Annotated in this window: 58 protein-coding genes (1 of these 58 running past the window's edge); 2 read left to right on the plus strand and 56 right to left on the minus strand. The window is 55.2% G+C overall.

Annotation, left to right across the window (positions count from 1 at the left end):
* Positions 1–69: 69 nt before the first annotated feature.
* The gene (locus tag NUV89_RS02150) at positions 70–1,029 is read right to left on the minus strand and encodes a GlxA family transcriptional regulator (protein ID WP_257780124.1); all 960 of its coding nucleotides are present in this window, start codon (positions 1,027–1,029) and stop codon (positions 70–72) included.
* 96 nt (positions 1,030–1,125) lie between these two features.
* On the opposite strand from NUV89_RS02150, the gene NUV89_RS02155 reads away from it, so the two are divergent.
* The gene (locus tag NUV89_RS02155; RefSeq protein ID WP_257780125.1) at positions 1,126–1,689 is read left to right on the plus strand and encodes a cysteine hydrolase family protein; all 564 of its coding nucleotides are present in this window, start codon (positions 1,126–1,128) and stop codon (positions 1,687–1,689) included.
* 21 nt (positions 1,690–1,710) lie between these two features.
* Here the strand turns inward: NUV89_RS02155 and tam are convergent, their stop codons facing one another.
* The 19 genes from tam to NUV89_RS02250 form a co-directional block, all read right to left on the minus strand.
* Complete coding sequence (tam, locus tag NUV89_RS02160; RefSeq protein WP_257780126.1) at positions 1,711–2,472, minus strand: trans-aconitate 2-methyltransferase; 762 nt, start codon at positions 2,470–2,472, stop codon at positions 1,711–1,713.
* Between the two features lie 586 nt (positions 2,473–3,058).
* Positions 3,059–3,943: a hypothetical protein gene (locus NUV89_RS02165; protein WP_257780127.1), complete on the minus strand. Its 885-nt coding sequence runs from the start codon at positions 3,941–3,943 to the stop codon at positions 3,059–3,061.
* 80 nt (positions 3,944–4,023) lie between these two features.
* A complete protein-coding gene (locus tag NUV89_RS02170; RefSeq protein WP_218820663.1) occupies positions 4,024–4,392 on the minus strand; it encodes an ASCH domain-containing protein in 369 nt (122 codons plus the stop codon).
* Between the two features lie 9 nt (positions 4,393–4,401).
* Positions 4,402–5,979 carry an IS66 family transposase gene (locus NUV89_RS02175; RefSeq protein ID WP_257780128.1) on the minus strand — a complete coding sequence of 526 codons (1,578 nt, stop codon included), beginning with the start codon at positions 5,977–5,979 and terminating at the stop codon, positions 4,402–4,404.
* 49 nt (positions 5,980–6,028) lie between these two features.
* Positions 6,029–6,364, minus strand: a complete 336-nt coding sequence (gene tnpB / locus NUV89_RS02180; protein ID WP_257780129.1) for an IS66 family insertion sequence element accessory protein TnpB — start codon at positions 6,362–6,364, stop codon at positions 6,029–6,031.
* Complete coding sequence (locus NUV89_RS02185; RefSeq protein WP_257780130.1) at positions 6,361–6,678, minus strand: transposase; 318 nt, start codon at positions 6,676–6,678, stop codon at positions 6,361–6,363. The genes tnpB and NUV89_RS02185 overlap by 4 nt, the downstream gene beginning before the upstream one ends.
* 873 nt (positions 6,679–7,551) lie before the next feature.
* A complete protein-coding gene (brxL, locus tag NUV89_RS02190; RefSeq protein ID WP_257780131.1) occupies positions 7,552–9,606 on the minus strand; it encodes a protease Lon-related BREX system protein BrxL in 2,055 nt (684 codons plus the stop codon).
* Positions 9,590–12,211, minus strand: coding sequence for a BREX-1 system phosphatase PglZ type A (gene pglZ, locus NUV89_RS02195; RefSeq protein WP_257780132.1), 2,622 nt, complete (start codon positions 12,209–12,211; stop codon positions 9,590–9,592). The genes brxL and pglZ overlap by 17 nt, the downstream gene beginning before the upstream one ends.
* 458 nt (positions 12,212–12,669) lie before the next feature.
* Entirely contained in the window at positions 12,670–16,260 is a 3,591-nt protein-coding gene (gene pglX, locus NUV89_RS02200) for a BREX-1 system adenine-specific DNA-methyltransferase PglX (RefSeq protein ID WP_257780133.1), read from the minus strand.
* The gene (locus NUV89_RS02205; protein ID WP_257780134.1) at positions 16,257–16,880 is read right to left on the minus strand and encodes a hypothetical protein; all 624 of its coding nucleotides are present in this window, start codon (positions 16,878–16,880) and stop codon (positions 16,257–16,259) included. The genes pglX and NUV89_RS02205 overlap by 4 nt, the downstream gene beginning before the upstream one ends.
* 27 nt (positions 16,881–16,907) lie before the next feature.
* On the minus strand, positions 16,908–18,644 hold the full coding sequence (locus NUV89_RS02210; protein ID WP_257780135.1) for a DUF262 domain-containing protein: 1,737 nt from the start codon (positions 18,642–18,644) through the stop codon (positions 16,908–16,910).
* A gap of 9 nt (positions 18,645–18,653) precedes the next feature.
* Complete coding sequence (brxC, locus tag NUV89_RS02215) at positions 18,654–22,331, minus strand: BREX system P-loop protein BrxC (RefSeq protein WP_257780136.1); 3,678 nt, start codon at positions 22,329–22,331, stop codon at positions 18,654–18,656.
* Positions 22,332–22,336: 5 nt separating this feature from the next.
* The gene (locus NUV89_RS02220; RefSeq protein WP_257780137.1) at positions 22,337–22,915 is read right to left on the minus strand and encodes a DUF1788 domain-containing protein; all 579 of its coding nucleotides are present in this window, start codon (positions 22,913–22,915) and stop codon (positions 22,337–22,339) included.
* A complete protein-coding gene (locus NUV89_RS02225; RefSeq protein WP_257780138.1) occupies positions 22,906–23,502 on the minus strand; it encodes a DUF1819 family protein in 597 nt (198 codons plus the stop codon). Before NUV89_RS02225 ends, NUV89_RS02220 begins: the two co-directional genes overlap by 10 nt.
* 409 nt (positions 23,503–23,911) lie before the next feature.
* Entirely contained in the window at positions 23,912–24,139 is a 228-nt protein-coding gene (locus NUV89_RS02230) for a VPA1267 family protein (protein WP_257780139.1), read from the minus strand.
* The gene (locus tag NUV89_RS02235) at positions 24,139–24,552 is read right to left on the minus strand and encodes a hypothetical protein (RefSeq protein WP_257780140.1); all 414 of its coding nucleotides are present in this window, start codon (positions 24,550–24,552) and stop codon (positions 24,139–24,141) included. The genes NUV89_RS02230 and NUV89_RS02235 overlap by 1 nt, the downstream gene beginning before the upstream one ends.
* Before the next feature lie 3 nt (positions 24,553–24,555).
* Positions 24,556–24,813, minus strand: a complete 258-nt coding sequence (locus NUV89_RS02240) for a hypothetical protein (RefSeq protein ID WP_257780141.1) — start codon at positions 24,811–24,813, stop codon at positions 24,556–24,558.
* Positions 24,814–25,225: 412 nt separating this feature from the next.
* Positions 25,226–25,741 carry a single-stranded DNA-binding protein gene (locus NUV89_RS02245; RefSeq protein ID WP_003232445.1) on the minus strand — a complete coding sequence of 172 codons (516 nt, stop codon included), beginning with the start codon at positions 25,739–25,741 and terminating at the stop codon, positions 25,226–25,228.
* A 9-nt stretch (positions 25,742–25,750) separates the two neighbouring features.
* Positions 25,751–27,145, minus strand: a complete 1,395-nt coding sequence (locus NUV89_RS02250) for an MFS transporter (protein ID WP_257780142.1) — start codon at positions 27,143–27,145, stop codon at positions 25,751–25,753.
* A gap of 178 nt (positions 27,146–27,323) precedes the next feature.
* On the opposite strand from NUV89_RS02250, the gene uvrA reads away from it, so the two are divergent.
* Positions 27,324–30,158, plus strand: coding sequence for an excinuclease ABC subunit UvrA (uvrA, locus tag NUV89_RS02255; RefSeq protein ID WP_257780143.1), 2,835 nt, complete (start codon positions 27,324–27,326; stop codon positions 30,156–30,158).
* Positions 30,159–30,224: 66 nt separating this feature from the next.
* On the opposite strand, the gene bfr is transcribed toward uvrA, so the two are convergent.
* The 36 genes from bfr to rpoB all read right to left on the minus strand — a co-directional run.
* On the minus strand, positions 30,225–30,689 hold the full coding sequence (bfr, locus tag NUV89_RS02260; protein ID WP_015886133.1) for a bacterioferritin: 465 nt from the start codon (positions 30,687–30,689) through the stop codon (positions 30,225–30,227).
* A gap of 155 nt (positions 30,690–30,844) precedes the next feature.
* Positions 30,845–32,293, minus strand: coding sequence for a catalase (locus NUV89_RS02265; protein WP_257780144.1), 1,449 nt, complete (start codon positions 32,291–32,293; stop codon positions 30,845–30,847).
* 238 nt (positions 32,294–32,531) lie between these two features.
* The gene (gene rplQ, locus NUV89_RS02270) at positions 32,532–32,918 is read right to left on the minus strand and encodes a 50S ribosomal protein L17 (RefSeq protein ID WP_003176402.1); all 387 of its coding nucleotides are present in this window, start codon (positions 32,916–32,918) and stop codon (positions 32,532–32,534) included.
* Between the two features lie 41 nt (positions 32,919–32,959).
* Positions 32,960–33,961 carry a DNA-directed RNA polymerase subunit alpha gene (locus NUV89_RS02275; RefSeq protein ID WP_003176403.1) on the minus strand — a complete coding sequence of 334 codons (1,002 nt, stop codon included), beginning with the start codon at positions 33,959–33,961 and terminating at the stop codon, positions 32,960–32,962.
* 22 nt (positions 33,962–33,983) lie between these two features.
* The gene (rpsD, locus tag NUV89_RS02280) at positions 33,984–34,604 is read right to left on the minus strand and encodes a 30S ribosomal protein S4 (RefSeq protein WP_003210056.1); all 621 of its coding nucleotides are present in this window, start codon (positions 34,602–34,604) and stop codon (positions 33,984–33,986) included.
* Positions 34,605–34,622: 18 nt separating this feature from the next.
* Entirely contained in the window at positions 34,623–35,012 is a 390-nt protein-coding gene (gene rpsK / locus NUV89_RS02285; RefSeq protein ID WP_002555466.1) for a 30S ribosomal protein S11, read from the minus strand.
* A gap of 30 nt (positions 35,013–35,042) precedes the next feature.
* On the minus strand, positions 35,043–35,399 hold the full coding sequence (gene rpsM, locus NUV89_RS02290; protein ID WP_003194635.1) for a 30S ribosomal protein S13: 357 nt from the start codon (positions 35,397–35,399) through the stop codon (positions 35,043–35,045).
* Between the two features lie 129 nt (positions 35,400–35,528).
* Positions 35,529–35,645, minus strand: a complete 117-nt coding sequence (gene rpmJ / locus NUV89_RS02295; protein WP_002555468.1) for a 50S ribosomal protein L36 — start codon at positions 35,643–35,645, stop codon at positions 35,529–35,531.
* Between the two features lie 28 nt (positions 35,646–35,673).
* Positions 35,674–37,002, minus strand: coding sequence for a preprotein translocase subunit SecY (gene secY / locus NUV89_RS02300; RefSeq protein WP_017736663.1), 1,329 nt, complete (start codon positions 37,000–37,002; stop codon positions 35,674–35,676).
* The gene (rplO, locus tag NUV89_RS02305) at positions 37,003–37,440 is read right to left on the minus strand and encodes a 50S ribosomal protein L15 (protein ID WP_003176407.1); all 438 of its coding nucleotides are present in this window, start codon (positions 37,438–37,440) and stop codon (positions 37,003–37,005) included.
* A gap of 3 nt (positions 37,441–37,443) precedes the next feature.
* Positions 37,444–37,620 (minus strand): 50S ribosomal protein L30, encoded by a 177-nt coding sequence (rpmD, locus tag NUV89_RS02310; RefSeq protein WP_003186033.1) that lies wholly within the window; start codon positions 37,618–37,620, stop codon positions 37,444–37,446.
* Positions 37,621–37,622: 2 nt separating this feature from the next.
* Entirely contained in the window at positions 37,623–38,123 is a 501-nt protein-coding gene (gene rpsE / locus NUV89_RS02315) for a 30S ribosomal protein S5 (protein WP_003176409.1), read from the minus strand.
* 3 nt (positions 38,124–38,126) lie between these two features.
* On the minus strand, positions 38,127–38,477 hold the full coding sequence (gene rplR / locus NUV89_RS02320) for a 50S ribosomal protein L18 (protein ID WP_017736664.1): 351 nt from the start codon (positions 38,475–38,477) through the stop codon (positions 38,127–38,129).
* Between the two features lie 10 nt (positions 38,478–38,487).
* Positions 38,488–39,021, minus strand: coding sequence for a 50S ribosomal protein L6 (gene rplF, locus NUV89_RS02325; RefSeq protein WP_003176412.1), 534 nt, complete (start codon positions 39,019–39,021; stop codon positions 38,488–38,490).
* A 12-nt stretch (positions 39,022–39,033) separates the two neighbouring features.
* Positions 39,034–39,426, minus strand: a complete 393-nt coding sequence (gene rpsH / locus NUV89_RS02330) for a 30S ribosomal protein S8 (protein WP_003176413.1) — start codon at positions 39,424–39,426, stop codon at positions 39,034–39,036.
* 206 nt (positions 39,427–39,632) lie between these two features.
* Complete coding sequence (gene rpsN, locus NUV89_RS02335) at positions 39,633–39,938, minus strand: 30S ribosomal protein S14 (RefSeq protein ID WP_003176414.1); 306 nt, start codon at positions 39,936–39,938, stop codon at positions 39,633–39,635.
* A gap of 13 nt (positions 39,939–39,951) precedes the next feature.
* Complete coding sequence (rplE, locus tag NUV89_RS02340; RefSeq protein WP_003194642.1) at positions 39,952–40,491, minus strand: 50S ribosomal protein L5; 540 nt, start codon at positions 40,489–40,491, stop codon at positions 39,952–39,954.
* A 22-nt stretch (positions 40,492–40,513) separates the two neighbouring features.
* Positions 40,514–40,828, minus strand: coding sequence for a 50S ribosomal protein L24 (gene rplX / locus NUV89_RS02345; RefSeq protein ID WP_003176416.1), 315 nt, complete (start codon positions 40,826–40,828; stop codon positions 40,514–40,516).
* Between the two features lie 11 nt (positions 40,829–40,839).
* A complete protein-coding gene (gene rplN, locus NUV89_RS02350; RefSeq protein WP_002555479.1) occupies positions 40,840–41,208 on the minus strand; it encodes a 50S ribosomal protein L14 in 369 nt (122 codons plus the stop codon).
* Positions 41,209–41,231: 23 nt separating this feature from the next.
* Positions 41,232–41,498, minus strand: a complete 267-nt coding sequence (gene rpsQ / locus NUV89_RS02355) for a 30S ribosomal protein S17 (protein ID WP_003176419.1) — start codon at positions 41,496–41,498, stop codon at positions 41,232–41,234.
* Between the two features lie 2 nt (positions 41,499–41,500).
* Positions 41,501–41,692, minus strand: coding sequence for a 50S ribosomal protein L29 (rpmC, locus tag NUV89_RS02360; RefSeq protein WP_002555481.1), 192 nt, complete (start codon positions 41,690–41,692; stop codon positions 41,501–41,503).
* Positions 41,692–42,105, minus strand: a complete 414-nt coding sequence (rplP, locus tag NUV89_RS02365) for a 50S ribosomal protein L16 (RefSeq protein ID WP_017736665.1) — start codon at positions 42,103–42,105, stop codon at positions 41,692–41,694. Before rplP ends, rpmC begins: the two co-directional genes overlap by 1 nt.
* Before the next feature lie 12 nt (positions 42,106–42,117).
* The gene (gene rpsC, locus NUV89_RS02370; RefSeq protein WP_003176422.1) at positions 42,118–42,804 is read right to left on the minus strand and encodes a 30S ribosomal protein S3; all 687 of its coding nucleotides are present in this window, start codon (positions 42,802–42,804) and stop codon (positions 42,118–42,120) included.
* 13 nt (positions 42,805–42,817) lie between these two features.
* On the minus strand, positions 42,818–43,150 hold the full coding sequence (gene rplV / locus NUV89_RS02375; RefSeq protein ID WP_003103908.1) for a 50S ribosomal protein L22: 333 nt from the start codon (positions 43,148–43,150) through the stop codon (positions 42,818–42,820).
* Between the two features lie 11 nt (positions 43,151–43,161).
* Complete coding sequence (rpsS, locus tag NUV89_RS02380) at positions 43,162–43,437, minus strand: 30S ribosomal protein S19 (RefSeq protein ID WP_002555486.1); 276 nt, start codon at positions 43,435–43,437, stop codon at positions 43,162–43,164.
* 16 nt (positions 43,438–43,453) lie between these two features.
* Positions 43,454–44,278: a 50S ribosomal protein L2 gene (gene rplB, locus NUV89_RS02385; protein WP_003176423.1), complete on the minus strand. Its 825-nt coding sequence runs from the start codon at positions 44,276–44,278 to the stop codon at positions 43,454–43,456.
* A 14-nt stretch (positions 44,279–44,292) separates the two neighbouring features.
* Positions 44,293–44,592, minus strand: a complete 300-nt coding sequence (gene rplW / locus NUV89_RS02390; RefSeq protein WP_002555488.1) for a 50S ribosomal protein L23 — start codon at positions 44,590–44,592, stop codon at positions 44,293–44,295.
* Positions 44,589–45,191, minus strand: coding sequence for a 50S ribosomal protein L4 (gene rplD, locus NUV89_RS02395; RefSeq protein ID WP_003176424.1), 603 nt, complete (start codon positions 45,189–45,191; stop codon positions 44,589–44,591). The genes rplW and rplD overlap by 4 nt, the downstream gene beginning before the upstream one ends.
* Positions 45,192–45,203: 12 nt before the next feature.
* The gene (gene rplC, locus NUV89_RS02400) at positions 45,204–45,839 is read right to left on the minus strand and encodes a 50S ribosomal protein L3 (protein ID WP_003194649.1); all 636 of its coding nucleotides are present in this window, start codon (positions 45,837–45,839) and stop codon (positions 45,204–45,206) included.
* A gap of 81 nt (positions 45,840–45,920) precedes the next feature.
* Entirely contained in the window at positions 45,921–46,232 is a 312-nt protein-coding gene (gene rpsJ / locus NUV89_RS02405) for a 30S ribosomal protein S10 (RefSeq protein ID WP_003186070.1), read from the minus strand.
* A gap of 157 nt (positions 46,233–46,389) precedes the next feature.
* Positions 46,390–47,583: an elongation factor Tu gene (gene tuf / locus NUV89_RS02410; RefSeq protein WP_017736669.1), complete on the minus strand. Its 1,194-nt coding sequence runs from the start codon at positions 47,581–47,583 to the stop codon at positions 46,390–46,392.
* Positions 47,584–47,614: 31 nt separating this feature from the next.
* Entirely contained in the window at positions 47,615–49,720 is a 2,106-nt protein-coding gene (fusA, locus tag NUV89_RS02415; protein ID WP_257780145.1) for an elongation factor G, read from the minus strand.
* Positions 49,721–49,750: 30 nt separating this feature from the next.
* Positions 49,751–50,221, minus strand: a complete 471-nt coding sequence (rpsG, locus tag NUV89_RS02420; protein ID WP_002555493.1) for a 30S ribosomal protein S7 — start codon at positions 50,219–50,221, stop codon at positions 49,751–49,753.
* A 118-nt stretch (positions 50,222–50,339) separates the two neighbouring features.
* Entirely contained in the window at positions 50,340–50,711 is a 372-nt protein-coding gene (gene rpsL, locus NUV89_RS02425; protein ID WP_002555494.1) for a 30S ribosomal protein S12, read from the minus strand.
* 216 nt (positions 50,712–50,927) lie between these two features.
* Positions 50,928–55,127, minus strand: a complete 4,200-nt coding sequence (rpoC, locus tag NUV89_RS02430) for a DNA-directed RNA polymerase subunit beta' (RefSeq protein WP_257780146.1) — start codon at positions 55,125–55,127, stop codon at positions 50,928–50,930.
* A gap of 64 nt (positions 55,128–55,191) precedes the next feature.
* Positions 55,192–57,671 carry the 3' portion of a DNA-directed RNA polymerase subunit beta gene (gene rpoB, locus NUV89_RS02435; RefSeq protein ID WP_026136778.1) on the minus strand. 1,594 nt of this gene lie beyond the right edge of the window, so the window shows 2,480 of its 4,074 coding nt (coding positions 1,595–4,074); the start codon falls outside the window, past its right edge — the gene reads right to left on this strand; it ends in the stop codon at positions 55,192–55,194.

A 57,671-nucleotide genomic window follows, 5' to 3' on the forward strand; every position in this document is an offset into this window, starting at 1 on the left:
CACAGTTGAAATGCATTCCAATGTGGGAGCGGGCTTGCTCGCGAAGACGGCTTAGAGAACACCAGGTTCTTAGACGCCAAATCGACTTCGGTAATCACTGGGCGCCAGCCCGGTGATCTTCTTGAAGGTGGCGCGAAAGGCGCTGGGGTCCTGGTAGCCCACAGTCCAGGCGATGTGATCGATGGTGCCATTGGTGAACTCGAGCATTTGCCGAGCCTTGCCCACACGTACGTGCTGACAGTATTCGGTGGGTTTCAAACCGGTGGCGCTGCGAAAGCGCCGTAGGAAAGTGCGCTCCTCCAGGCCTGCCTCTTGCGCCATGGCGGCGACAGACACATCCACCGCGCCGCTGGCTTGCAGCCAGTGCTGAACCTTGAGGATGGCGCCGTCGCCATGCCCCAGGATCGGCGCGAAGTTGCTGCCGCACTGGCTGGCGCTGTCGCTGTGCTCGATCACCAGGAAACGTGCCGTGTCGGCGGCGATACTCGGGCCCATCAGCCGGTCCACCAGGCGCAGGCCCAGTTCGGACCAGGCCATCAGCCCGGCCGTGGTGATGAGGTCGCCGTCATCGACGATGGGTTTATCCGCCTCCAGGCGCACCGCCGGAAAGCGGGCCGCGAAGGACTGGGCCGAGGACCAATGGGTCGTGGCGCTGCGCCCATCCAACAGGCCACTGCGCGCCAGCATGATCGAGCCAATACACACGCCGCCCAGCACCGTGCCCGTCGCATGGTGCTGGCGCAACCACGCCAACAGCGCCGGTGGCGTTTGTTCTTCGGTAAACTCGCCGATGGACGGCGGCACCAGCACCGCCATCATCGGCTGCTCGGGGCCGGGGTGGCTGTCGAAGACGCGCAGCGGCTTGCCCTGTGCGTCAACTTGCCAGTGACTGACCCGCAGCAACGGCAATTGCGCCGATTGATGCTCGGCGGCGATCCGGTTGGCCACGCCGAACAAGTCGGTCAAACCATGCACGGCGGCCAGTTGCGCGCCCTGGTAGATCAACACACCCAACTCAACAACGACCATTGTCAGTTTTCCCCCTGTTATTGTCGGTGCAGCCAATCCCAGGTGCAGGCGCCAGCGAAGATACTGGGCCCATCAACCCATCACGAGGCAATTCCCATGGCCAAGCAGGCACTCATCCTAATCGATATCCAGAACGACTACTTCCCTCAGGGCAAGTGGCCACTTGACGGCGTGGACGCTGCGGCGGACAAGGCTGCGCAGGTGCTGCAAGCGTTTCGCCAGGCCGGTGATGCGGTGATTCATGTGCGTCATGAGTTCACCTCCGAGGACGCGCCGTTCTTCACGCCGGGCTCCGAGGGTGCGCATTTGCATCCCAAGGTGCTGAACGAGGGCAACGAGCCGGTGGTGTTGAAGCATTTCGTCAATGCGTTTCGCGAGACCCATCTGCGTGCACTGCTGGAGCAACGCAGCATCACCGAACTGGTGGTGGTCGGCAGCATGAGCCACATGTGCATCGATGCCGTGGTGCGGGCGGCGGCGGATTTGGGCTACAAGGTCACGGTCATTCACGACGCCTGCGCCACCCGGGAGCTGGAATTCAATGGCCAGGTGATTCCGGCCGCGCAGGTGCATGGGGCGTATATGGCCTCACTGGCATTTGGCTATGCGGGTGTGCTGTCGGCAGATGAATACTTGCAGGGGCAAGCGGCGGCGGCCTGACCGCCACGTGCCTGCCCGACGTTAGCGGGTCGCGATGATGAACAGGCGCGGAAATGGCAGCAATACGGTGCCATCGGCCAGGGCTGGGTAAGCCTGGGTAATCCGCGCCTGGTATTCCTGTAGGAAGGCGGTCTTTTCGCTATCGGTCAACGGCGCTAGAAACGGTCTCAGGGCCGATGCCTTGAACCACTCCACCACCGCTACGTGGTCTGCCAGCGGGTGCAGGTAAGTAGTACGCCACACATCGACGGTGCTGCAGTGTTTGCTCAACAGCTCGTAGTAGTAGCTCGCGGCGTGGCGCTCATTGTGTTTGACCGCGCCGATCCTGGCGGCCCATGGGCCCTCGGCAGCGACTTCGCGGGCGAGCCGGTGGGCGGGCTCGTCGAGGTTGTCCGGGGTTTGCACCGCCAGCGTGCCGCCGGGTGTCAGTTGGTTGACCAGGTGCGGGTACAACGTGGCGTGATTCGGTAACCATTGCAGGGATGCGTTGGCCAGGATCACATCAAAGGCCTCCGCTGGGTTCCAGTCGCCAATATCCGCCAGCTCGAAACTCAGTGCCGGCAGGCGTTTGCGCGCGTCGGCGAGCATGTCGTCGGAGCTGTCCATGCCGGTGACGTGGGCTTGCCCGAAGCGCTTGGCCAATACTTCGGTGGAGTTGCCGGGGCCGCAACCCAGGTCGACGGCGGTGCGTACTTCGCTATTAGGAATCGCCGCCACCAGGTCACGGACCGGGCGGGTGCGCTGCTGTTCGAACATCGTGTATTGCTTGGCTGACCAGGTCATCACGGCTCTCCTTATCGTTAAAGGTGGGCCACAGCCTAAATCTTGTAGACCGCCAGGACAAATACCCGGATTGATCGGCAATAAAAAACCCCCGAAGCCTACGCTATCGGGGGTTTTGCTCGTTCAGGCCGTTGGACCTTAGAACGGTTATGAACACCAGAAAGCCAATAAGTCGGATGGGTGAGTGAGTGAAACGACATATTTTATTGGATGTTTTACCGACAACGCCCATATTTATAGACAATTATCGTAACGTTTTTCGTAAATTTATGCCTCATAACGCTCTCAAAACTTTACAAAAACCGACGACCTTATTTTTTAAGGATGATCTTCTAAGCCTCGCTTAAAACCAGACGAACGGTACCAATCCTCCGAGCATAGAGTTCGAAACGATTCTCATTAAAAGTAGAATGGCGAGCCTGTGCCAGCGACCTGGACGGCCTCAAGATCACCACGAGGCCTCAATAGTAATAATCTGCCTCTGATGGAGGTTCGGGCATTCCTTCTCTACCCTCCGAGGATTGCGGGTCAAGATCCACCTTACGCTAGTGATCAAGAACTCTTGGCAAAGTGCGGCTGTAACCAACTAGGGCTGAACTCCCATCTTTTTAGCACAGCGAACCCATCCACTGACCCCACTAAGGTCAATATTACGTATACTTTGAGAATGGAACTGCGGTGTATCGAAGTGCAACAAAACCTTCAACACCAGAGCACCGGGATTGAAGGCAAACATCAAAAGCGGTAACACGAGCGACTTGTGCTTCTCAATTAGCGCCTCAATCCGAATCTGATCATATGCCGGAGCCAACAAGAACGAATCTTCTGAAATGGGCACCAGTAAGCTTGCAACACTGTGAGCAGCAGGATGTGTGTATTGGCAAAGTTCTAAATAACACTCATATAAACCAGGCAAGTTTGCTTTTTCCAAAGCGCGTATATACTCGGCGGCCTGCTTTGCAGTGTGAGAGGGCGGTGCCACCTCCTGCTTGGACAATTTCCTCGCATGAGAAAAATGTATCAGCTTATCCTCTAGCTCTGTAGCCAACACACCATGTTTTGCCATGAGCTGTAGAGCTGAATTCACATCAGCTCTACACTCAGCAAGAGTAATAGCTACATTGCCCAGAGCGTCATACGTGTCGGCGGTGGACTCAATAAGTGCTCGAAAGCATGCACAGAAAGGTAAAAATAAACTGTTCGAGTAACATGCGACCATTCCATCTGACCATCGATATGCTCGAATTATGGATGCCGCTGCCGCGAGATGCGCCCTCCCTAGCATTTCCTCCCAATAAACCTTCGTGCCAGATTTCCAGTCGTTCCGCATCAGCGAGTCGAATTCGGTTGGGGGCATGTACGTGTAGGTAGTCGAATCCCCCTCGAAGTCTTCAATTAGTTTCAGCGCGAACCGCATAAATTGCGAACCATCGGCGCCAAATATTTTTTCAATGTAATTGGTGTCGCTCATATTTATAGAGTCCTAACGAGCAGGTAAAGAGACGTCCATGGTACGCGAACATCCGTAAGCGTTCGCCCAACACATCTTGCTTAATGATCAGCGTCTGTCGGGAGCAAGAAGTCTACTTCGTAGATACCCCGTGCCGCGCGGATGCCCACAGAGTGTGTGACTGGCCTTAAGTCACACAGCTCCCAAGCGAGCCAGCCGTCTTCAAAATAGCTCGCGCAGGCCGCTTGCATGTCCGCCAGGACAAATGGGCGCACGGCTTTCACCCGTACAATTGCGACGGCAATACCGTTGTCGTCTTCATCACCATCGCTATGAAGAAACCTCCCATTTTCGACAATCAACAGATCATCAGAAGGATCCAAGTTTGGATACCAACGACGCACTTCGAGCGTTTTCTCGCCTGAAGCGATTCGACCGCCGCTAGGTCGTACAATTGATAAAGCCTTGATGGTTTTCTCCTAACTGCCGGATGCTTGGAAAGCTGTTGCCTCAATAGCTTTCCAATTGTGCGGCAACAACTCCCCAATTTCACTAGCCCGTTGCGTCGGCAGGCGAGTAAGGACGTCCTTCAGATAAGCATATGCATCATGCCCGTTGAGCTTGGCCGATTGGATCAAACTCATCAGCGCCGCAGCACGTTGACCGCTGCGTAGCGAGCCAGCAAACAACCAGTTCTTGCGCCCAAGCGCCCAAGGTCGAATTTGCTGCTCGATATGGTTGTTGTCTATCGGCACCGTGCCGTCGTCCAGGTAACGACTCAACGCAGCCCATCGCTTGAGGCTGTAATCCAGCGCCTTGGTAATCCCCAAACCTTCATGCACAAGCTCGCGCTGGGCGATCATCCAGGCATGAAACGCGTCCATCAGGGGCGCTGCTTTTTCCTGACGTATTCGTCGCCGGACATCCGGTTCCAAATCGCGAACTTCGCGTTCAACTTCATATAAAGCCGCGATGTACCGCAACGCTTGCTCGGCAAGCACGCTTTTATTGGTGACGTGCAGGTCGTAGAACTTACGGCGGGCGTGGGTCATGCAGCCGATTTCAGTGACGCCAAGTGCAAAACTGGCTTTGTAACCACTGTAATCATCACAGACCAACTTGCCTTTCCACTCGCCCAGAAAGTTGCGGGCATATTCGCCCGAGCGACCAGGGCTGAAGTCGTACACCACCGCGCTGATTTCAGCGAACGCCGTCGTGGCGTAGCCCCAAACATAAGCACGGTGGGTTTTCTTCTCGCCCGGTGCGAGCATCTGCACCGGCGTTTCATCGACATGCACTACGTTGTGCTCAAGCACGACTTCGCGCAGGGCATCGACCAGTGGCTGCAATTGCACGCCGCAAGCGCCGACCCAACTGGCCAGTGTTGATCGAGGAATTGCGAGACCGGCTCGCCCGAAGATTTGCTCTTGGCGGTACAGCGGTAAATGGTCGGCGTATTTTGCGATCATCACTTGGGCCAGCAGTCCGGCAGTCGGGATGCCTTTGTCGATCACCTGCGCCGGCACTGGCTCTTGAATCAGGGTCTCGCAGTTATTGCAGACCCATTTGCCACGAATATGCCGTTCTACGCTGAACACGCCAGGCGTGTAGTCGAGCTTCTCGCTGACGTCTTCGCCGATGCGCTTGAGGGCGCAGCCGCATTGGCACTGGGTGTTTTCGGGATCGTGATGAATCAGTGTGCGAGGAAACTCGGCAGGCAACGCAGTGCGTTTGGGTTGCTGGCGGACTGCCGATTGTGCTGGCTTCGGTGCCAGGATTTCAAGCTCTGCTTCGATGGCGGCCAGATCGGTCTCAATCAAGTCGTCAAGCAAGCTGGCCTGATCCGGGCTGAACGACTCGGAGCGTTTGGCGAAGCGGTGGCGTTTGAGCTGGGCTATTTCGTGAATGAGTTGCTGGTTGCGGGTCTTCTGATGCAGTACCTCTTTGTCGAGGCTCGCCAGCTGCGTATCTAGATGCTCAACGCGTTTGAGCAACTGCGCAGCGAGGCTGCGCAGTTGTTCGGTGTCGAGCTGATCGAGAGGAGGAGTAGGAATCATGGCGATGACTCTGCCCGATCTGCTGATCGATGTATGTCATCCATGTCTCTTAATGGTTACGGATGGCTCCGTCAGACCCAAGCCGTTGCCAGGGAAGACCGACCACCAGTGCCTGGAGCTGCTCAGAATTCAGCTCCATTTGGTCACCATGCCGATTGCTCGGCCAGGAAAATTTCCCCTGGTGCAGACGGCGCGCCGCCAACCAAACGCCCAGGCCGTCGTGCACCAACACCTTCATGCGATTGCCCCGGCGGTTGGCAAAGAGATAAGCACAGTGCGGCTGCGCCGCACCGAAGACAGACACGACTCGTGCGAGGGCTTTCTCGGTGCCGGAGCGCATATCCATCGGTTCGGTAGCCAGCCAGATTGCGTCGATGCGGATCACGAAGCAAGTCCACGGACAAAACGGACACATCCTTCGGGATCGGAAGGCGGCCATTTCACCGTGATGGTTTGCTCGCCAACTGGCAGCTCGATGATCACCGATGACTCGGCCTGCCTTTTCGGGGCGACCTTTACCGGAACAAACGCTGGCAGGGTTGCGGGTGGTTGATCTCGGAAAAGTGGCAGCCACTTACGGATCACGTTGGCATTGATGCCGTGACTGATGGCAACGCTGGAAATGGAGGCGCCGGGTTGCAGGCATTCCTGGACAACCTGGGCTTTGAACGACTTGGGGTAAGAGCTTCGTTGGCGCATTTAAGGGCTATCGCGTCCGCTTAAAAATAGGCGGACACCATCGCCCTTAATTTGGGAGAACGGTAGGTGGGTTCACCGTTCGCTTACGAACATCCATCTCAGCGAACCAAACGAATGAATGATTGCCAGACAGGCAAAGAAACAAATATCTAGTGGTAAATAGTTACTGAATAGAATTGGTTTCACTGGGGAGTCTACCTGAAGGGGATCAGGGACGCCCGCAATAGAATCACCAATCAGACTCTGGCTCTGTACTCAAATTAATCGACATAACCAGCGCACGGCGGTAATGCAGAGGTGTGGCGTTCAACTCTAAGGACTGTAGTCGTTCGGCTGCACCAACCAGGGTGTCAATCCGCTCGCGGGGCACTGCTATATACGCAACCAACCGTTTCCCGCTTGCTGTCATAGACCCAATTCCTTTTGGGGGGGCTATGTCTTGAATCAATTGAGGATCCGCGTAGAGCTGGCACTCAACCTCCGGGTATTTGAAGTTCTCCGGGTAGAGCACTTCGCCCTTCAGAGTCAGGATCAAATTCTCATGATAATGGCCTTCGCCAGCCTTAAAACTATTTGGAAGCGCTAGACTGAATGACCATGAGAACTCCCACCCGGACAATTTGATTTGATAGATAGTACGTTGCATTTTGAGCCGGGGCCGGCCTCGTCGCAAGTTAGATTTTTTCTGGGTTGTACGAGTCATAGAGCCCCCACGCACTGCTGAAACGGCGAATTACACCGCCAAATCACCTCATCCCTGTCAGGTCAGACTACGTAACGCATGTTCTCCCGGATAACTGCAGGCTTTGAGCGACGCCATGACCATTTATGAGTACTGCCTGCAGCGATTCGCGGGGAGGGATGCATCCTAACTCAGCTCACCCCAAGCGCTTTGAAAACCGCATCCACCGGATCGCTATAGAAGCTGGTCTGGAACTTGGCAAACAACTCACCCGGTACGGTGGGGATGTCGGTTACGCTGGCCATCGGTAAGAGAATACGCTTTGCTCCCGCATCGAATGCCACTTGCATGCACTCGGCCAAGTTCTCCACGGGTATCACGTTTCCGCCAAGGCTCATATCTCCCAACACCACCATTTGTGCTTGAAGCGGTCTCTGCATCAAAGCAGAGCAGTAAGCGACGAAAGCTGCCAAGGTTAGCGCTTTTGGGGCTCCGGTGTTATGAAGCTCCACGACATGTAGGTGGTAATCGTGATCGCCGACTTTTGAAGCAGCGCTGACGCGATTGATGTTGGCCTTGAAGTAATCAAAAGCGACCTTGAGTGCTTCTTTTGCAGAAGAACTGCTACCCAGGCCTGACATGTTCAATTTGCCGCTGCCTGCGGTGATTTGGGTTTCCAGACGGTACAGCCCCAGATGGCCATTAGCACCAGTGGATACCAAGTGCATTGCCCCTGGTTTGCCTTGCCCCTCAGGAATCAACCCACCACCGCCCTGCTCTGGCACGCTGATGAAGGTTTCTTCAAGAGTATCTGCATCAATGTACGAGAAGTGCACATCGAAGAATTCCATTCCACCGATCTTCTTCAGTTGCTCCTTCACCCGGCGGCGCGTTTCCAGGGCGTATTCTAAGCAGCGTCGTACCGCTTCGCGGTCATAGTCAGCGCTCGGATGCAGCAGCTTGAGCAGACCTGACACCGTCCTGCGCACAGCAATCGTGTCACGTTGATTGAGGTTATTCCCCAGCTTGAAATAACGGTCGATGGCGTCAGCAAAGTTGCGCTTCCGCATCTCACGCATGAACTCCGCCAGGTAGTCGGTGATCAGCCCATAGCGGTTGGTGAAAAACTCAGGACGCATCTTCGGGACTTCCCAGCCGGGGATATAGGCATGGAAACGGTCAAAAAAGGCAGAGTCGATCATTGCACTCGGAAATGGGGCCAGCAGGTGGCTCGTCTTCACCAGGGTGTCGACCGGCTGGTTGATATTGCCAACAAACATCATGCTCGCAGAGGCTGAGATGGAGTCACGGCCACGGGCAAATGAGCCAGAGGCCATGAAGTCTTTCATAATCTGTACCCCGTCCTTGTCCTTGAACGAGATACCGGCTACCTCATCGAAGGCAACCACATCCCACATCCCGACCAGGCCAATCTGCCTACGTGACATGTTGTAGAAGAGGTTGGCAACCGTGGTCTGACCACCGGACACCAAAATGCTGTTGGGGCTGACTTCCTTGTAAATGTGACTCTTGCCTGTACCGCGAGGGCCAAGCTCGCAGCAGTTGTAGTTGTTCTCGACGAAGGCAATCATCCGGGTGAGCAGATGCCATTTCGTGCGCACATTGAAATGAGCAGGCTCCATGCCGGTCGAGCGCAACAATACATCCAGCCACTGCTCTTCACTGAAATTCTTACGCGCCTCCAGCAGCGCCTCCATGTCCATGTTGGGCATCTGAATTGGCTTGAGGTCATGCACAGTGAAGGGCGAACCTTTCGCGCCCTCTTCGAAGAGGTAATTCAGCGTTACGATGCACCAGATACCTCCCGCCAGTAGCTTCTCGAACTCCTTGATAAAACGACTAGGGATCTCGGCGTCTTTGACTCCCAGATTCATAAACAGAGCTTGATAGATATCGCGGCGCTCGTTCAGGCTGACTGAAACCTTGTCGATGATCTTAAAGCTGCCACGCTCACGAATCTTGGATTTGACCTTCTCCGCCTCATCCGGGCGTACATAGTTCTCTGCAAGGATGCGCTTTACAGTCTCCAGACCATCAACGATCACCTCTTCGTTGTCTGAGGCGCAATACATGCCGAGCAAATACTCCAGCACATACACAGGCACATTGATCCCTTCCTTCAAGCGTTTGGTCAGATCCTTGCGCACCACCTTGCCAGTGAAATGCTGGTTCAACCGGGCATCCAGGTCGAGTTCAGGGTTGCCGCTGTCAGAAGTCAAAGTCATTGCTAATCGCCAGGTTGATACGCACATCAATGCGGAATTGCTCGACGTCGGTCTCAGTGTCCAGCAGCTTGAAGAAGTAGCGTTCGCTCGAAGAAAAAGGCCGGTTTAACAGGGTAAGAATCACCTTTCGCTGACGCTGGTCGAGATTCTGCGAATCGCTGTCCATGGAAACCTGCTCAACAACCGAAACGGCTTCACCATCCTCATCAAATAACCCTACGCGCAATACAGCCGGATGCACACGTTCGGATACAGGTTCGGTCTGCAACAAATTGAACACATAGCGATTCGTGGTGATTGTGAAATTGTTCCCCAACACCGTGACCTGCGCCTTGCGTACGGCCGTCTCCTTGGCCTTCTGCCCTCTTACCTGCTGCACCTTGAGCACCGGCACAGCCACTTCCTGCAAGCTCGCACCACCATGAATAAACCTTGCCCCGCCAACGAAGTGGAAACGATTCACCCCTTTCGGCGACCAGAACATCATGTCATCGCTGATGCCTGCAGTGTCTCGAATAAAGCCAGCGTGTACCTGATCACTGCTACCGAGATTGCGACCAATCAGGTAGCGCTTCTTCGATACGATACTGCCTGCCGGCTTCGCGAGCAGCTTGCTCTTATCAAGCGCCTCAAGCGCAGAATCTTGGAACAGAAAACCGTGGTCAGCAGTCACCAGAACGCGATGGCCATTTAGGTTGTTGATAATACGACTAACGATGGACTCTAGCTCCCCAATAGCATCGCGGCAGGCACTGAAGGTGCTGCTCTCAGTGCTGGAGGTGTCACCGACGGCATCAATCTTGTTGTGATAGATGTAGATCACCCGATAAGGCTTGATCAGTTCACGTCCATCAGTCTTGTTCATGTTCAAAAAATCTTCGGCTCGTAGCGCTAGGCCATTTACACCTGCCAGAATTTTGTTACGTGATTCCAGACCATCGCTGCTCAGACCATCGACTTGTACCAAGCCAGCATCGGTATAGCTCAGCACTTTGTGGGGCAACAAACTGGCCATGCCAAGCTTAGTATACGAAGGCAGCACGCCAAGCTGACTACTCAGCTCAGAGGAGAAGCGATACTTACCATTGAGCGATTCATTCAGCTCCTGAGCAACCTCATAGCGCAGTGCGTCACTGATGACCACAAACACCCGCCGATCCTCCCCCCCCTTCAGATAGCGTTCAACGTGCTCTGCATAGAAATTCTGCTGATTAGGTACATCGGGTAATTGCCACTGCTGCAGCAAACCGGCGTCAAGGAAACTGCCCCACTTTTGAGCCAAGGATTGCAGAAATCCGTTCAAATAATCCTGCTCAACTCGGGTAGTCAGCGGTGACAGCGCATCAGGGCTACGTGCATACACTGCATCCGCAGCCTCGTGATATGCCCTATACAACTGATCGAAACGATAAAGCTCGCTGGTATAAGCGCTGTAACATGCATCAGCTGAGGCAAAGGAAAAGCCTGCACCGTAACGCAACTTCAGCTCGAACAGCTCGGAAGCAGCAATCAGCGAACGGTAGTAACCGTACCAGATGGAGCGATTGGCATCATCGTTATCTGGCCAGCGCGGGTTTGCCCAGTAGCCATCCATCCGCCTACTAGCCATATCACGCAGTTGCTGGCCTATAACTTCGCTGGTGTTATTGAGCACCGCATCCCGGAGCCGCTCAGCGATAAGCCGCTCAACATCGACAAAAGTGCTGACCGCCATTAACGCCTCTAGCGGCACCTGCGCTAACAGCTCCGCAGGGCGCAAATCAGTAGCAATTCGCTTCGAAAACCGATCATAGGAATGTTGACGCAGAGTGCTATCGCGCCACTGAGACAAGAACACGGCAACATTCGCAGCACGCGCCGGGTTCAATTGAAGAGCTTTGAGGTTGGCTGGGGCCTGAGCATGCAAGGCATGCCCCATATCGGTAGCGAACAACCGCACCAAAAAATGCCGCAGAGTAGGTTCGCTATGCTGATAGCCAAATGCTTTTTGCATCAGCTGCCAAAACATTGGCTGCATGTCGAACTTGGTAATTGACTCCCAAAGTTGGTTATTTTCCAGTTCATCGGCCTCGGCCAAGGTCGCAAAAATGGCCGTGAGCACGGCAAACAGCTCGGCTTGTTCAATCTTAACTAGCACTGCGAGGATCTTCAGATCCAGTGCCGCTTCATCGTCATCCGGGCCGAGTAGGCGAGAAATCCGGGCCACTCGTTCTTTGCTGGCGAAGAACGCACTACGCTCCTTCAAGTGCTCACGTAAGCTGTGCTGACGCAGCCCCAGCTCCTGCAACAGCATGGAGGTGCGATCTGCTGCAAATGGCGCAGCATAGAGACGAATATCCAACAGCCAGTCCTGGTCAGGATCAGGACTGATTCGGTCTTCATAAATGAGGAACAGACCTACGGGATCAAGCACCTCGATTTGCCGCTTGATTGCCAACGCAGGCGTCGCAAACCGCCGTAAAATCTGCACATCTTGCAATGGCAGAGCTTCGAGTATTTCGCTGAATTCTCCCTGCGGATCCTCCCACCAAACCACCCGGCTGCGGGAAAACTGCTGTCGCAGGCTATCGATGATTCTTTCGAGTTGTGCGGATAGCTCAGACATCAATCACCGCCCCCAGCGGTTAAAACCAAAAAAGCGCTTATGATGCGCCTTCTACCAAAGAAATAAATCAATCTGACTCACCACCATCGGGTAGTCAAAGAGTGCCAATAAAAAAATTTTGCGTGCTGGTAAAAAATGCCTTAGGCCTCTTCGGAACGCGGTCGTACCGAACCGAAAGCCGCCGGCATCAGATGATTCTAATACTGGTGGCACATCATTGGATCCTGTCCGGCTTTCGTCAGCGCTATGCCTAGAACGGATGCTTGAATGCATAATCCAGCAAATGCCGCTCGCACTGCCTACCTTAAGTCGGGTCAACCCATGAGCAAGACTGGTCGATTGCGGCGGCTTAGCCCCTCATAGACCAGCCTGACTATCTGGCTCTCTGCATGCGAATGGAGAGAACGCTCTATCCCATAGGCAGTAGAGCCTTCTCGCAGCCCATTAAATTTTATTATTTAATCTTCTTTTCCGCCGGTAATCGACTTGACGTCTGCCAGCAAATCACCAAATTTCCCGTAGTTGACCTTGACACCATCATCCAGATCGAGGGCGATCCGTTGATCAGCGTAGGGGCGCAGGGTTTCGTCAAAGCGGCGGAGTTCTTCGAGTTGTTTGGTGAATTTGTCTTTGCGCTTTTGCAAGGCTTTCTGCTGAGCGCTGCCGGTGGCGCTATTGATGTCGTCAGCAAGCTTATCGATGCGGGCCTGCATGCGGCTTTGCAGGGGAACAACATACTCCATGCGCATGCGCGAGAGCGTGCCTTCGTTGTAGCGGTGCAGGTAAACCAGGCACTCGAAGGCCTTTTGCTTACCACTGGAGAACAACCAGTAAATTGGGCGCTTCTTGTAGGTTTGCAGGTGATCTTTGTAGAAGCTGGTGGATAGATAGCGGCGGATGGCGTCGTCAGCAGATTCGCCTGCTTTGCGGCCCAGGCTATCGGCCAGCCATTCCATATTTTCCACATGAGCATCTGTACCCCAGACTACCTTAACAAACTCACGCATGCACTCGGCAGCGTCGTCTTCGAACCAAGACTCGTCAGTGATCGGGATAATACCGTCAGAGTCAGCACGGAATTTGGTATACCGCGAAGGATCGAAATCAATACCGCCAGAATTGGCGTAGATTAGACCTTGCTCATCAAGACTGTAGCGACCCATCATACAGCCAACTGCGTAGGAGACTAAACGCTTCATGTCTTTGTCGCGCTCAGCAGGCGCAAGCATAATTTCTTCTTCTGCAATTTCCGCTGACAGTTCACTCTGCAGGCCATATGCATCTATATAAATACGATTATTTTTCTCTTCAAGTGCCTTAACTGACGAAAATATTTGCTTCGCTAATAGTTCTCGCTCCTCCCACACGTGAGAAAGCCGACGAGACTGAAAAGCACAATTAATAAAAGGTAGAGAAGTAAAATCCCACGACCCTTCGAACGAATCCCAATCATCCTTGTAGGCCGAGCAAATATCATCCACCACACACACATCACCAACAGACTTATATGGCAGAACCTCAACATCACTAGTTTGAATATTTAATGTTGGATTTATACCCTTCAAGAAATAATCAACAAGTTTTGAATTTAAAAAACCCGCCAAAGCATTGCAATTCTCTCCAGCAAAAACCCCAGGTGCCGCGTCCGCAAAAAGCACACCTCCATCAAGAACCCGAAATGCAACTTTCGACGAAGTAATCCTAGACCACGTTACATACCTCTTAAAATAAAATCGCTCATCACGAAGCCTATAATTACCACCTCCATCTTTAATATCTAACCCACCCTCTCTCAAATTAATTACATGCTCGCTATTACCATACCATCGTCTAAACTCTCCACCTTTACTCATCGGATACCAATAATTACTCATTTCCTCCGAGCCATTCAAACCGAATCCTATCTTTGCATGACTTACTTCGAACCACAGCCTGAGATACAGCGGATCATTCCCCGTCATAATCCCAGACTTAACCGGATAGTATTCAGAAACCCGATCATAAGAGGAAAAAATATTTCTTACAGTCTCCGACACTCCATACGCCAACGGGCTCCCCGGAAGACTTTTAAAGCCTTCTTGGGGGACAGTATAAACATTATTTTCCGTACGACCTAAGAACAACTCACTCTTATCAGCAGCCTGCGATGCCGAGTTTAGATCAACGTAAACTCCAGAAAAGCCAGCGGGATAACTACCGAAAAAGCTAAAGGCGCAAGCCTGCGCTACCTTTGAATTCATTTCAGGAAAGCTATTGTAGCCAATTTGAACAAGACTGGACAAAGCTCGCTCAGCCAAAATATTCCTTCTCATCCCCTCATATGTCGCAATAAACATCCAACTCTGCATTGTTACCATACTGTTAAATCCGGAAGATTTACTCCAAAAAAATCCTCGCTCAATGAACATTGCAAACAAGTCAGCCTTACTCGCCGCAAAATACTTCTTAGCAAATCCTTTAAGCGCTTGATTCATACCATTAGCGCCCATATAGGGTGGATTCGCTACAACGACATCGTATTGCAGCTTTAAGATATTTGCAGGCAAAGCAAACTGCTCCAGCACCTGTTTAGCATAACTTCTGGACAAGTCATCTCCGCGATCAAGCACGCTCGTGAGCAGATCGATCATACTCCCCAACTTATTCTTAAGAGCATCAGGCACGCGGATAAGAGAACCAAAAGTTTTGCCATTCTCAAACAGTTGTATCAGTTGCCGCACGTCGAGAACGGTAAGCCCGGAGCTATGCTGGGTCGCAAGCTGCCCACCACCAAACAATTGTCCAGAGTGGAATTCTTCTCCACCTTCGATCTGAATCGCAGCATTGATGATGGTCTGAGCTATTTCCTCATCTGGCCAGTCTGCACTTTGCTGGACGGCCAGCACATTCAAGCGCGGAGGGTTACCTTCATCATCAAACAGACGGTGATCATCCTCTCGAGCCTTCATCAACAGGGCAAAACCTGCAAGCTGCGCGGCACGGTCATCAATGTCCAACCCGAATAAGTTCTTTTGCAGGATCAGCCGTGGAATATCGCGCAGGCGATAACCACGCTCCTCATAGATGGCGCGCAGGAGGTTGTACGCTTCAACCAAAATATGACCAGAACCACAGGCCGGATCTAGGATGGAGAGGGACTCCGGGTTAAGCGTCCCGCCATCCTCATCCATCCGCACTGTGATCAATGCATCCAGCCGAGTTAGAACTTCCGGCGTTTGTTCGGCGGGGTCAACATAGTACGGCATTTTTTCTTTTAGGTTAGAGCCAGAATTGGCCATTAACCAGAGCCGACCAAGGCTATTCTGCACTAGGTACTGAACGATCCAGTTGGGGGTAAATAGCTGAGTGGCGGCAGGAATGTCCTCGCTCTTGACCACCTTGCCGATCACCTCGTCCTTCTTTTCGCTGATATAGAACTGGTAGAGCCAGCCAATGATTTCTACCTCTTGCCAGTTGGCCTCTTCGATATCGCTGACCAGGCGGGCAATAGGCGAATCGGTGCGCAGGAGGTTGTCCGGGAGCAGCAGCTCGGTGGCATCGTCCAGCGCCTCGAAGAGGAACGGCATGTTTCGGTGCAGTTCATGGCACTGGGCGAGAAGGATCTCACGGTACAGCACTTCGTCCTGATTGCCTGCGGTTTTCAGGCGGATAACTTCAGCCTTGTCCAAGCCAGGTAAATCGAGATGCTGAACGTGATCGAGGATCTCAGGTTGATGGCCTTGCGGGTGGCTAAGCACACGATAGCCGTGACTCAGGTAGCCTTTTAGTTCCATAAAGCGGATGGCTACCAGACGGTTAAACCAGGTGTAAGCCAGCGCCTCGATCACAGCATTAAAGCCCTGCTGCTGAATACGTCGAGCCAGCTCAGAGCGCTGCTTGGCAACGCTGGCGGGGAACGGCTGGCCACCAATCAGCAATACGTCGCCCGTTTGTTCGACACTGACCGACATTGCCGGATCAAGCCCCAGACGACGGGTACGCAGGGTAACGGCCTCAATGAAGTCGAGACGGGCCTGAGGGGCGTATTTCTTGAGTGCAGAGCGGTTCATGCCTGTTCCTTGGGAGACGATCTGACCTTGCGCGGCTTGAGCGCACGGCCATACATCATTAGGTATTTGTCGAATTCAGTTTCTGGGCGTTGAAATCGTTTGCTCGCCTCATGCAGAAAGTGCTTGAGCCGGACGATATCGCACCAGGTAGATGGTTTTTTCTTGGCGGACGGGATTCGCCGCAGATGATTCATCGCACGGAAATTGTGCTGGTCGATGATTGGCACCTGTAGCGGATGGATCAGGTGAGTCAGGTAGGCGACGGTGATATAGCGCAGCCTACCCAAACGCTTATCCCACCATTGAAAAGTGGCTTCGGGGGTGAATTGATCACCAGCAAATAACGCCCAGCCTCGAAAAGTAGGCCACAGACTCTCGATCTCGCCGATCAAGGACTTCTGCTTGGAGGGAAAGTCGTCCTTGCCCCAGTGCCCCCACTTCCAAAGCAGCGCTGCCAATAGATCCACCTTCTCTGCCAACTCAGAGAAGGTGTTCTTGAAGGTCTCATAATCGAGCGCGGGGTACTTTTTGAAGCTGTAGAGCTCAAGGTGTGAGGTATAGGTAATCTTTACCTCATCGGTAATTCGCTGCCAGTCGGTAGCCTTCAGCGGCTCTTCCATGATGGCATTTCTCCACGGCAAATATGGCTACTGAAGGGCTGAAACGATTCGGGCTCTGAGCGCCTTGCGACGCTGTTCATAAAATGCCGGGAACGCCGCCAGCGTTTCTGGGAGATCGGTGATTTCTAAACCCGCCAGATACTGATGGCGCGCGAGGGCATCAGGCTTGAACTGGGCGTACCAGTCATGTGGCATCTTCTGGCGTTTTTGGTTGTTGATGCTGCCTTCGAGCAACTGGAGGTTAGCCAGACGGTTAGCCTTATCCGCCACCTCTGCTACCAACTCCTCCGGGATACCTGCTTTACGCAGCTGAGGCTTGGTGAAACGAGCCTGCGGGTAGATATGGTCTACATGGAAGTGCCTGGACAGGTCGAAGCCTGGGAAGATCAGCGAGAGCAAAGCAAAAGTTCGCTTGTCGCCATAGGGAAGCTCGACCAACTCGTCCAGCTCCTCCTCCGCGAAGGAAAGCGTCTTACCGCGCGCAGACATCACGCTTTCGATCTGAGATACAGGGAAGCCCGTCTGCGCATGGGTACGAATCTGCTCACGCAAAGCAGTCAGTAGGGTGTCCAGACCACTGCCCCAGATCCCCGAAGCCTTGAGCAGGCTGTGAATCAGCCACTTACGCACATTTTCACGATCCTGAGCGTACTCAACGCGGGACAAATAGCCCTCCCCAGGTTGGCGGGCGAAGAGGTAGTAAGCGATAGGCAGTAGGGCACTGTCGGCACGTAGGTTCTGGCTGTTGAAACCAAAGCTGGCCAGCAACCGAACCGAAAGCAGCAATGCCTCGCGTATGCGTGACCAGTTTTCCTCCAGCAGTGCCATGTTGGCCTTGTTGAAGTTTTCCACCTTGAAGCCGACGCTGCCAATGTCCGACAACATCAAACCAGCTTTGAGCACTAGGTCTTTACTGAAATTGAACTGGTCGCCCTCTTTGTTCATCTGGTCGACGAGCTGATGAATCTCCTGCCGGGCATCAAGCTTCGACCACTGCGCCACGGCAATGGATAGCAATAGATCCGAGTAGGAAAGCGGTGTGCCGCCACTGTTCATACGAATGAAGATATTCAGGACACGACCAAGATCCTGCTCGGCTTCTTCGTAGTAGCTAATCAGCTCTTTGTGGTGAACAGTGCGGTAGAGATGGCGGAGAACTTTCTTCGCTTGCCGGCGCTGTTCACCACTGAGATCAAGCTCGTCCAAGCTGTCGATCAGATCATCCTCGCTCTCGAGCAGGACGCGACTAATGCGAAGCCACAGTTGGCCTTCGCCCGTTAGCTCCGTAGCGGTCTCAGTGAGAAACTCAAAACGGTACTCGGAGCCGGTTTCCACATCAGGCTCGCCCAGCAGATCCAGGTAAAGATGACGGATCGGGAAGGCATCATTGCTCGACCACCATTTGCCTGGCAGCTTCCAGGCGTAGGAGCCACGCAAGCCAATGTTAAGCGCCGTCATACGCTGCTGGCCGTCGAGCACCGCGACGAGATCCCGTTCGGGGAGGGCTTTCAGCAAAGCGCAGTGATAGTTGTCGCGCTCATGGTAGTCACGGACAAAATCATAGAACTGGTACTCTTGGCGCTTCTCCGGTGCGATACGCCAGAACAGGAAAGTTCCGAAGGGGTAGCCCTGCATGAGACTGTCGAACAACCGACAGATCTGCTCTGGCCACCAAACGAATTCACGCTGAATCGCCGGCAGGATGTACTCCTGCGAAGCGACCTTGTCCAACAGCTGCTTGATGGTACCGCCTGGTTTGTACATGGCTGTTCCTTAGCGAATTTCAACGCGTTGATTGTCGGCGATTGCCTGCTCAAGCTCATTACGCAGTTTGGCAAGGAAGCTGTCGATATCGGCCAGGGTCTCGATATAACCGGAGCCAGCAAGCAGTTGAGCATCCACTACCCTGCGTTTTTTGATTGGCGCCGCCGGAGCTACAACTGCCGCAGGCGTATTAACAATCGGAGTAGAGGACTCTGCTACCGGCAGACCAGGGTTACCGCTACCAGATGCCACGGGCATTGGTGCCGGTGCACTGGCTGCTGCTTTAGCTTTGGCGGCGGCCTGTTCGGCCAACAGGTGCAGATGATCGATAGCGGCATCGGCCAGATCGCGGGCCTCATCCAACATGTCATTGATATGGGCCAGGCTGCGCTGTTTGTTAATACGCTGCCGGAGGTTCTGCAGGGCGAGCAGGCTCTTGTTGCGCTGATCCGTGCTTGCTTGCAGGTCATCCAGTTCGGTGTTGACCTTGGCCAATTGCTTGTCCAACCAAGCATCCGCGCGCTCGTGGGCCCCCCTCAGGAAGCCGTCGTTGATCTGGGTGATCGTTTGGATCAGCCCTTCACCTTCGCGAATGAGATTGAACGGTGCTTTGGCACTGAGGATTTCGTCGATGCGAGCCAGTGCACGAGCGGCTTTTTCATCCTTCTCCAGCTTGGGCCGGTTGGGCTGGAAGTCCCGCTGAGCCGCACCTAGTTTGTCCCAGGCGGATTTCTGGCTGCTGTAGAAGTTATCCAGATCGCCGTAGCTGTCAGAGAGGTCGAGCAGTGCACTGCGTTCCTTGAGGAACAGCTGAATGGCATCAAAGCTATCCGGAGCTGTCTTGAGTTTGCCAATCAACTTAAGGCCCTGGTCGATGTCGTCCAAACCCGGGTACTGACCGGTCTGTGCCAATGCGCGCCACTGTTTGAACTCAACCTCCCAGGTAGCCAGACTGTTTTGAAGAAGGCTGTAGAGACTGTCCTCGCCATCCGGGGCGATCTTCTGAAACACCTCTTTGAATTGCTGGCGGGCTTTTTGCAGCTCGCCGGAGCCGACCTGTTGGCGCTTCTGAATTTCGGTGGTGCGCCAGCGCGCCGGGGTGGAGATTTCATTCCATATTTGCTGCGGTGCCAGCGGGCCACCGTTACCGATCAGGCTGACTTCGCCTTTGAGCATCAGGCGCACGACCAGCAGTACGGTTTCCCATTCCGGCCAACCACAGGGCCGACGACCGTAGTGAGTCTCCGCTAGGTCATGCAGGACGATGCGTCGCGATTGTGAGGCGAGCAATTCAATGTGCTGGCTAACCTCTTTGAGGGCACGCGGGTTGGCTTCGCCAGTGCTCTCCAAACCAAGGCCCGGCGTTTGCGGCGTGGCCAGCATGGTCTGGATTTCTTTCTGAGGGTCGCTGCTCAGGTGCTGGATGTAGCCCAGCTTGCTGAATGTATTACGCACCAGGTAGTCGAGCGCCTCCTCCGCTAACATCGGTGCACTGGAAGCCTTGGTTTCGAGTTTGTTGCCTGCCACATACACCTCGGCCTCCCGCAGCAGACGATCCACGGTGGTACTCAGGCGCTGGCGGCGCTGGCGGTTTTCCTCTGCACGATCCTGAAGGATGCGCTTGGTGTTGTGCGGCAATGTGCCGTCGTTTTTGCGCGTGATGTACTTGTCGGTTTGCAGGTACAGACGAAGTTCACGGGCCAGGTCACGCTCGTCCTCCAGACGCAAGAGCACACTGCCGTCACCCTGACTGGATTCAAGGATGCAGCGCTGCTCATTCCAAGTGCCACGATCATCCACCAGTGGGCTGATGACCGAGATCAGCAGGTCGCCATCAATGCGGTTGCCTAGGGGATGCAGATCGCACTGGCGATTGAGGCCAAAGTCTTTGCCGTTGTCGGAGAAGCGGAACTTGCGCTGGCCACGCAGCGCTTCATCAAACAGCAGCTGACCCAGCTCGCGCGCCTCGTCGGCGCTAGTGAGGTCGACGTCCTTTATCTCGCGGCTGATGTCACGTTCTTCATTGGTCAGAAAGAAAAAGTCATCGCCGTTACGACTGACCAGGGTTTCCTTTTCCAGACGCTGAAGACTGTCTTCAATCTGCTTGCGCAGACCTTGGCGGTCAGCGTCGATCTCATCGATAAACAGGGTGATCAGGTTATCGACATTGCCCTTGATCTCATCGACGTATCGGATGAGGAACAGAGTCTTCAACACAAAGGGATCGAATTCTTGCAGGCTTGGGTTACTGGCGGCATTGTCAATGGTCGATTTGACCACGCCCTCAAGGAAGCCCTCGATAGACGGATAGAAGCGGTAAAGCGGTACCAGGACGCCGACGTTTTTATCACTGACGGCCTTGGCGGCTGATTGGAACGCATCCAGCAGCGAGCGCTCGCCTCGGGCCAAGTGGGTACCGGTGGCACCCGCCTTACGAATGCTTTCAAAAATGCGCTGCACCAGCTGGAACTGATACGGCACAAAGGGGTAAACGGCGGCGAAATTGTCTTCGTCGGTGAACGCTTTGTATGTGCGACCGGTGTTGGTGAAGCTGAGCTGGTTGCGCAGGATGTCAGCCTTCTCGCGGTAGATCTTGCGCAGGGCATCCTTGGGCTCTGGTTCTTTGTCGAGCAGGCGACGCTGGATGACTTCATCGACGTTGCCGCTGGACAGCGACAAGCGGGTTTTGAAGCGACCCTGAATCTTGGAGAAGTCGTTAGCCTTGGAGGCGCGTACTTCACCCAGCACAGCGTCGATGTCCTCCTGCGAGGTAACCAGAACCCAGGCGCGACCACCACAGATCGTACCGAGGTTTTCGGTGATGGTTTGCAGGCTGAGCATTAGGTGTGTGTCCTGGCCAATGAACTGGCCGACTTCGTCCACCAGGAACACGATGCGTTGATCCTTGCCGCGCTTATCTAGGTACTCCTTCACCCATTTGGCGAAGCTTTCGACGTTGAGGCTGAAGTCGTTTTCAAAACGTTCCACCCAAGCATCGGCATCCTTGATTTCCTGCCCAAGGGTTTTCGACAGGGCCGTAGCCAACGCATCAACCTGGAAATGGTAGGCGTCGCGCTCATCTTCCCAAGTTGAGCCTGAAGCGTCAGCGAATGCCTGCTTGAACCCAGCAAACTTGCCCAGGTCGTCCAGGTGACGCTCCATGTGAGCGATATGCGGGTGATCGCCGCAGAAGCCCAGGCGCTCGTTGAAGATCTTCAGGAAGACACGAAGGATGGCGTCGCGGCCGTCACCGCTATCAGCCTTGCTGTCGATGTTGAACAGCAGCACATCTGTCTCGGCGGCGATGGCGCGCTTGATATCAGCGGCGAGCATCGGGTCGGCGATTTTGCGCTCAAAAAAATCGATGGCCTGGCGCGTGACGGCGTCCTTGCTGACCTGTTTGTTTTCCAGCAGGTAGGAGAGGATCTTCAAGAAGTGCGATTTACCCGAACCGAAGAAACCGGAGATCCACACCCCTACTCGCCCCGACGCATCCTGAGGCTTGTCCAGGGCAGCCAGGTAGCTTTCAAAAAAGCTGCGCAGATGCTGATCCAACTCGCGGGTGATGACGTACTCATCCAGCTCTTGCCAGACGGACTCAGCGTCATCCTGGTCAGCCTTGATCACGCCGTTGATCGAGCGGTGAATAGAGCGGGTAAACAGACTCTTGATTTGCACGGTGGACATCCTGTTCAGCTCACCAGTCGGAAAGCGCGGTAATAGGGTTTCTCGCCCAGCTGACCGAACAGCTTTAGCGATTGGCCGTCATAGAGGCCGGGATAGAAAACCACCAACGGGGTCTGCCCCATAAACGGCTGGAGGTTATTCAGAAGGTTGTGGGTGCGAATCAGCGGGTAGGCACTGCCGACACCGTTGATGACCAGCAGGCCAAACTCACTTGGCGGATAGCGATCAACCAGTTCTTTGGCGACCTTGCCTGCATCAAGTGGTGCCTTGAGGGCCTTGAGCATGTAGTCGTCACCTTTCTTGGCTTGCATCTCTATGGATTGATCCAATTTGTTGCGGTCTTTCAGCATGTCGAGCATCAGCTCGAACAGGTTGATAAAGGCAACCTTGAGTTCAGGGCGGCGCTTGATAATCGCCCCTTGGAGAAACCGGACGTGCTCGCGCACCTTCACTTCATCCTGCGGCAGATAATCGAAGGCATAGAACGGCACCTCGTTGCCCAAGCCCTGACCACCGAGAAAGTCATCGGAGGTGACCTTATCCAGGATTTTATTGAGGCGTTCGTCGAGGTCGGTCACGGGCATACCTGAAGGCAATCGAGCACGTAATGCTCATTGTGTTGACGTAAATAGTGAAGAACCGCTGGTTCTATCTGCTGACTGCGTAGGCGCAAGCTACGGGTGTTCTCGATGAAACCAGCCTCCGCCAGCATACGCATGGCATTTTGCCTTAACTTAACCCGTGTGGAGTCGCTGAGGGTAGGCATATTCGGTTGCGCACGCAGGCTGTCTTCAATGTAGGCGTCCCAGTGACGCGCTTCTATATGGGTGGCGAAACGGCGGAACTGATCGCGCACAACCGTACGCAGGAAGTCCCCGAATAACGGCGAGAACTTAACCGTGACGGCAAGAGCGGCGTGGGTGGCGATGGGAGCGCTACCATCCCGTACCAGCGCCCACAAATCAGTGCTCATGGTTTGCAGACGTAAACGGGCCAGATTGGCATAGGTATCGGCAGTCCTAGCCGTACGCTTTTGCAGCACATTCAAGTCGCGTATCTGCCTATCCCACTCCTGAACGTCTACACCCTGCAATAACAGCGCGGCAACGATTCGGGTCTCAGGCACGATCAGAGAGCACTGCGTGAAGTTGGCTTGGTATGGACTGCTCATGGATGACTCTGGTTTTTTCAAACGTGTAAAACACCCTATTTTGAGAGTCTGACCCGGCTAGCGCTAGCGCTGAATATCTCAAGGTCTATTTAATTTTCTGTCAGCGTTCCGCCAACTCACCTTGCGTGACTAAACGGGCGCCCACCGATACGGCAACAGGTCGGTAATCTCACTCGCCCGCAACGTCGGCTGGTATCGCCTTAAGCGACGGCGCCAGGAAGGTGTCTTGTCCGGATAGTTACAATTTTCTTAAGCTGGTACCGGATCAACAATCTCATACCAGGTTGGCTTTGACGTCATGTTCGCGAGCGATCAACGACACGGAGGCGCCAGGCTGAAAGGTGACCGAATGCGATACTCCCCTTGCGGTTAGCAGAACGGATGCTGGTGATGCGTACACTGATGTTGATCAGCATACCCCTGCCACCCTGAGTTCAGCCTCAAGGCTCTCCAGCGCCGAACGGATGGCCGGATTCTGCACGAGAGCACTCTTCCCGAACCCGCACTCAGTTGCGATGTCGGAACGCTTCAGCTTGCCCCGGTGAACGTACTCTCTGAAGTCACCGTCGGACTTCGAGGTTGCCCAGGCAAGAAAAGCAGCGTGGTTTTGTTCAGCAATCTGCTGCCCGTTAGCCATCAGGATTTCGCCTCTGAGGAGTCACGGTCAACAAACGGCAGCGGAGCATCAAGCTTGTCCGCCGACACGTTGAATTTATGGGCGTTGTACTGCCAACGCATGAACCGCTCCAACAACCGTTCGTTCTCACGCTCTAGTCGGTGATTTTCAGCCTCCAGCCGACGAATTCTCTGCTCAGCGATGCTGAGGCTGGCAGGTCGCTTGGTTGAAACAAAACCGGACTTCAGCCTGGCTTTTTGGTGGGTGAACGCGCTCTTAATCTTCTCGTGAGAATTCAAGGTTTGCCGAGTAGGCCGTGACCCTAGCAACGGCTCAATGGCATCGCAAAGCGCCTCCCAGGCGAGCTTTCCTTCCCAACCGTCAATCAAGCCGACAATCATATCCAGGTCTTTCGGACTCAAGTGCTTTGCCATGCCTTACATCCCCATCAGTGCACGGAGCTCGTCCATGTCCGGCTCGTCGTTTTCGGGTGCAGGTAGGCTCGGGGCAGTTGATCGGGCAGCAATAGCACGCTTCAGCGGACTGAACTCCTGGTCATTGCTTAAACGAATGATCGTGCCGTCGGGTGTATCCTTCGACTCCAGAATTTCGATCAGTTGATCAGCTCGTTCGAGGGTTTTGATCTGATGCTGACTCCAGCGATCTGCACCGTAGATACCGTCCTCGTTGGCCACGCATTACTGTACCAGTCGAGATCGGCGCCAAAAACTGTAAGCCTGTCCCGGCACATGAGGATGAACTCGTCCAGGTGCTGCCGACTGGAAAGCTGGGCCTTGGGGACAAACAGAAAAATATTAGTCATTGGCGAGATCGCTCTTCAGTGCGTTGCAACGGGTTACTACATCACTGACTGCAAGAATGAGTCGGTCATACCTGTGTCATCGACCAGGATCGAAAATCTCTCCCCCGACTCTCCCTGAAACCGTCTGACCGATAACTGCATACACACCTCGAATTCCATACGTAAATTCAAGGTATGAGCCTAGTAAAAAACAGTCAATTTATTTTTTACACCCCAAAAACGCGAAAACCCCCGCAATGCGGGGGTTCTCGGGGGAAACTTTACAGAAAAGTCTCTGGTGGATCTCAGAACGGGATATCGTCATCAAAGCTGTCGAAATCCGGGGCCGGTTGCGGAGCGGCCTGTTGTGGCGCTGGACGCGACTCACGCTGAGGCTGCTGGCTTGGCTGCGGACGCGACTGCTGTGGACGCGGTGCCGAGTTGGACATGCCGCCCTGGCCCTGTTGGTCGCCCTGCGGACGGCCGCCCAGCAGTTGCATGGTGCCTTGCATGTCGACCACGATTTCGGTGGTGTAACGCTTGATGCCGTCTTTTTCCCACTCGCGGGTTTGCAGCTTGCCTTCGATATAGACCTGCGAACCTTTACGCAGGTACTCACCGGCAATCTCTGCCACCTTGCCGAACATCGACACACGGTGCCATTCGGTTTTCTCGACCTTCTGGCCGGTTTGCTTGTCGGTCCACTGTTCGCTGGTCGCCAGACTCAGGTTGGTCACGGCGTTACCGTTAGGCAAGTAGCGAACTTCGGGATCCTGGCCGCATGTACCGACCAATATGACTTTGTTAACCCCACGGGCCATAACGTTCTCCTAGGCTGGGCGCGCTGTCGGCACTGGATTGACCAGTTGCTCAAGCGTCGCGCGGTCCAATAATTCGGTGTCCAATTTGATGTAAATGGCTGCCTCTTCAGCAACCACGACTGCATCGGTTACCCCTACGATGGCCTTGAGGCGCTCTACCAGACCGCTCTCACGGATCGCCTCGGGCGATAGCGGCAAACGCAGACTTGTGACGTAGGGAGGTTCGCGCATGGTAACAGCAAAGACCAGCCAAAGTGCAGCCAGCCCAGCGCATCCAAGGAACACAACCGACAAACCGCCATGCTGGAACATCCAGCCACCCATGATGCCGCCCAGTGCAGAACCGAGGAACTGGCTGGTGGAATACACCCCCATCGCCGTGCCCTTGCCACCGGCCGGTGAAACTTTACTGATCAGCGAAGGCAGTGAGGCCTCTAGCAGGTTGAATGCGGTGAAAAACACCACCGTACCGATTACCAGCGCTCGCAGGCTGTCGCCGAACTGCCAGAAGAATAGCTCAGTGAGCATCAGCGTCGCGACGGCGCCCAGCAAAACTCGTTTCATTTTGCGTTTCTTCTCGCCGTAGATGATGAACGGAATCATGGCGAAGAACGAAATCAGCAGCGCAGTGAGATAGACCCACCAGTGCTGTTCCTTGGGCAGGCCGGCTTTTTCCACCAGCGCCAGGGGCAAGGCGACGAAGCTGCACATCAGCATGGCGTGTAATACGAAGATACCTAAATCCAGGCGCAGCAGGTCGGGGTGCTTGAGCGTCGGCAACAACGCCTTGCGCGCAACACCCGATTCGCGGTGCTGCAGCGTGCCAGTGGAGCGCGGCACCATGAAGGCCACGATCACGATGCCGAACAGCGCCATGCCGCCCGTGGCGAGGAACAAGCCGTGCAGGCCGAAGGCACGGGTCAGCAAGGGGCCGACCACCATGGCCACGGCAAACGACAGGCCGATGGTCATGCCGATCATGGCCATGGCCTTGGTGCGGTGTTGTTCGCGGGTCAAGTCCGACAGCAGTGCCATGACGGCAGCAGAAATCGCCCCGGCGCCCTGTAGGACACGGCCAGCAATCACCCCCCAGATCGAATCCGACTGGGCCGCGAGCACACTGCCGAGGGCGAACACGATCAGCCCCAGGTAAATCACCGGGCGGCGGCCAATGCGGTCGGAAATGATCCCGAATGGAATCTGGAAAATCGCCTGGGTCAGGCCATAGGCGCCAATCGCCAGGCCGATCAGGGCGGGGGTCGCGCCTGCGAGATCCATCCCATAGGTCGCCAGTACCGGCAACACCATGAACATGCCAAGCATACGGAAGGCGAACACCAGGGCCAGACCGCTTGCCGCTCGGGTCTCGCCGCTACTCATGCGTTCGCTGTGGGGATCGTGCATGGAAAAACCTCGTGTGAACCGGCGGCGATTCTACCAGTCCCATCGATTGAGAGGGTATATGCGGCGCTTTGCCGCGCAGCTTTCATGTAAGGCTGCAAGCGGCCATTTGACAGTGTATATTCATCCAGTCTTTAGCCGTATACTCCGGCATTATTTACGCCCGCCGTGCGAGGCCATCTTGGACAAGATCCTGATTCGTGGGGCTAGAACCCACAACCTGAAGAACATCGACCTGACCCTGCCCCGGGACAAACTGATCGTCATCACCGGTTTGTCGGGGTCCGGCAAATCGTCCCTGGCGTTCGATACGCTGTACGCCGAAGGCCAGCGGCGCTATGTGGAATCGCTGTCGGCCTATGCCCGGCAGTTCCTGTCGATGATGGAAAAGCCCGACGTCGACACCATTGAAGGCCTGTCGCCGGCGATCTCCATCGAGCAGAAATCAACCTCCCACAACCCGCGCTCCACCGTGGGCACCATCACCGAAATCTACGATTACCTGCGTCTGTTGTATGCACGCGTGGGTATTCCGCGTTGCCCCGACCACGACATTCCCCTGGAAGCCCAGACCGTCAGCCAGATGGTTGACCTGGTGCTGGCCCAGCCGGAAGGCGCCAAGCTGATGTTGCTCGCGCCGGTGATTCGCGAGCGCAAGGGCGAACATCTCTCCGTCTTCGAAGAGCTTCGCGCACAAGGTTTTGTACGTGCGCGGATCAACGGCAAGCTCTATGAGCTGGACGAAGCGCCGAAGCTCGACAAGCAGAAGAAGCACTCCATCGATGTGGTGGTGGACCGCTTCAAGGTACGGGCTGACCTGCAGCAGCGCCTGGCTGAATCGTTCGAGACGGCCTTGAAGCTGGCGGATGGCATTGCCCTGGTGGCGCCGATGGACGACGAGCCGGGTGAAGAAATCATCTTCTCCGCGCGCTTTGCCTGCCCGATCTGTGGCCACGCCATCAGCGAGCTGGAACCCAAGCTGTTCTCCTTCAACAACCCGGCCGGCGCCTGCCCGACGTGCGATGGCCTCGGCGTGAAGCAGTTCTTCGACATCAAGCGCCTGGTCAATGGCGAGCTGACCTTGGCCGAAGGTGCGATACGTGGTTGGGACAGGCGTAACGTCTATTACTTCCAGATGCTGGGGTCGTTGGCCTCCCACTACAAATTCAGCCTGGAAGTGCCGTTCAACCAACTGCCGGCGGATCAGCAGAAAGTCATCCTCCATGGCAGCGGTTCGCAGAATGTCGACTTCAAATACCTGAACGACCGCGGCGACATCGTCAAGCGCTCCCACCCGTTCGAAGGCATCGTGCCCAACCTGGAGCGCCGCTACCGCGAAACCGAATCGGCCAGCGTGCGTGAAGAGCTGGCGAAATTCCTCAGCACCCAACCCTGCCCGGATTGCCGCGGCACGCGCCTGCGTCGTGAGGCGCGGCATGTGTGGGTGGGTGAGAAGACGTTGCCGGCGGTGACCAACCTGCCTATCGGCGACGCCTGTGAATACTTTGGCGTGCTCAAGCTCACCGGCCGTCGCGGCGAGATTGCCGACAAGATCCTCAAGGAAATTCGCGAGCGCTTGCAGTTCCTGGTCAATGTGGGCCTGGACTACCTGTCGCTGGATCGCAGCGCCGATACGCTGTCCGGCGGTGAAGCCCAGCGGATTCGCCTGGCCAGCCAGATTGGCGCGGGGCTTGTGGGGGTGCTGTACATCCTCGACGAACCGTCGATCGGTTTGCACCAACGCGACAACGACCGCTTGCTCGGCACGCTGAAACACCTGCGGGATATCGGCAACACCGTGATCGTGGTCGAACACGATGAAGATGCGATTCGCCTGGCAGATTACGTCGTCGATATCGGCCCGGGCGCGGGTGTTCATGGTGGGCACATTGTCGCCGAGGGCACACCTGCCGAAGTCATGGCGCACCCGGACTCGCTGACGGGCAAGTACCTGTCCGGCCGTGTGAAGATTGAAGTGCCGGCCAAGCGCACACCACGCAACAAGAAGCTGGCACTGCACCTCAAGGGCGCTCGTGGCAACAACTTGCGTAACGTGGACCTGGAAATCCCCCTGGGCCTGCTGACCTGCGTGACGGGTGTTTCCGGCTCAGGCAAGTCGACGTTGATTAACAACACCCTGTTCCCGTTGAGTGCCACCGCCTTGAACGGCGCGACAACTCTTGAAGCAGCAGCGCATGACAGCATCAAGGGCCTGGAGCACTTGGACAAAGTGGTCGATATCGACCAAAGCCCGATTGGCCGTACGCCGCGCTCGAACCCGGCGACCTACACCGGGCTGTTCACACCGATTCGCGAGTTGTTTGCGGGTGTCCCGGAGTCCCGCTCACGGGGCTACGGGCCTGGCCGGTTCTCGTTCAACGTCAAGGGCGGGCGCTGCGAAGCGTGCCAGGGCGATGGCCTGATTAAGGTGGAGATGCACTTCCTGCCGGACATCTACGTGCCCTGCGATGTATGCAAGAGCAAGCGCTACAACCGCGAGACCCTGGAGATCAAGTACAAGGGCAAGAGCATCCACGAAACCCTGGAGATGACCATCGAGGAAGCACGGGTGTTCTTCGATGCGGTTCCGGCGTTGGCGCGCAAGCTGCAGACGTTAATGGATGTGGGTCTGTCGTACATTAAGCTGGGGCAGTCGGCGACCACGTTGTCCGGCGGCGAGGCGCAAAGGGTGAAGCTGTCGCGCGAGCTGTCCAAGCGTGATACTGGCAAGACCTTGTATATCCTGGATGAGCCGACCACCGGCCTACACTTCGCGGATATCCAGCAATTGCTCGACGTGCTGCATCGCTTGCGCGACCACGGCAACACCGTAGTCGTGATCGAACACAACCTCGATGTAATCAAGACGGCTGACTGGCTGGTGGACCTGGGGCCTGAAGGTGGCTCCAAGGGTGGCCAGATCATCGCGGTGGGCACACCGGAGGAAGTCTCCGAGATGCCGCAGTCGCACACCGGTTACTACCTCAAACCGTTGTTGGCGCGCGACCGGGCCTAATTTATTGGGCCCAACAAAAAGCCCCTGTCACCGTTAAGGCGACAGGGGCTTTTTTATGGCCGGGAATCAGAACTGCGATTGCAGGTAATTCTCCAGGCCGACCAGCTTGATCAGGCCCAACTGCTTTTCCAGCCAGTAAGTGTGATCTTCTTCGGTGTCGTTCAACTGCACACGCAGGATTTCACGGGTGACATAGTCGTTGTGCTGCTCGCACAACTCGATGCCCTTGCACAGTGCAGCCCGGACTTTGTATTCCAATCGCAGGTCGGCAGCGAGCATGTCAGGGACTGTGGTACCGACATCCAGGTCGTCGGGACGCATGCGCGGCGTGCCTTCGAGCATCAGGATGCGGCGCATCAGTGCGTCGGCGTGCTGTGCCTCTTCTTCCATTTCGTGGTTGATACGTTCGTAGAGCTCGGTAAAGCCCCAGTCTTCGTACATACGCGAGTGGATGAAATATTGGTCACGAGCTGCCAGTTCGCCCGTCAGCAACGTGTTGAGGTAATCGATTACGTCGGGGTGACCTTGCATCGCCCTACATCTCCCTGCTTGAAAGACTGTAGTTTGAACCATGCTGACCCGGAGGTCACGGGATCAACGGCAGAAAAGTGAAGATTTCCGGAGAAAAGTAGCTGATTTAACGCAAAAACCGCCCAAATGAGGGCGGTTCTGCTTATCGTTTAGAGTCAGTTAAGCGATACACCCAATGCCTTTGCGATTGCGTCTCCATAAGCAGGGTCTGCCTTGTAGAAGTGCGCCAGTTGACGCTGAACCACATCACTTGTCACACCCGCCATCGCACCGGCGATGTTGCCCGTGAGCAATGCTTTCTGCTCATCGTTCATCAGGCGGAACAGTGCGCCAGCGTGGCTGTAGTAATCGGTGTCTTCGCGGTGATCGTAGCGATCCGCGGCACCGCTCAGGGCCAGCGCAGGCTCGGCGTACTGAGGCGCTTGTTTAGGCGCGTCGGCGTAGCTGTTGGGCTCATAGTTAGGAGCAGCACCACCGTTGGGGCCGAATGCCATCGAACCGTCACGCTGGTAGCTGTTCACCGGACTCAGAGGAGCGTTCACCGGCAGTTGCTGGTGGTTGGTGCCGACACGGTAGCGATGGGCATCGGCATAGGCGAAAACACGGCCCTGCAGCATGCGGTCTGGCGACAGGCCCACGCCTGGAACCATATTGCTTGGGCCGAACGCCGCCTGCTCGACTTCGGCGAAGTAGTTCTGTGGGTTGCGGTTGAGCTCCAGCTCCCCAACTTCGATCAACGGGAATTCCTTCTGCGACCAAGTTTTGGTCACGTCAAAGGGGTTCTCGTAGTGAGCATTCGCCTGAGCCTCCGTCATGATCTGGATGCAGACGCGCCATTTCGGGAAGTCACCGCGCTCGATCGCACCAAACAGGTCACGCTGAGCGTAATCAGGGTCCGTACCGGCCAAGCGTGCAGCTTCAGCCGGCGCCAGGTTCTTGATGCCCTGCTTGGTTTTGTAGTGCCACTTCACCCAGTGACGTTCGCCCTGGGCGTTAATCAAGCTGTAGGTGTGGCTGCCGAAGCCGTGCATGTGGCGGTAGCCGTCTGGGATACCGCGGTCGGAAAACAGGATGGTGACCTGGTGCAGCGCCTCTGGAGAGTGCGACCAGAAGTCCCACATCATTTGCGCGCTTTTCAAGTTGCTTTGCGCCAAGCGCTTTTGAGTGTGGATGAAATCTGGAAACTTAAGCGGGTCGCGGATGAAGAACACAGGGGTATTGTTACCCACGATGTCCCAGTTGCCTTCTTCGGTGTAGAACTTCAACGCGAAGCCACGTGGGTCACGCTCGGTATCAGCCGAACCGCGCTCGCCGCCTACAGTGGAGAATCGCAGAAAGGTCGGGGTCTGCTTGCCCACGGACTCGAACAGCTTGGCACTGGTGTACTGGGTAATATCTTGGGTGACCGTGAAGGTACCGTAAGCACCCGAACCCTTGGCGTGCACACGACGCTCAGGAATATTTTCACGATTGAAGTGAGCAAGCTTCTCGATCAGGTGAAAATCGTCGAGCAACAACGGGCCGCGCGGGCCAGCGGAACGGGAATTCTGGTTGTCCGCAACGGGAGCACCGCTGGCGGTCGTAAGGATTTTATTCTGGCTCATGTGCGTATTCCTCAGGTCGGACTTGGAACTGCCGGCTAATCGGCTTGGTGGAGAGTATTGACCATCAACATGACACCCACAAATTCATTAAATTGCGGACATCAATAGAAAATTACTACCAACAACTCCAACGGCCATGGTGCCGAGCGCAACCTGGTGAAGCTTGTACAAATCGCGCTTTTGTTACGCGCACAAAAAACCGGGCACTAGGCCCGGTTCTTCGTTACAGCTTGACGTCTTACTCGGCGCTTACAGCTTCGCCGGCAGTAGCACGATCAACCAACTCGACGTACGCCATAGGCGCGTTGTCGCCAGCGCGGAAACCGCACTTGAGGATGCGCAGGTAGCCACCCTCACGGGTAGCGTAACGCTTGCCCAGGTCGTTGAAGAGCTTACCAACGATAGCTTTCGAACGAGTACGGTCGAAAGCCAGACGGCGGTTAGCCAGGCTGTCTGTCTTGGCCAAAGTGATCAGCGGCTCAGCAACGCGACGCAGTTCTTTAGCTTTCGGCAGTGTAGTTTTGATCAGCTCGTGCTCGAACAGCGACACCGCCATGTTTTGAAACATGGCCTTGCGGTGCGAGCTGGTACGGCTCAGGTGACGACCACTTTTACGATGACGCATGGTTCATTCCTTACCAAACTCACGTTCGGTGATTACGACGATCAGGCAGTCGCCTTGTCGTCCTTCTTAAGACTTGCAGGCGGCCAGTTGTCGAGGCGCATGCCGAGGGACAGACCGCGGGAGGCCAGAACGTCCTTGATTTCAGTCAAGGATTTCTTGCCCAGGTTCGGAGTCTTCAACAGTTCTACTTCGGTACGCTGAATCAGGTCGCCGATGTAGTAAATGTTTTCCGCCTTAAGGCAGTTAGCCGAACGTACAGTCAGTTCCAGATCGTCAACCGGGCGAAGCAGGATCGGATCGATCTCGTCTTCCTGCTCGATTACCACTGGTTCGCTGTCACCCTTGAGGTCGACGAACGCAGCCAACTGCTGTTGCAGAATGGTTGCAGCGCGGCGGATAGCCTCTTCAGGATCCAGAGTACCGTTGGTTTCCAGATCAATAACCAGCTTGTCCAGGTTAGTACGCTGTTCGACACGGGCGTTTTCCACCACGTATGCGATACGGCGAACCGGGCTGAACGAAGAGTCAAGCTGCAAGCGACCAATGCTGCGGCTTTCGTCTTCATCGCTCTGACGCGAGTCGGCCGGTTCATAACCACGACCACGAGCTACGGTGAGCTTCATGTTCAGGGCGCCGTTAGACGCCAGGTTAGCGATTACGTGATCGGGGTTAACGATCTCGACATCATGATCCAGCTGAATATCGGCAGCGGTAACCACCCCCGAACCCTTCTTCGACAAGGTCAGCGTAACTTCGTCACGGCCGTGCAGCTTGATAGCCAGACCTTTAAGGTTCAACAGGATTTCAATTACGTCTTCCTGTACACCTTCGATGGCGCTGTACTCGTGGAGCACACCGTCAATCTCGGCCTCGACTACTGCACAGCCGGGCATTGAGGACAACAGGATGCGGCGCAGCGCGTTGCCCAGGGTGTGGCCAAAACCACGCTCGAGAGGCTCGAGAGTGATCTTGGCGCGGGTTGGACTGACAACCTGCACATCAATGTGGCGGGGTGTCAGGAACTCATTTACCGAAATCTGCATGGATGCACCTATTTTCTAGCCCTTACTTGGAGTAGAGCTCGACAATCAGGCTTTCGTTGATGTCGGCGGACAGATCACTGCGAGCAGGAACGTTCTTGAAAACGCCCGACTTCTTCTCAGTGTCTACTTCTACCCATTCTACGCGGCCACGTTGGGCACACAGATCGAGAGCTTGGACAATGCGAAGTTGGTTTTTTGCTTTCTCGCGAATCGCGACCACGTCACCAGCACGAACCTGGTAGGACGGGACGTTAACGGTTTGGCCGTTTACGCTGACGGATTTGTGCGATACCAGCTGACGGGATTCGGCACGAGTCGAACCAAAGCCCATACGGTATACAACGTTGTCCAGACGGCATTCGAGCAGTTGCAGCAGGTTTTCACCGGTTGCACCTTTCTTGCCAGCAGCTTCTTTGTAGTAGCCGCTGAACTGACGCTCGAGAACGCCGTAGATACGACGGACCTTCTGCTTTTCACGCAGTTGGGTGCCGTAGTCGGACTGGCGACCGCGGCGTTGGCCGTGGATACCAGGTGCTGCTTCAATGTTGCACTTCGATTCGATCGCGCGCACGCCGCTCTTCAGGAAGAGATCGGTGCCTTCGCGACGAGCGAGTTTGCATTTTGGACCAATGTAACGAGCCATTCTTTACAATCTCCTGGATTACACGCGGCGCTTCTTCGGCGGACGGCACCCGTTGTGCGGGATTGGCGTCACGTCGGTGATGCTGGCGATCTTATAGCCACAGCCGTTCAAAGCACGGACAGCAGACTCACGACCTGGACCTGGACCTTTGACGTTAACGTCGAGGTTTTTCAGGCCGTATTCCAGCGCAGCTTGACCAGCACGTTCAGCAGCTACTTGAGCAGCAAACGGGGTGGACTTGCGGGAACCGCGGAAACCCGAACCACCAGAGGTAGCCCAAGACAGCGCGTTACCTTGACGGTCGGTGATGGTCACGATTGTGTTGTTAAAAGAAGCATGGATGTGGGCGATGCCATCAACCACTGTCTTTTTAACTTTTTTACGAGGACGAGCAGCAGGTTTTGCCATGATAATTTTCCTGTCGATTCGCTGGGGCGATTACTTGCGGATCGGCTTACGCGGACCTTTACGGGTACGCGCGTTAGTCTTGGTACGCTGACCGCGTACTGGAAGACCACGACGATGACGCAGACCGCGATAGCAACCGAGGTCCATCAAACGCTTGATTTTCATGTTGATTTCGCGACGCAGGTCACCTTCAGTGGTGAACTTCGCCACTTCGCCACGCAGCTGTTCAATCTGCTCGTCGCTCAGATCCTTGATCTTAGCGGCTGGGTTTACCCCAGCGACCGCGCAAATCTTCTGCGCAGTTGTGCGACCAACACCATAGATGTAGGTCAGCGAGATAACAGTGTGCTTGTTATCTGGAATGTTAACGCCTGCAATACGGGCCATTCAGTGGGACTCCAATTGACAGCTACCTACGCCCCGGAAGCCAAGAAATAGGGCGCGAGATAATATCGCTGTAATAACAAATAATCAACCCGGCAGCGCACTAGCTGCCGGGCTTCAAGCGGATCACACTCAGCCTTGGCGCTGTTTGTGACGCGGTTCCGCGCTGCAAATTACTCGAACAACACCTTCGCGGCGAATAATCTTGCAGTTACGGCACAGCTTTTTCACCGATGCACGAACTTTCATCACCAACTCCTCGAACCTTATGGGGTACTCAGCGCAACATGCCGCTGCCGTAGCCCTTCAGGTTGGCTTTCTTCATCAGGGATTCGTACTGGTGCGAAACGAGGTGCGATTGTACTTGGGACATGAAGTCCATCACAACCACGACGACGATCAGCAACGAGGTCCCGCCAAGGTAGAACGGAACGTTTGCTGCAACCACCAGGAACTGGGGCAACAAGCACACGGCCGTCATATATAGAGCACCGAACAGGGTCAAACGAGTCAGAACGCCATCAATGTAGCGTGCCGACTGCTCACCTGGACGAATACCCGGAATAAAGGCACCGGACTTCTTCAGGTTTTCCGCTACGTCTTTCGGATTGAACATCAACGCCGTATAGAAGAAGCAGAAGAAAATAATCCCTGCACTAAACAGCAGAATATTCAACGGCTGACCAGGAGCGATCGACTGAGAGAGGTCCTGCAGCCAGCCCATATTTTCAGACTGACCAAACCAGGTACCCAACGAAGCCGGAAACAGCAAAATGCTGCTCGCGAAAATTGCCGGGATAACACCGGCCATATTCACTTTCAGCGGCAAGTGGCTGGTCTGCGCAGCGAAGACCTTACGGCCCTGCTGACGCTTGGCGTAGTGAACAGCAATACGACGCTGGCCACGCTCAATGAACACCACAAAACCGATAATCGCTACTGCCAGCAAACCGATGGCAACCAGGGCAAAGATATTGATATCACCCTGACGTGCAGACTCGAAAGACTGCCCGATTGCTCTCGGAAGACCGGCGACGATACCTGCGAAAATCAACATCGAGATACCGTTACCAACACCACGCTCAGTAATCTGCTCACCCAGCCACATCATGAACATCGCACCAGCCACAAACGTGGATACCGCGACGAAATGGAAGCCAAAGTCACCAGTGAACGCAACACCCTGCCCGGCCAGGCCAACGGACATGCCGATAGCCTGGACCAGAGCGAGAGCGACAGTGCCGTAGCGGGTGTACTGGCTAATCTTGCGACGGCCAGCTTCACCTTCCTTCTTCAACTGCTCCAGCTGCGGGCTGACGGCGGTCATCAGCTGCATGATGATCGATGCCGAAATGTACGGCATGATCCCCAGTGCAAAGATGCTCATCCGTTCCAGCGCGCCGCCGGAAAACATGTTGAACAAGCTAAGAATGGTCCCCTCATTCTGTCGAAACAGGTCTGCGAGTCGGTCCGGGTTGATACCTGGAACCGGGATGTGTGCGCCTATTCGGTAGACGATAATCGCCAGGAACAGAAAACGCAGACGAGCCCAAAGTTCAGACATACCGCCTTTGCCGAGCGCTGAGAGAGCACCTTGCTTAGCCATTTATTCCTCGAACTTGCCGCCAGCTGCTTCGATAGCCGAACGCGCACCTTTGGTGGCGCCGATTCCCTTGCCGATAGTGACAGCGCGAGTCACTTCACCGGACAGCATGATTTTCACACGCTGTACGTTGACGTTAATCACGTTGGCATCTTTCAGGGTCTGCACAGTAACGATGTCGCCTTCCACTTTAGCCAGCTCGGACAGACGCACTTCTGCGCGATCCATGGCTTTCAGGGAAACGAAACCGAACTTAGGCAGGCGACGATGCAGCGGCTGTTGACCGCCTTCAAAGCCTGGAGCGATGGTGCCACCGGAACGGGAGGTTTGACCTTTGTGGCCACGGCCACCAGTCTTACCCAAACCGCTACCGATACCACGGCCCGGACGATGCTTTTCGCGACGGGAACCCGGCGCTGGACTCAGATCATTGAGTTTCATCGATTAACCCTCTACACGCAGCATGTAGTAAGCCTTGTTGATCATCCCGCGATTCTCGGGAGTATCAAGTACTTCTACAGTGTGACCGATGCGACGCAGACCCAGACCCTTAACGCACAGTTTGTGGTTAGGGATGCGGCCGGTCATGCTCTTGATCAGCGTTACTTTAACGGTAGCCATGATCAGAAGATCTCCTTGACAGTCAGACCACGCTTCGCAGCGATGGACTCAGGAGATTGCATAGCTTTCAAACCTTTGAAAGTGGCGTGAACCACGTTTACCGGGTTAGTCGAGCCGTAGCACTTGGCCAGAACGTTCTGGACGCCAGCAACCTCGAGGACAGCACGCATAGCGCCGCCAGCGATGATACCGGTACCTTCAGAAGCAGGCTGCATGTACACCTTCGAAGCGCCATGGGCGGACTTCATTGCGTACTGCAGGGTGGTGCCGTTCAAGTCAACTTGGATCATGTTGCGGCGAGCAGCTTCCATTGCCTTCTGGATCGCAGCAGGCACTTCACGCGACTTGCCACGGCCGAAGCCAACACGCCCTTTACCATCACCAACCACGGTCAACGCGGTGAAAGTGAAGATACGGCCGCCTTTAACGGTTTTGGCTACGCGGTTAACTTGAACCAGCTTCTCAATGTAGCCTTCGTCGCGCTTTTGGTCGTTATTTGACATAACTTAGAACTCCAGCCCAGCTTCACGAGCGCCATCAGCCAGCGCTTTCACGCGACCGTGGTACTTGAAGCCAGAGCGGTCGAAAGCCACTTGCGAGACGCCAGCGGCCTTAGCACGCGTAGCGACCAGCTGGCCAACCTTAGTGGCCGCGTCGATGTTGCCAGTGGCACCATCACGCAGTTCTTTATCCAAAGTCGAGGCGCTTGCCAGGACTTTGTTGCCGTCGGCCGAGATGACCTGGGCGTAGATGTGCTGCGACGAGCGGAACACGCAGAGACGCACGACTTCGAGTTCGTGCATTTTCAGGCGTGCTTTGCGAGCGCGACGCAGTCGAGTAACTTTTTTGTCGGTCATTTGCTATGCCCTACTTCTTCTTGGCTTCTTTACGACGGACGACTTCGTCCGCGTAGCGCACACCTTTGCCTTTGTACGGCTCTGGTGGACGGAAGTCGCGGATCTCAGCAGCCACTTGACCTACCAGTTGCTTATCGATGCCCTTGATCAGGATATCGGTCTGGCTAGGAGTCTCAGCGGTGATGCCTTCCGGCAGTTCGTAATCCACTGGGTGCGAGAAGCCAAGGGCCAGGTTCAAAACCGTGCCTTTTGCTTGCGCTTTGTAACCAACACCGACCAGCTGGAGCTTACGCTCGAAGCCTTGGCTTACGCCTTGGACCATGTTGTTTACCAACGCACGCGTGGTACCGGCCATTGCGCGAGTTTGTTGATCGCCATTGCGAGCAGCGAAACGCAGCTCACCAGCTTCTTCAACGATCTCAACGGACGAATGGATGTTCAGTTCAAGAGTACCCTTGGCACCCTTCACCGAAAGCTGTTGGCCTGCGAATTTTACTTCGACACCGGCTGGCAGCTTAACGGGGTTCTTAGCGACGCGAGACATGCTTATCCCCCCTTAGAACACAGTGCAAAGAACTTCGCCGCCGACACCGGCAGCGCGCGCAGCACGATCCGTCATCACACCTTTGTTGGTGGAGACGATAGACACGCCCAGACCGCCACGAACTTTCGGCAGATCTTCAGCGGACTTGTACTGACGCAGGCCTGGACGGCTAACGCGCTTCACTTCCTCGATGACCGAACGGCCTTCGAAGTACTTCAGCTCGATGGACAGCAGTGGTTTGATTTCGCTGCTGATCTGATAACCCGCAATGTAGCCTTCGTCTTTCAGGACTTTGGCAACAGCTACCTTCAACTTGGAAGATGGCATGCTTACGACGGACTTTTCAGCCATCTGGGCATTACGGATACGAGTTAGCATGTCCGCTAACGGGTCCTGCATACTCATGGGCTAGACGCTCCTAATACAAAAAAATTAGCCTTGCGGCTACATATGTCGCCGAGAATCTCCGGGTAAAAAACACGGGCTCAGGCGAGCCGCGTATTTTAGACACACTCCGGAAATGAAACAAGCCCCAAAAGGGGCTTGTTCCAGATTCAAGGCCACCGGTGGTCCGTATCTTGCGATTCCGACCACCAGGACGTTGAAAGTACTTACCAGCTGGCTTTAACCAGACCTGGTACGTCACCACGCATTGCCGCTTCACGCAGTTTGTTACGGCCGAGGCCGAACTTGCGGTAAACGCCGTGTGGACGACCGGTCAGGCGGCAGCGGTTACGCATGCGCGAAGCGCTTGCGTCACGTGGCTGCTTCTGCAGAGCTACTGTAGCTTCCCAACGCGCTTCTGGACTTGCGTTCAGATCAACGATGATTGCTTTCAGTGCTGCACGCTTCTTGGCGTACTTGGCAACCGTGAGCTGACGCTTCAGCTCGCGGTTTTTCATGCTCATCTTGGCCATGGTCCTACTCCAATCAGTTGCGGAACGGGAATTTGAAAGCACGCAACAGGGCGCGACCTTCATCATCGTTCTTGGCAGTGGTGGTCAGGGTGATGTCCAGACCGCGGAGAGCATCGATCTTGTCGTAGTCGATTTCCGGGAAGATGATCTGCTCTTTCACGCCCATGCTGTAGTTACCACGACCATCGAAGGACTTGGCATTCAGGCCGCGGAAGTCGCGAACCCGAGGCAGGGAGATCGACAGCAGACGATCCAGGAACTCGTACATACGCTCACGGCGCAGGGTCACTTTGACGCCGATCGGCCAACCTTCACGGACTTTAAAGCCAGCGATGGATTTCCGAGCGTAGGTCACAACGACTTTCTGGCCGGTGATCTTTTCCAGGTCAGCAACAGCGTGCTCGATGACTTTTTTGTCGCCGATCGCTTCGCCCAGACCCATGTTCAGGGTGATTTTGGTAACGCGCGGAACTTCCATCACGTTCCCAAGCTTAAGTTCTTCCTTAAGCTTAGGGGCGATTTCCTTCCGGTAAATCTCTTGTAGTCGTGCCATGGTCTAATCTACCTAGCAGTGTTCAAGCATCAACCGCTTTTTGGGTCGACTTGAAGACACGAATTTTCTTACCGTCTTCTACTTTGAAACCAACGCGGTCAGCCTTGTTGGTTTCGCCGTTGAAGATGGCGACGTTAGAAGCATCCAGCGGAGCTTCTTTCTCGACGATACCGCCCTGCACGCCCGACATCGGGTTAGGCTTGGTATGACGCTTAACCAGGTTCAGACCACCGATAACCAGACGGTTATTGGCGAGAACCTTAAGCACCTTACCGCGCTTACCTTTGTCTTTGCCGGCGATCACGATGATCTCGTCGTCACGACGAATCTTTTGCATGTCGGATCTCCTTACAGCACTTCTGGGGCGAGCGAGACGATCTTCATGAACTTCTCAGTACGAAGTTCACGGGTCACTGGCCCAAAGATACGGGTGCCGATCGGCTCTTGCTTGTTGTTCAGAAGAACAGCAGCGTTGCCATCAAAGCGGATAATGGAGCCATCAGCACGACGTACGCCGTGACGAGTGCGGACTACAACAGCAGTCATCACTTGGCCTTTTTTCACTTTACCGCGAGGAATTGCTTCCTTCACGGTAACCTTGATGATGTCACCGATACCAGCGTAACGACGATGGGAGCCACCCAGCACCTTGATGCACATAACACGGCGAGCGCCGCTGTTATCGGCCACATCGAGCATGGATTGAGTCTGAATCATATAATTTCTCCGACCCCTAGTCCTTAGACTTCCACAGCGCGTTCGAGAACATCAACCAGTGCCCAAGACTTGGTCTTGGCCAGCGGACGAGTTTCACGAATAGTGACTTTGTCGCCGATGTGGCACTGATTGGTTTCGTCGTGCGCGTGCAGCTTAGTCGAACGCTTAACATATTTACCGTAGATCGGGTGCTTAACGCGACGCTCGATCAAAACGGTGATGGTTTTGTCCATCTTGTCGCTGACAACACGGCCAGTCAGCGTACGGACAGTCTTTTCGGCTTCAGCCATGATCACTTACCTGCCTGCTGGTTGAGCACAGTCTTCACGCGAGCGATGTCACGCTTAACTTGCGAGAGCAGATGAGACTGCCCCAACTGGCCAGTTGCTTTCTGCATACGCAGATTGAACTGGTCGCGCAGCAAGCCGAGCAGTTGCTCGTTCAGCTGCTGTGCGGATTTTTCACGAAGTTCATTCGCTTTCATCACATCACCGTCCGTTTAACAAAGGAGGTGGCGAGCGGCAGCTTTGCAGCAGCCAGGGCGAAAGCCTCACGCGCCAGCTCTTCAGTAACACCCTCGATTTCATACAGGACTTTGCCTGGCTGAATCTGGGCAACCCAATATTCCACGTTACCCTTACCTTTACCCATCCGCACTTCGAGAGGCTTCTTGGAGATCGGCTTGTCCGGGAATACACGGATCCAGATCTTGCCGCCACGTTTAACGTGACGGGTCAGAGCACGACGCGCTGACTCGATCTGACGAGCGGTGAGACGACCACGAGCTACAGACTTCAGCGCGAACTCGCCGAAGCTGACTTTGCTACCGCGCTGAGCCAGACCACGGTTGTGGCCTGTCATCTGCTTGCGGAACTTCGTACGCTTAGGTTGCAACATTTGGCGTACCCCTTACTTAGCAGCTTTTTTACGAGGCGCTGGTGCTTGTGGTTTCAGTTCTTCTTGGCGACCACCAATTACTTCGCCTTTGAAGATCCAAACCTTTACACCGATCACACCGTAAGTGGTGTGAGCTTCGTAGTTGGCATAGTCGATGTCGGCACGCAGGGTGTGCAGTGGCACACGACCTTCGCGATACCATTCAGTACGTGCGATTTCAGCACCGCCGAGACGACCGCTCACTTGGATTTTGATGCCTTTGGCACCAATGCGCATGGCGTTCTGTACGGCGCGCTTCATAGCGCGACGGAACATTACGCGACGCTCCAGCTGCTGAGCTACGCTCTGCGCAACCAGCATACCGTCGAGCTCCGGCTTACGGATCTCTTCGATATTGATGTGCACAGGCACACCCATTTGCTTGGTCAGGTCCTGACGCAGTTTCTCAACATCTTCACCTTTCTTCCCGATAACAATACCTGGACGAGCGGTGTGGATGGTGATACGTGCAGTTTGCGCCGGACGATGGATATCGATACGGCTTACGGACGCGCTTTTTAGTTTGTCTTGGAGATACTCACGCACCTTCAGATCAGCGAACAAATAGTCCGCATAAGTCCGACCGTCTGCGTACCAGACGGAGGTGTGCTCCTTGACGATTCCCAGGCGAATGCCAATGGGATGTACTTTCTGACCCATCTCTTCGACTCCGTTACTTGTCAGCAACCTTGACAGTGATATGGCAAGACCGCTTGACGATGCGATCAGCACGGCCTTTGGCACGTGGCATGATGCGCTTCAGCGAACGCCCTTCGTTGACGAAAACGGTGCTGACCTTCAGGTCATCAACGTCTGCGCCTTCGTTATGCTCGGCGTTGGCTACGGCCGACTCCAGCACTTTCTTCATGATCTCGGCGGCTTTCTTACTGCTGAAAGCCAACAGGTTGAGCGCTTCGCCCACCTTCTTCCCGCGGATCTGGTCGGCGACCAAGCGGGCTTTCTGGGCGGAGATTCGAGCGCCCGACAACTTAGCGGCTACTTCCATTTCCTAACCCCTTAACGCTTGGCTTTCTTGTCTGCCACGTGCCCACGATAAGTGCGGGTACCGGCAAACTCGCCCAGTTTGTGGCCGACCATGTCTTCGTTAACGAGAACTGGGACGTGTTGACGACCGTTGTGTACTGCGATGGTCAGACCGACCATTTGTGGCAGGATCATCGAACGACGCGACCAGGTTTTCACCGGTTTGCGATCATTCTTTTCCGCCGCCACTTCGATCTTCTTCAGTAGGTGAAGATCAATAAAAGGACCTTTTTTCAGAGAACGTGGCACTGTCGTATCCCTCTATTTACTTGCGACGACGGACGATCATTTTGTCGGTACGCTTATTACCACGAGTCTTCGCGCCCTTAGTCGGGAAGCCCCATGGCGATACCGGATGACGACCACCAGAGGTACGACCTTCACCACCACCGTGTGGGTGGTCAACCGGGTTCATGGCAACACCACGAACGGTTGGGCGAACGCCACGCCAGCGTTTGGCACCAGCTTTACCCAGCGAACGCAGGCTGTGCTCGGAGTTCGAGACTTCGCCCAGGGTCGCGCGGCATTCAGCCAGCACTTTACGCATCTCACCAGAACGCAGACGCAGGGTCACGTAGACACCTTCACGAGCGATCAGCTGAGCCGAAGCACCAGCGGAACGAGCGATCTGTGCGCCTTTACCTGGCTTCAATTCGATGCCGTGTACGGTGCTACCAACTGGAATGTTACGCAGTTGCAGAGCGTTGCCCGGCTTGATCGGTGCCAGGGCACCTGCGATCAGCTGGTCGCCAGCGCTCACGCCTTTAGGGGCGATGATGTAGCGACGCTCGCCATCTGCGTACAGCAGCAGAGCGATGTGAGCAGTACGGTTTGGATCGTATTCGATACGCTCGACAGTGGCAGAGATGCCATCTTTGTCGTTGCGACGGAAATCGACCAGACGATAATGCTGCTTATGGCCACCACCGATGTGACGAGTGGTAATACGACCATTGTTGTTACGACCACCAGTCTTCGATTTTTTCTCGAGCAGCGGTGCGTGAGGAGCGCCTTTATGCAGCTCCTGGTTGACCACCTTGACCACAAAACGGCGGCCAGGGGAAGTCGGTTTGCATTTAACGATTGCCATGATGCACCCCTTCCTTACTCAGCACTGCTGCTGAAATCGAGATCTTGGCCTGGTTGAAGGGAGATAACTGCCTTCTTCCAGTCATTACGCTTGCCCAGACCGCGAGCAGTGCGCTTGCTCTTACCCAGAACATTCAGGGTAGTAACACGCTCTACTTTCACGCTGAACAGGCTTTCGACGGCCTTCTTGATTTCCAGCTTGGTTGCGTCAGTTGCAACCTTGAAAACGAACTGGCCTTTCTTGTCAGCCAGAACCGTAGCCTTTTCGGAAACGTGCGGGCCAAGCAGAACTTTAAATACGCGTTCCTGGTTCATCCCAGCAGCTCCTCGAATTTCTTCACGGCCGACACGGTGATCAACACCTTGTCGTATGCGATCAGACTAACTGGATCGGAACCTTGCACGTCACGTACATCAACGTGTGGCAGGTTGCGAGCAGCCAGGTACAGGTTCTGATCAACAGCTTCAGACACGATCAAAACGTCGGTCAGGCTCATGTTGTTCAGCTTGCCCAGCAGATCTTTGGTTTTTGGACTTTCAACAGCGAAGTCCTGAACCACGACCAGACGATCAGTACGCACGAGTTCAGCAAGGATGGAGCGCAGTGCTGCGCGGTACATCTTCTTGTTGAGCTTCTGAGAGTGATCCTGTGGACGAGCTGCGAAAGTGGTACCGCCGCCACGCCAGATTGGGCTACGGATAGTACCGGCACGAGCACGGCCAGTGCCTTTCTGACGCCAAGGGCGCTTACCGCCACCACGTACGTCGGAACGGGTCTTTTGCTGCTTGCTACCTTGACGGCCGCCGGCCATGTAGGCCACGACTGCTTGGTGAACGAGCGTCTCGTTGAATTCGCCGCCAAATGTCAGTTCGGAAACTTCGATCGCTTGAGCGTCATTTACATTTAATTGCATGTCAGCTTCCCCTTAACCGCGAGCCTTGGCCGCTGGACGTACAACCAGGTTGCCGCCAGTAGCGCCAGGAACAGCACCCTTGACCAACAACAGATTGCGTTCAGCGTCGACGCGCACTACTTCGAGGGACTGCACGGTCACGCGCTCAGCGCCCATATGACCGGACATTTTTTTGCCCTTGAATACACGACCAGGAGTCTGGCACTGGCCAATAGAGCCCGGGACGCGGTGGGAAACGGAGTTACCGTGAGTGTTGTCTTGGCCACGGAAATTCCAACGCTTGATCGTACCCTGGAAGCCTTTACCCTTGGACTGACCGGTTACATCAACCAGTTGACCAGCGGCGAAGATTTCAGCGTTGATCAGATCGCCAGCCTGGTAGTCGCCATCTTCAAGACGGAACTCCATAACAGTACGACCAGCTGCAACGTTTGCTTTTGCGAAGTGACCTGCTTGAGCAGCAGTCACGCGCGAAGCACGACGCTCGCCGACAGTGACTTGCACTGCACGATAGCCATCGGTTTCTTCAGTTTTGAACTGGGTGACGCGATTCGGTTCGATCTCAATGACCGTGACCGGAATGGAGACACCTTCTTCGGTGAAAATACGGGTCATACCGCATTTACGACCGACTACACCAATAGTCATGTTGTAAACCTCATGAGTGTACGGGGCTTTCACCCGCTATGGCCGCCCATTTCAGAGCGTTACACGACTAAGACCCAAGTCTTAGCCGAGGCTGATCTGTACTTCCACACCGGCCGCCAGATCAAGCTTCATAAGTGCATCAACGGTTTTATCCGTTGGCTGGACGATGTCCAGAACGCGCTTATGAGTACGGATCTCGTACTGGTCACGCGCGTCTTTGTTGACGTGCGGGGAGACCAGAACGGTGAACCGCTCTTTACGGGTAGGCAGTGGAATTGGACCACGCACTTGTGCACCAGTACGTTTCGCGGTTTCCACGATTTCCTGGGTGGATTGGTCGATCAGGCGATGGTCAAAAGCCTTCAACCTGATACGGATTTGCTGATTTTGCATTGGATTTCAGACTCCGGCTGCTATTCCCAGCGAGCGCAATACGCCCGTTAAAAGGAGGCGCAATTCTATAGACGCCCCAGATAGGTGTCAACCCAATAAAAAAGCCCCCGCTGAGCGGGGGCCTTTTTCAAAGCATCAAGCTAACTCAAAAAAGAGCTTACTCGATGATTTTAGCTACAACACCAGCACCAACGGTACGGCCGCCTTCACGAATAGCGAAGCGCAGACCGTCTTCCATTGCGATGGTTTTGATCAGGGTAACTTCCATTTGGATGTTATCACCTGGCATTACCATTTCAACGCCTTCTGGCAGCTGGCAGTTACCAGTTACGTCAGTAGTACGGAAGTAGAACTGAGGACGGTAGCCTTTGAAGAACGGAGTGTGACGACCGCCTTCTTCTTTGCTCAGAACGTAGACTTCTGCGGTGAACTTGGTGTGCGGCTTAACGGTGCCTGGCTTAACCAGAACCTGGCCACGCTCAACGTCGTCACGCTTGGTACCACGCAGCAGAACGCCGCAGTTCTCGCCAGCACGACCTTCGTCGAGCAGTTTACGGAACATTTCAACACCGGTGCAGGTGGTGACGGTGGTATCACGCAGACCAACGATTTCCAGTGGATCTTGAACGCGAACGATACCGCGCTCGATACGACCAGTCACAACAGTACCGCGACCTGAGATCGAGAACACGTCTTCGATTGGCATCAGGAACGGCTTGTCGGTCAGACGAACTGGTTCTGGGATGTAGGTATCCAGAGTTTCAACCAGCTTACGAACGGCAGTGGTGCCCATTTCGTTGTCGTCTTTGCCTTCCAGAGCCATACGAGCAGAACCGATGATGATCGGAGTGTCGTCACCTGGGAAGTCGTAAGTGCTCAGCAGATCGCGCACTTCCATCTCAACCAGTTCCAGCAGCTCAGCGTCGTCTACCAGGTCAGCCTTGTTCAGGAAAACCACGATGTACGGAACGCCTACCTGACGGGACAGCAGGATGTGCTCACGGGTTTGTGGCATCGGACCATCAGCGGCCGAGCAAACCAGGATCGCGCCGTCCATTTGGGCAGCACCGGTGATCATGTTCTTCACATAGTCAGCGTGACCTGGGCAGTCAACGTGAGCGTAGTGACGAATCTTCGAGTTGTACTCGACGTGCGCGGTGTTGATGGTGATACCACGAGCTTTTTCTTCTGGAGCGCTGTCGATCTTATCGAAGTCAACGATTGCAGAACCGAATACTTCGGAGCAAACGCGAGTCAGAGCTGCGGTCAGAGTGGTTTTACCGTGGTCAACGTGGCCGATGGTGCCAACGTTTACGTGCGGTAGGGAACGATCAAATTTTTCTTTAGCCACGACAATTAACTCCTAGCCTAAACGGGCTGAATCAGCCTTGTTTTTTGGTAACGGTTTCGACGATGTGCGACGGAGCCGTATTGTATTTCTTGAATTCCATAGAGTAGCTTGCGCGACCCTGGGACATGGAGCGAACGTCGGTCGCATAACCGAACATCTCACCCAACGGAACCTCGGCGCGAATCACTTTGCCGGAAACCGTGTCTTCCATACCCAAGATCATGCCGCGACGACGGTTAAGGTCGCCCATGACATCACCCATATAGTCTTCAGGTGTAACAACTTCTACCGCCATGATCGGCTCAAGCAACTCACCACCGCCCTTCTGGGCCAGTTGCTTGGTTGCCATGGAGGCAGCTACCTTGAACGCCATCTCGTTGGAGTCGACGTCGTGGTAAGAACCGTCAAAAACGGTTGCTTTCAGGCCGATCAGCGGATAGCCGGCAACAACGCCGTTCTTCATCTGCTCTTCGATGCCCTTCTGGATAGCCGGGATGTATTCCTTAGGAACCACACCACCAACTACTTCGTTCACGAATTGCAGACCTTCCTGACCTTCGTCAGCAGGAGCAAAACGGATCCAGCAGTGACCGAACTGACCACGACCGCCGGACTGACGAACGAACTTGCCTTCGATTTCGCAATTCTTCGTGATGCGCTCACGATAGGAAACCTGAGGCTTACCGATGTTGGCTTCGACGTTGAACTCACGGCGCATCCGGTCAACCAGGATGTCCAGGTGCAACTCGCCCATGCCGGAGATGATCGTTTGACCAGTCTCTTCATCAGTCTTAACGCGGAAAGATGGATCTTCCTGAGCAAGTTTGCCCAGAGCGATACCCATTTTTTCCTGGTCATCCTTGGTCTTAGGCTCTACGGCAACCGAAATAACCGGCTCCGGGAAGTCCATGCGAACCAGGATGATTGGCTTGGCAGCGTCGCACAAAGTCTCACCAGTGGTGACGTCCTTCATGCCGATCAGGGCCGCGATGTCACCAGCGCGCACTTCCTTGATCTCTTCACGGGCGTTTGCGTGCATTTGCACCATACGACCCACGCGCTCTTTCTTGCCTTTAACCGAGTTGATCACGCCGTCGCCGGATGCCAACACGCCCGAGTAAACACGGACGAAGGTCAAAGTACCCACGAATGGGTCGGTAGCGATCTTGAACGCCAGAGCCGAGAACGGCTCGTTGTCGTCTGCATGACGCTCCATCTCTTCTTCCTCGTTATCAGGGTTGGAACCCTTGATAGCAGGAATGTCGGTTGGAGCCGGCAGGTAGTCGATAACGGCGTCGAGAACCAGGGGAACACCCTTGTTCTTGAAGGAAGAACCGCAAACAGCCAAGACGATTTCGCCAGCGATGGTACGCTGACGCAGAGCGGCCTTGATTTCCACGTTGGTGAGTTCTTCACCTTCGAGGTATTTGTTCATCAGCTCTTCGCTGGCTTCGGCAGCAGCCTCAACCATGTTGCCGCGCCACTCGTCAGCCAGCTCCTGCAGTTCAGCAGGGATAGGCTTACGAACAGGCACCATACCTTTGTCGGAATCATTCCAGTAAACAGCTTCCATGGCGAGCAGATCGATCTGACCCTGGAAGTTGTCTTCGGAACCGATAGCCAATTGGATTGGCACCGGAGTGTGACCCAGACGCTGCTTGATCTGACCGATCACGCGCAGGAAGTTGGCGCCAGCACGGTCCATCTTGTTTACGTAAACAAGACGTGGAACGCCGTACTTGTTGGCTTGACGCCATACGGTTTCCGACTGAGGCTCAACACCCGAGGTACCGCAGAACACAACGACAGCGCCGTCGAGCACGCGCAGGGAACGTTCAACTTCAATGGTGAAGTCTACGTGGCCCGGGGTATCGATTACGTTGAAGCGATGCTCGTCTTTGTACTGCTTCTCGGAACCTTTCCAGAAGGCGGTAATAGCAGCAGAAGTAATGGTAATACCACGCTCCTGCTCCTGAACCATCCAGTCTGTGGTCGCGGCGCCGTCATGCACCTCGCCCATTTTGTGACTTTTGCCGGTGTAAAACAGTACGCGCTCGGTGGTGGTGGTTTTACCAGCATCCACGTGAGCAACGATACCGATGTTACGGTAGCGGCTAATCGGAGTAGTACGAGCCATAAAGCCCTCGCAAAATTAGTGAAGCTAAGATTAGAAGCGGTAGTGCGAGAAAGCTTTGTTAGCTTCAGCCATACGGTGCACGTCTTCACGCTTCTTAACAGCAGCACCTTTACCTTCGGCAGCGTCCAACAGTTCGCCGGCCAAACGCAGAGCCATAGACTTCTCGCCACGCTTACGGGCGAAGTCTACCAACCAGCGCATTGCCAGAGCGTTACGACGGGACGGACGAACTTCAACCGGAACCTGGTAAGTAGCACCGCCTACACGGCGCGACTTCACTTCGACCAGCGGAGCGATGGCGTCGAGAGCTTTCTCGAAGATTTCCAGGGGGTCGCTGTTCTTGCGTTCTTTAACCTTTTCCAGCGCGCCATAAACGATACGCTCGGCAACGGCTTTCTTGCCGCTTTCCATCACGTGGTTCATGAACTTGGCCAGGATTTGGCTTCCGTATTTTGGATCGTCAAGCACTTCGCGCTTGGCTGCTACGCGTCTTCTTGGCATGGATAAGCCCTCAAACGGTCTTCAGGTTCGCTCGGAATCGGTGCCCTTTCGGGACGCCTCCGACCTTACTCTTATCGACTCAGAAAATAAGATGATTCAGTTTTACAAAAAGCCGCTACTACTTAGGCTTCTTGGTACCGTACTTCGAACGACCCTGGTTACGACCTTTAACGCCGGAAGTATCCAAGGAGCCGCGTACGGTGTGGTAACGAACACCTGGCAAGTCTTTTACACGACCGCCGCGGATCAGTACCACGCTGTGCTCTTGCAGGTTGTGGCCTTCACCGCCGATGTACGAGGAAACCTCGAAACCGTTGGTCAGGCGCACACGGCATACTTTACGCAGTGCCGAGTTAGGTTTTTTCGGCGTGGTGGTATACACACGGGTGCATACGCCACGACGTTGCGGGCAGTTCTGCAGCGCAGGTACGTCGGATTTCTCGACGATACGCTTACGCGGCTGACGTACCAGCTGGTTGATAGTTGCCATCTACTAGCTCCACTGTTGTCTTGCGACGCTATTGTCTTGCAAGAAAAGCAAAATGGCAGGAACGAATTCCCGCCAAATTTAGGGGTACAAGAGTCTAAAGAGGATCTTGTCCCCAGTCAAGGCAAGGCCCCGACCTTCCCACCTGCCGAGCCGGGGCAAAATTGCCTCGATCCGACGAATGGGACTGCCAGGGCCCAGACTTATTTATCGCAGAACTCAGTTACCGCTTGAGTTCAGCGCTTCGGTCAGTGCAGCTTCCACTTCACTGGCGCTTACGCGCAGCGGCTTGTCAGCATCACGGCGGCGCTTGCGCTCGCTGTGGTAAGCCAAACCGGTACCCGCCGGGATCAAACGACCCACGACCACGTTTTCTTTCAGGCCGCGCAGGTAGTCGCGCTTGCCGGTTACCGCTGCTTCGGTCAGTACGCGAGTGGTCTCCTGGAAGGAGGCCGCCGAGATGAACGACTCAGTGGACAACGACGCCTTGGTGATACCCAGCAACACACGAGTGAACTTGGAAACGAATTTCTCGTCGCCAGCCAGGCGCTCGTTCTCTACCAGTACGTGAGTCAGTTCCATCTGGTCGCCCTTGATGAAACTGGAATCGCCGGATTCAGCGATTTCAACTTTACGCAGCATCTGACGCAGGATGGTCTCGATGTGCTTATCGTTGATCTTCACGCCTTGCAGACGGTAAACGTCCTGGATCTCGTTAACGATGTACTTGGCCAGCGCACTCACACCCAGCAGACGCAGGATGTCGTGTGGATCGCTCGGGCCGTCGGAGATAACTTCGCCGCGGTTTACCTGTTCGCCTTCGAACACGTTCAGGTGACGCCACTTCGGAATCAGCTCTTCATACGGATCGCTACCGTCGTTCGGGGTAATGACCAGACGGCGCTTGCCCTTGGTCTCTTTACCGAACGCGATGGTGCCGCTGACTTCAGCCAGAATCGACGCTTCTTTCGGACGACGAGCTTCGAACAAGTCGGCAACACGCGGCAGACCACCGGTGATGTCTCGAGTTTTCGAAGTTTCTTGCGGGATACGCGCGATAACATCACCGATCGCGATCTTCGCACCATCCGCTACACCGACCAGGGCGTTGGCTGGCAGGAAGTACTGAGCGATTACGTCAGTGCCTGGCAGCAACAAGTCCTTGCCGTTGTCGTCGACCATCTTCACGGCAGGACGGATGTCTTTACCGGCAGCTGGACGATCTTTCGCGTCGAGTACTTCAATGTTGGTCATACCGGTCAATTCGTCAGTCTGACGCTTGATCGTGATGCCTTCTTCCATGCCCACGTAGGTCACGGTACCTTTCATTTCGGTAACGATTGGGTGAGTGTGCGGATCCCACTTGGCCACGATTGCGCCAGCGTCGACCTTGTCACCTTCTTTAACCGAAATCACAGCACCGTACGGCAGCTTGTAACGCTCACGCTCACGACCGTAGTCATCAGCGATTGCCAGCTCACCGGAACGGGACACAGCAACCAGGTGGCCATCCACTCGCTCAACGTGCTTCAGGTTGTGCAGACGGACGGTACCGCCATTCTTCACCTGAACGCTGTCAGCTGCGGAGGTCCGGCTTGCCGCACCACCAATGTGGAACGTACGCATGGTCAACTGGGTACCCGGCTCACCGATGGACTGGGCAGCGATAACGCCGACCGCTTCACCGATGTTCACCTGGTGACCACGAGCCAAGTCACGGCCGTAGCACTTGGCGCAAATGCCGTAGCGGGTTTCGCAGCTGATCGGCGAGCGAACGATCACTTCGTCGATGCTGTTGAGTTCGATGAACTCGACCCACTTCTCGTCTACCAGAGTACCGGCAGGAACGATGATTTCTTCGGTGCCTGGCTTGAATACGTCACGGGCGATCACTCGACCCAGTACGCGCTCACCCAACGGCTCTACAACGTCACCGCCTTCAATGTGCGGAGTCATCAACAGGCCGTGCTCGGTGCCGCAGTCGATCTCTGTTACAACCAGATCTTGTGCAACGTCTACCAGACGACGAGTCAGGTAACCCGAGTTAGCGGTTTTCAACGCGGTATCCGCAAGACCCTTACGAGCACCGTGAGTGGAGATGAAGTACTGAAGTACGCTCAAACCTTCACGGAAGTTCGCAGTAATCGGCGTTTCGATGATGGAACCGTCCGGCTTGGCCATCAGGCCACGCATACCGGCGAGCTGACGGATCTGCGCAGCAGAACCCCGTGCGCCCGAGTCGGCCATCATGTACATCGAGTTGAAGGACTCTTGATCGACTTCCACGCCGTGACGGTCGATAACCTTCTCTTTCGAGAGGTTGGCCATCATCGCCTTGGAAACTTCGTCGTTCGCCTTCGACCAAAGGTCGATCACTTTGTTGTACTTCTCGCCCTGGGTTACCAGGCCGGAGGCGTACTGGCTTTCGATCTCTTTCACTTCATCGGTAGCAGCACCGATGATCTGGGCTTTTTCATCCGGGATAACGAAGTCGTTAACACCGATGGAAACGCCGGAAATGGTCGAATAGGCAAAACCGGTGTACATCAACTGGTCAGCGAAGATCACGGTCTCTTTCAAACCAACCACGCGGTAGCACTGGTTGATCAGCTTGGAGATCGCCTTTTTCTTCATCGGCAGGTTGACGACGTCGTACGACAGACCTTTTGGCACAACTTGATACAGCAACGCACGGCCGACGGTAGTGTCGACGATACGGGTGCCGCTCACGCTGCCGCCATCACGGTCGTTGACGGTTTCGTTGATCCGCACTTTGACCTTGGCGTGCAGTGCGGCTTCGCCGGCACGGAACACACGGTCAACTTCTTGCAGGTCAGCGAACACACGACCTTCGCCCTTGGCGTTGATCGCTTCACGAGTCATGTAGTACAGACCCAATACAACGTCCTGCGACGGAACGATGATTGGCTCACCGTTGGCTGGCGACAGAATGTTGTTGGTCGACATCATCAACGCACGCGCTTCCAACTGGGCTTCCAGTGTCAGCGGTACGTGCACGGCCATTTGGTCGCCGTCGAAGTCGGCGTTGTACGCAGCACAGACCAGAGGGTGCAGCTGGATAGCCTTACCTTCGATCAGTACCGGTTCAAACGCCTGGATACCCAGACGGTGAAGGGTCGGTGCACGGTTGAGGAGAACCGGGTGTTCGCGGATCACTTCAGCGAGAACGTCCCAAACCTCTGGCAGTTCGCGCTCGACCATTTTCTTGGCCGCTTTGATGGTGGTCGCGAGACCGCGCATTTCCAGCTTGCCGAAGATGAATGGCTTGAACAGCTCAAGTGCCATCTTCTTAGGCAGACCGCACTGGTGCAGACGCAGGGTCGGGCCTACGGTAATTACCGAACGACCGGAGTAGTCAACACGCTTACCGAGCAAGTTCTGACGGAAACGACCTTGCTTACCCTTGATCATGTCAGCCAGGGATTTCAGAGGACGCTTGTTGGAACCGGTGATAGCGCGGCCACGACGACCGTTGTCGAGCAAGGCATCGACAGCTTCTTGCAACATACGCTTTTCGTTGCGCACGATGATGTCCGGAGCGGACAGATCGAGCAGGCGCTTCAAGCGGTTGTTACGGTTGATCACGCGGCGGTACAGGTCGTTGAGGTCGGACGTCGCGAAACGACCACCGTCCAACGGTACCAGCGGACGCAGGTCTGGCGGCAGAACCGGCAGAACGGTCAGCACCATCCACTCTGGCAAGTTGCCGGAACCCTGGAAGGCTTCCATCAACTTCAGACGCTTGGACAGTTTCTTGATCTTGGTTTCGGAGTTGGTTTGCGGAATTTCTTCGCGCAGGCGGCCAATCTCGTGCTCCAGGTCGATAGCGTGCAGCAGCTCGCGGACAGCTTCGGCACCCATGCGGGCATCGAAATCGTCGCCGAACTCTTCCAGCGCTTCGAAGTACTGCTCGTCGTTCAGCAGCTGACCTTTTTCAAGGGTGGTCATGCCTGGATCGATAACGACATAGCTCTCGAAGTAGAGAACGCGTTCGATATCACGCAGGGTCATGTCCATCAGCAAGCCGATACGGGACGGCAGCGATTTCAGGAACCAGATGTGGGCAACCGGCGAAGCCAGTTCGATGTGCGCCATGCGCTCACGACGAACTTTGGCCAGCGCAACTTCAACGCCGCACTTCTCGCAGATCACACCACGGTGCTTCAAGCGCTTGTACTTACCGCACAGGCACTCGTAATCCTTTACCGGGCCAAAGATCTTGGCGCAGAACAGGCCGTCACGCTCAGGTTTGAACGTACGGTAGTTGATGGTTTCCGGCTTTTTAACTTCACCGAACGACCACGAACGGATCATCTCAGGCGATGCCAATCCAATACGGATGGCGTCGAACTCTTCGACTTGACCCTGGTTTTTCAGCAAATTCAGTAGGTCTTTCAAGGCCTTTCCTCCTGGCGGAGCAGAGAGCGGGCTAAACAGCCCCGCTCTCGATTCGCGTCACGTGTTATTCGGTTTCCAGATCGATATCGATGCCGAGGGAACGAATTTCTTTGATCAACACGTTGAAGGACTCGGGCATGCCCGGCTCCATACGGTGATCGCCGTCCACGATGTTTTTGTACATCTTGGTCCGACCGTTCACATCGTCCGACTTCACTGTGAGCATTTCTTGCAGAGTGTAAGCAGCACCGTATGCTTCCAGTGCCCAGACCTCCATCTCCCCGAAACGCTGACCACCGAACTGAGCCTTACCACCCAGCGGCTGCTGGGTAACCAGGCTGTACGAACCGGTAGAACGAGCGTGCATCTTGTCGTCTACCAAGTGGTTCAGCTTCAGCATGTACATGTAGCCAACAGTAACCGGGCGCTCGAACTTGTTGCCGGTACGGCCGTCGAACAGCTGCATCTGGCCGCTTTCTGGCAGGTCTGCCAGTTTCAGCATGGCCTTGATTTCGCTTTCCTTGGCACCGTCGAATACCGGGGTAGCCATTGGAACGCCGCCGCGCAGGTTCTTCGCCAGATCCAGGATTTCCTGGTCGGAGAAGGTGTCCAGCTCTTCGTTGCGACCGCCGATCTCGTTGTAGATCTCGTGCAGGAACTTACGCAGGTCAGCGACCTTGCGTTGCTCTTCGATCATACGGTTGATCTTCTCGCCCAGACCTTTGGCCGCGAGGCCCAGGTGGGTTTCAAGGATCTGACCAACGTTCATACGCGAAGGTACGCCCAGCGGGTTGAGGACGACGTCGACCGGGGTGCCATTGGCATCGTGCGGCATGTCTTCAACCGGCATGATCACGGAGACCACACCTTTGTTACCGTGACGACCGGCCATCTTGTCGCCCGGCTGGATGCGGCGACGGATTGCCAGGTAAACCTTGACGATTTTCAGCACGCCTGGAGCCAGGTCATCGCCCTGCTGCAGTTTGCGCTTCTTGTCTTCGAACTTGTCGTCCAGCAGACGGCGGCGATCAACGATGTAGGCCTGGGCCTTCTCGAGCTGCTCGTTCAGAGCATCTTCAGCCATGCGCAGTTTGAACCACTGGCCGTGCTCAAGACCGTCGAGGATTTCGTCGGTGATGTCCTGACCTTTCTTCAGACCTGCGCCGCCTTCAGCCTTGTGGCCTACCAGAGCGGAACGCAGACGTTCGAAGGTCGCGCCTTCAACGATACGGAACTCTTCGTTCAGGTCCTTGCGGATCTCGTCGAGCTGGGTCTTCTCGATGGACAGTGCACGAGCATCACGCTCAACGCCGTCACGGGTGAAGACCTGTACGTCGATGACAGTACCTTTGGTACCGGTAGGTACACGCAGGGAAGTGTCTTTAACGTCGCTGGCTTTTTCACCGAAGATGGCACGCAGCAGTTTTTCTTCCGGAGTCAGTTGGGTCTCGCCTTTCGGAGTGACCTTACCAACCAGGATGTCGCCTGCACCTACTTCAGCACCTACGTAAACGATACCGGCTTCGTCCAGCTTGTTCAGTGCAGCTTCACCCACGTTCGGGATGTCTGCAGTGATTTCCTCAGGCCCAAGCTTGGTGTCACGTGCCACACAGGTCAGTTCCTGGATGTGGATCGTGGTGAAGCGGTCTTCTTGAACCACACGCTCGGACAGGCAGATGGAGTCTTCGAAGTTGAAGCCGTTCCATGCCATGAACGCGATGCGCATGTTCTGACCCAGAGCCAGCTCACCCATATCGGTGGACGGGCCGTCGGCCATGATGTCGCTACGCTGAACGCGATCACCCTTGCTCACCAGCGGACGCTGGTTGATGCAGGTGTTCTGGTTCGAGCGGGTGTATTTGGTCAGGTTGTAGATGTCGACACCGGCTTCGCCAGTTTCAACTTCGTCATCGGCAACACGAACCACGATACGGCTGGCATCAACGGAGTCGATCACGCCGCCACGACGAGCCACGACGCAAACGCCGGAGTCACGGGCTACGTTACGCTCCATGCCGGTACCTACCAGCGGCTTGTCAGCGCGCAGGGTCGGTACAGCTTGACGCTGCATGTTGGAACCCATCAACGCACGGTTGGCGTCATCGTGCTCCAGGAACGGGATCAGCGACGCAGCGACCGAAACTACCTGCTTCGGCGAAACGTCCATCAAGGTGACGTCTTCCGGCGCCTTAACGGTGAACTCGTTCAAGTGACGAACAGCTACCAGCTCGTCGACCAGCACTTTCTTGTCGTTCATCGTGGCCGAAGCCTGAGCGATCACGTGATCAGCTTCTTCGATGGCGGACAGGAACACGATCTCGTCGGTGACCAGGGCGTCTTTCACCACACGGTACGGGCTCTCGAGGAAGCCGTACTGGTTGGTGCGCGCATAGGCAGCCAGGGAGTTGATCAGGCCGATGTTCGGACCTTCCGGCGTTTCGATCGGGCAAACACGACCGTAGTGCGTCGGGTGTACGTCACGAACTTCAAAGCCAGCACGCTCACGGGTCAGACCGCCCGGGCCCAGTGCAGAAACACGGCGCT

It is taken from the genome of Pseudomonas sp. 18.1.10, assembly GCF_024655625.1.
Taxonomy (GTDB): domain Bacteria; phylum Pseudomonadota; class Gammaproteobacteria; order Pseudomonadales; family Pseudomonadaceae; genus Aquipseudomonas.

Bases quoted from the DNA above. Each gene is read 5' to 3' on its own strand.
- rpsN (WP_003176414.1), bottom strand. From the start codon at position 39,938: ATGGCCAAGATGAGCATGAAAAACCGCGAGCTGAAGCGTCAGCTCACG.
- rplC (WP_003194649.1), bottom strand. From the start codon at position 45,839: ATGACTATTGGTGTAGTCGGTCGTAAATGCGGTATGACCCGTATTTTC.
- NUV89_RS02230 (WP_257780139.1), bottom strand. From the start codon at position 24,139: ATGGCTAACGGGCAGCAGATTGCTGAACAAAACCACGCTGCTTTTCTT.
- NUV89_RS02225 (WP_257780138.1), bottom strand. From the start codon at position 23,502: ATGAGCAGTCCATACCAAGCCAACTTCACGCAGTGCTCTCTGATCGTG.
- NUV89_RS02250 (WP_257780142.1), bottom strand. From the start codon at position 27,145: ATGCACGATCCCCACAGCGAACGCATGAGTAGCGGCGAGACCCGAGCG.
- rplV (WP_003103908.1), bottom strand. From the start codon at position 43,150: ATGGAAGTAGCCGCTAAGTTGTCGGGCGCTCGAATCTCCGCCCAGAAA.
- rplE (WP_003194642.1), bottom strand. From the start codon at position 40,491: ATGGCACGACTACAAGAGATTTACCGGAAGGAAATCGCCCCTAAGCTT.
- rplP (WP_017736665.1), bottom strand. From the start codon at position 42,105: ATGTTGCAACCTAAGCGTACGAAGTTCCGCAAGCAGATGACAGGCCAC.
- NUV89_RS02265 (WP_257780144.1), bottom strand. From the start codon at position 32,293: ATGAGCCAGAATAAAATCCTTACGACCGCCAGCGGTGCTCCCGTTGCG.
- rpsG (WP_002555493.1), bottom strand. From the start codon at position 50,221: ATGCCAAGAAGACGCGTAGCAGCCAAGCGCGAAGTGCTTGACGATCCA.
- NUV89_RS02150 (WP_257780124.1), bottom strand. From the start codon at position 1,029: ATGGTCGTTGTTGAGTTGGGTGTGTTGATCTACCAGGGCGCGCAACTG.
- rpsJ (WP_003186070.1), bottom strand. From the start codon at position 46,232: ATGCAAAATCAGCAAATCCGTATCAGGTTGAAGGCTTTTGACCATCGC.
- rpmC (WP_002555481.1), bottom strand. From the start codon at position 41,692: ATGAAAGCGAATGAACTTCGTGAAAAATCCGCACAGCAGCTGAACGAG.
- rpmJ (WP_002555468.1), bottom strand. From the start codon at position 35,645: ATGAAAGTTCGTGCATCGGTGAAAAAGCTGTGCCGTAACTGCAAGATT.
- NUV89_RS02210 (WP_257780135.1), bottom strand. From the start codon at position 18,644: ATGTACAAACCAGGCGGTACCATCAAGCAGCTGTTGGACAAGGTCGCT.
- rpsL (WP_002555494.1), bottom strand. From the start codon at position 50,711: ATGGCAACTATCAACCAGCTGGTACGTCAGCCGCGTAAGCGTATCGTC.
- NUV89_RS02220 (WP_257780137.1), bottom strand. From the start codon at position 22,915: ATGCCCGTGACCGACCTCGACGAACGCCTCAATAAAATCCTGGATAAG.
- fusA (WP_257780145.1), bottom strand. From the start codon at position 49,720: ATGGCTCGTACTACTCCGATTAGCCGCTACCGTAACATCGGTATCGTT.
- NUV89_RS02245 (WP_003232445.1), bottom strand. From the start codon at position 25,741: ATGGCCCGTGGGGTTAACAAAGTCATATTGGTCGGTACATGCGGCCAG.
- tam (WP_257780126.1), bottom strand. From the start codon at position 2,472: ATGACCTGGTCAGCCAAGCAATACACGATGTTCGAACAGCAGCGCACC.
- rplQ (WP_003176402.1), bottom strand. From the start codon at position 32,918: ATGCGTCATCGTAAAAGTGGTCGTCACCTGAGCCGTACCAGCTCGCAC.
- rpsH (WP_003176413.1), bottom strand. From the start codon at position 39,426: ATGAGTATGCAGGACCCGTTAGCGGACATGCTAACTCGTATCCGTAAT.
- NUV89_RS02165 (WP_257780127.1), bottom strand. From the start codon at position 3,943: ATGAGCGACACCAATTACATTGAAAAAATATTTGGCGCCGATGGTTCG.
- rpsC (WP_003176422.1), bottom strand. From the start codon at position 42,804: ATGGGTCAGAAAGTACATCCCATTGGCATTCGCCTGGGAATCGTCAAG.
- rplO (WP_003176407.1), bottom strand. From the start codon at position 37,440: ATGAAACTCAATGATCTGAGTCCAGCGCCGGGTTCCCGTCGCGAAAAG.
- rpmD (WP_003186033.1), bottom strand. From the start codon at position 37,620: ATGGCTACCGTTAAAGTAACGCTGATCAAGAGCATGACCGGCCGCATC.
- rplW (WP_002555488.1), bottom strand. From the start codon at position 44,592: ATGAACCAGGAACGCGTATTTAAAGTTCTGCTTGGCCCGCACGTTTCC.
- rplX (WP_003176416.1), bottom strand. From the start codon at position 40,828: ATGCAAAAGATTCGTCGTGACGACGAGATCATCGTGATCGCCGGCAAA.
- rplR (WP_017736664.1), bottom strand. From the start codon at position 38,477: ATGACCGACAAAAAAGTTACTCGACTGCGTCGCGCTCGCAAAGCACGC.
- rplN (WP_002555479.1), bottom strand. From the start codon at position 41,208: ATGATTCAGACTCAATCCATGCTCGATGTGGCCGATAACAGCGGCGCT.
- NUV89_RS02175 (WP_257780128.1), bottom strand. From the start codon at position 5,979: ATGATTCCTACTCCTCCTCTCGATCAGCTCGACACCGAACAACTGCGC.
- NUV89_RS02275 (WP_003176403.1), bottom strand. From the start codon at position 33,961: ATGCAGATTTCGGTAAATGAGTTCCTGACACCCCGCCACATTGATGTG.
- brxC (WP_257780136.1), bottom strand. From the start codon at position 22,331: ATGTCCACCGTGCAAATCAAGAGTCTGTTTACCCGCTCTATTCACCGC.
- bfr (WP_015886133.1), bottom strand. From the start codon at position 30,689: ATGCAAGGTCACCCCGACGTAATCGATTACCTCAACACGTTGCTGACG.
- rpsE (WP_003176409.1), bottom strand. From the start codon at position 38,123: ATGTCAAATAACGACCAAAAGCGCGACGAAGGCTACATTGAGAAGCTG.
- rpsD (WP_003210056.1), bottom strand. From the start codon at position 34,604: ATGGCTCGTTACATTGGTCCAAAATGCAAACTCGCTCGTCGCGAAGGC.
- NUV89_RS02235 (WP_257780140.1), bottom strand. From the start codon at position 24,552: ATGGCAAAGCACTTGAGTCCGAAAGACCTGGATATGATTGTCGGCTTG.
- pglZ (WP_257780132.1), bottom strand. From the start codon at position 12,211: ATGTCTGAGCTATCCGCACAACTCGAAAGAATCATCGATAGCCTGCGA.
- rplB (WP_003176423.1), bottom strand. From the start codon at position 44,278: ATGGCAATCGTTAAATGCAAACCGACTTCCCCTGGCCGCCGTTTTGTG.
- NUV89_RS02205 (WP_257780134.1), bottom strand. From the start codon at position 16,880: ATGGAAGAGCCGCTGAAGGCTACCGACTGGCAGCGAATTACCGATGAG.
- secY (WP_017736663.1), bottom strand. From the start codon at position 37,002: ATGGCTAAGCAAGGTGCTCTCTCAGCGCTCGGCAAAGGCGGTATGTCT.
- rplD (WP_003176424.1), bottom strand. From the start codon at position 45,191: ATGCAATTAAATGTAAATGACGCTCAAGCGATCGAAGTTTCCGAACTG.
- rplF (WP_003176412.1), bottom strand. From the start codon at position 39,021: ATGTCTCGCGTCGCTAAGAACCCCGTTAAGCTGCCAGCCGGTGTCGAA.
- NUV89_RS02185 (WP_257780130.1), bottom strand. From the start codon at position 6,678: ATGCGCCAACGAAGCTCTTACCCCAAGTCGTTCAAAGCCCAGGTTGTC.
- rpsM (WP_003194635.1), bottom strand. From the start codon at position 35,399: ATGGCCCGTATTGCAGGCGTTAACATTCCAGATAACAAGCACACTGTT.
- brxL (WP_257780131.1), bottom strand. From the start codon at position 9,606: ATGACTTTGACTTCTGACAGCGGCAACCCTGAACTCGACCTGGATGCC.
- rpsK (WP_002555466.1), bottom strand. From the start codon at position 35,012: ATGGCAAAACCTGCTGCTCGTCCTCGTAAAAAAGTTAAAAAGACAGTG.
- pglX (WP_257780133.1), bottom strand. From the start codon at position 16,260: ATGAACCGCTCTGCACTCAAGAAATACGCCCCTCAGGCCCGTCTCGAC.
- rpsQ (WP_003176419.1), bottom strand. From the start codon at position 41,498: ATGGCTGAAGCCGAAAAGACTGTCCGTACGCTGACTGGCCGTGTTGTC.
- NUV89_RS02155 (WP_257780125.1), top strand. From the start codon at position 1,126: ATGGCCAAGCAGGCACTCATCCTAATCGATATCCAGAACGACTACTTC.